Origin of the sequence: Bradyrhizobium sp. i1.15.2 (assembly GCF_040548425.1) — a bacterium.
GTDB lineage: Bacteria > Pseudomonadota > Alphaproteobacteria > Rhizobiales > Xanthobacteraceae > Bradyrhizobium > Bradyrhizobium canariense.
The window spans coordinates 748,683-806,353 of sequence record NZ_JBEPRQ010000001.1 but is presented as its reverse complement, the minus strand read 5'-3'; the positions used below and the strand labels follow the sequence as shown (position 1 = coordinate 806,353).

At 65.1% G+C, this 57,671-nt stretch carries 48 protein-coding genes (2 of these 48 cut by a window edge); 8 read left to right on the top strand and 40 right to left on the bottom strand.

All coding sequences use genetic code 11. The features are described from left to right. Positions 1-97, top strand: partial view of a catalase/peroxidase HPI gene (gene katG, locus ABIB80_RS03750; protein ID WP_007598348.1) — the final stretch only. The gene continues 2,072 nt to the left of window position 1, outside the view; the window shows 97 of its 2,169 coding nt (coding positions 2,073-2,169); the start codon falls outside the window, past its left edge; its stop codon occupies positions 95-97. A gap of 242 nt (positions 98-339) precedes the next feature. On the opposite strand, the gene pnp is transcribed toward katG, so the two are convergent. From pnp to rimP, 8 genes are all read right to left on the bottom strand, one after another. Then, positions 340-2,493: a polyribonucleotide nucleotidyltransferase gene (pnp, locus tag ABIB80_RS03745; RefSeq protein WP_007598347.1), complete on the bottom strand. Its 2,154-nt coding sequence runs from the start codon at positions 2,491-2,493 to the stop codon at positions 340-342. Positions 2,494-2,869: 376 nt separating this feature from the next. Continuing rightward, positions 2,870-3,139: a 30S ribosomal protein S15 gene (gene rpsO, locus ABIB80_RS03740; RefSeq protein ID WP_007598346.1), complete on the bottom strand. Its 270-nt coding sequence runs from the start codon at positions 3,137-3,139 to the stop codon at positions 2,870-2,872. A 3-nt stretch (positions 3,140-3,142) separates the two neighbouring features. Continuing rightward, positions 3,143-4,261, bottom strand: coding sequence for a tRNA pseudouridine(55) synthase TruB (gene truB / locus ABIB80_RS03735; RefSeq protein ID WP_007598345.1), 1,119 nt, complete (start codon positions 4,259-4,261; stop codon positions 3,143-3,145). Beyond that, complete coding sequence (gene rbfA / locus ABIB80_RS03730; RefSeq protein WP_007598344.1) at positions 4,258-4,689, bottom strand: 30S ribosome-binding factor RbfA; 432 nt, start codon at positions 4,687-4,689, stop codon at positions 4,258-4,260. Before rbfA ends, truB begins: the two co-directional genes overlap by 4 nt. A gap of 156 nt (positions 4,690-4,845) precedes the next feature. Continuing rightward, positions 4,846-7,551 carry a translation initiation factor IF-2 gene (infB, locus tag ABIB80_RS03725; protein ID WP_007598342.1) on the bottom strand — a complete coding sequence of 902 codons (2,706 nt, stop codon included), beginning with the start codon at positions 7,549-7,551 and terminating at the stop codon, positions 4,846-4,848. Between the two features lie 70 nt (positions 7,552-7,621). Next, entirely contained in the window at positions 7,622-8,305 is a 684-nt protein-coding gene (locus ABIB80_RS03720; protein WP_007598339.1) for an RNA-binding protein, read from the bottom strand. Positions 8,306-8,327: 22 nt separating this feature from the next. Continuing rightward, a complete protein-coding gene (gene nusA / locus ABIB80_RS03715) occupies positions 8,328-9,938 on the bottom strand; it encodes a transcription termination factor NusA (RefSeq protein WP_007598336.1) in 1,611 nt (536 codons plus the stop codon). A 2-nt stretch (positions 9,939-9,940) separates the two neighbouring features. Then, positions 9,941-10,720, bottom strand: a complete 780-nt coding sequence (rimP, locus tag ABIB80_RS03710) for a ribosome maturation factor RimP (RefSeq protein WP_035993842.1) — start codon at positions 10,718-10,720, stop codon at positions 9,941-9,943. A 363-nt stretch (positions 10,721-11,083) separates the two neighbouring features. On the opposite strand from rimP, the gene ABIB80_RS03705 reads away from it, so the two are divergent. After that, positions 11,084-12,166, top strand: coding sequence for a DUF2336 domain-containing protein (locus ABIB80_RS03705; RefSeq protein ID WP_007598332.1), 1,083 nt, complete (start codon positions 11,084-11,086; stop codon positions 12,164-12,166). On the opposite strand, the gene ABIB80_RS03700 is transcribed toward ABIB80_RS03705, so the two are convergent. The 16 genes from ABIB80_RS03700 to murJ all read right to left on the bottom strand — a co-directional run bounded on the left by ABIB80_RS03700 (position 12,163) and on the right by murJ (position 27,137). Further along, entirely contained in the window at positions 12,163-12,873 is a 711-nt protein-coding gene (locus ABIB80_RS03700; protein ID WP_007598330.1) for a tRNA (guanine(46)-N(7))-methyltransferase TrmB, read from the bottom strand. The two genes, ABIB80_RS03705 and ABIB80_RS03700, sit on opposite strands and share 4 nt — an antisense overlap. Further along, complete coding sequence (locus tag ABIB80_RS03695; protein WP_007598328.1) at positions 12,870-14,027, bottom strand: M20 family metallopeptidase; 1,158 nt, start codon at positions 14,025-14,027, stop codon at positions 12,870-12,872. Before ABIB80_RS03695 ends, ABIB80_RS03700 begins: the two co-directional genes overlap by 4 nt. A gap of 85 nt (positions 14,028-14,112) precedes the next feature. Continuing rightward, positions 14,113-14,526 carry a helix-turn-helix domain-containing protein gene (locus ABIB80_RS03690; RefSeq protein WP_007598327.1) on the bottom strand — a complete coding sequence of 138 codons (414 nt, stop codon included), beginning with the start codon at positions 14,524-14,526 and terminating at the stop codon, positions 14,113-14,115. Positions 14,527-14,736: 210 nt separating this feature from the next. After that, positions 14,737-16,350: an apolipoprotein N-acyltransferase gene (lnt, locus tag ABIB80_RS03685; RefSeq protein WP_007598326.1), complete on the bottom strand. Its 1,614-nt coding sequence runs from the start codon at positions 16,348-16,350 to the stop codon at positions 14,737-14,739. Further along, the gene (locus ABIB80_RS03680; RefSeq protein WP_007598324.1) at positions 16,347-17,465 is read right to left on the bottom strand and encodes a hemolysin family protein; all 1,119 of its coding nucleotides are present in this window, start codon (positions 17,463-17,465) and stop codon (positions 16,347-16,349) included. The genes lnt and ABIB80_RS03680 overlap by 4 nt, the downstream gene beginning before the upstream one ends. 1 nt (position 17,466) lies before the next feature. Further along, positions 17,467-17,976, bottom strand: coding sequence for an rRNA maturation RNase YbeY (gene ybeY, locus ABIB80_RS03675; protein WP_007598322.1), 510 nt, complete (start codon positions 17,974-17,976; stop codon positions 17,467-17,469). A 61-nt stretch (positions 17,977-18,037) separates the two neighbouring features. Continuing rightward, entirely contained in the window at positions 18,038-19,096 is a 1,059-nt protein-coding gene (locus ABIB80_RS03670) for a PhoH family protein (RefSeq protein ID WP_007598320.1), read from the bottom strand. Between the two features lie 4 nt (positions 19,097-19,100). Further along, the gene (miaB, locus tag ABIB80_RS03665) at positions 19,101-20,489 is read right to left on the bottom strand and encodes a tRNA (N6-isopentenyl adenosine(37)-C2)-methylthiotransferase MiaB (RefSeq protein ID WP_007598314.1); all 1,389 of its coding nucleotides are present in this window, start codon (positions 20,487-20,489) and stop codon (positions 19,101-19,103) included. Positions 20,490-20,679: 190 nt separating this feature from the next. Continuing rightward, positions 20,680-21,360, bottom strand: coding sequence for an HAD family hydrolase (locus ABIB80_RS03660; protein WP_007598313.1), 681 nt, complete (start codon positions 21,358-21,360; stop codon positions 20,680-20,682). Further along, complete coding sequence (locus ABIB80_RS03655; protein ID WP_007598312.1) at positions 21,361-21,816, bottom strand: Fur family transcriptional regulator; 456 nt, start codon at positions 21,814-21,816, stop codon at positions 21,361-21,363. Between the two features lie 38 nt (positions 21,817-21,854). Then, positions 21,855-22,340, bottom strand: coding sequence for a ribosomal protein S18-alanine N-acetyltransferase (rimI, locus tag ABIB80_RS03650; RefSeq protein ID WP_007598311.1), 486 nt, complete (start codon positions 22,338-22,340; stop codon positions 21,855-21,857). Next, positions 22,337-23,032 (bottom strand): tRNA (adenosine(37)-N6)-threonylcarbamoyltransferase complex dimerization subunit type 1 TsaB, encoded by a 696-nt coding sequence (tsaB, locus tag ABIB80_RS03645; RefSeq protein WP_007598310.1) that lies wholly within the window; start codon positions 23,030-23,032, stop codon positions 22,337-22,339. Before tsaB ends, rimI begins: the two co-directional genes overlap by 4 nt. A gap of 84 nt (positions 23,033-23,116) precedes the next feature. Beyond that, positions 23,117-23,686: a NifU family protein gene (locus ABIB80_RS03640; RefSeq protein ID WP_007598309.1), complete on the bottom strand. Its 570-nt coding sequence runs from the start codon at positions 23,684-23,686 to the stop codon at positions 23,117-23,119. A gap of 172 nt (positions 23,687-23,858) precedes the next feature. After that, on the bottom strand, positions 23,859-24,353 hold the full coding sequence (locus ABIB80_RS03635) for a universal stress protein (protein WP_007598307.1): 495 nt from the start codon (positions 24,351-24,353) through the stop codon (positions 23,859-23,861). Between the two features lie 107 nt (positions 24,354-24,460). Then, positions 24,461-25,513 carry a tryptophan--tRNA ligase gene (gene trpS, locus ABIB80_RS03630; protein ID WP_007598305.1) on the bottom strand — a complete coding sequence of 351 codons (1,053 nt, stop codon included), beginning with the start codon at positions 25,511-25,513 and terminating at the stop codon, positions 24,461-24,463. A gap of 67 nt (positions 25,514-25,580) precedes the next feature. Next, a complete protein-coding gene (murJ, locus tag ABIB80_RS03625; RefSeq protein ID WP_007598304.1) occupies positions 25,581-27,137 on the bottom strand; it encodes a murein biosynthesis integral membrane protein MurJ in 1,557 nt (518 codons plus the stop codon). A gap of 125 nt (positions 27,138-27,262) precedes the next feature. Here murJ and ABIB80_RS03620 point away from each other — a divergent pair, with 125 nt between their 5' ends. Continuing rightward, positions 27,263-28,264, top strand: a complete 1,002-nt coding sequence (locus ABIB80_RS03620) for an adenosine kinase (RefSeq protein WP_007598303.1) — start codon at positions 27,263-27,265, stop codon at positions 28,262-28,264. Between the two features lie 118 nt (positions 28,265-28,382). Here ABIB80_RS03620 and ABIB80_RS03615 read toward each other — a convergent pair whose 3' ends face one another. Both ABIB80_RS03615 and ABIB80_RS03610 read right to left on the bottom strand, forming a co-directional pair. Then, positions 28,383-30,077, bottom strand: coding sequence for an AMP-binding protein (locus tag ABIB80_RS03615; protein ID WP_007598302.1), 1,695 nt, complete (start codon positions 30,075-30,077; stop codon positions 28,383-28,385). A gap of 78 nt (positions 30,078-30,155) precedes the next feature. Continuing rightward, the gene (locus ABIB80_RS03610; protein WP_007598301.1) at positions 30,156-31,349 is read right to left on the bottom strand and encodes a serine hydrolase domain-containing protein; all 1,194 of its coding nucleotides are present in this window, start codon (positions 31,347-31,349) and stop codon (positions 30,156-30,158) included. A gap of 348 nt (positions 31,350-31,697) precedes the next feature. Here ABIB80_RS03610 and ABIB80_RS03605 point away from each other — a divergent pair, with 348 nt between their 5' ends. Both ABIB80_RS03605 and ABIB80_RS03600 read left to right on the top strand, forming a co-directional pair. After that, positions 31,698-32,018 carry a hypothetical protein gene (locus tag ABIB80_RS03605; protein WP_007598300.1) on the top strand — a complete coding sequence of 107 codons (321 nt, stop codon included), beginning with the start codon at positions 31,698-31,700 and terminating at the stop codon, positions 32,016-32,018. 124 nt (positions 32,019-32,142) lie between these two features. Then, the gene (locus tag ABIB80_RS03600) at positions 32,143-33,636 is read left to right on the top strand and encodes an NAD-dependent succinate-semialdehyde dehydrogenase (RefSeq protein ID WP_007598299.1); all 1,494 of its coding nucleotides are present in this window, start codon (positions 32,143-32,145) and stop codon (positions 33,634-33,636) included. A 211-nt stretch (positions 33,637-33,847) separates the two neighbouring features. Here ABIB80_RS03600 and ABIB80_RS03595 read toward each other — a convergent pair whose 3' ends face one another. From ABIB80_RS03595 to ABIB80_RS03585, 3 genes are all read right to left on the bottom strand, one after another. Beyond that, positions 33,848-36,064 carry an SLC26A/SulP transporter family protein gene (locus ABIB80_RS03595; protein ID WP_007598298.1) on the bottom strand — a complete coding sequence of 739 codons (2,217 nt, stop codon included), beginning with the start codon at positions 36,062-36,064 and terminating at the stop codon, positions 33,848-33,850. Between the two features lie 293 nt (positions 36,065-36,357). Next, positions 36,358-37,272, bottom strand: coding sequence for a phosphoribosylaminoimidazolesuccinocarboxamide synthase (locus ABIB80_RS03590; RefSeq protein ID WP_007598297.1), 915 nt, complete (start codon positions 37,270-37,272; stop codon positions 36,358-36,360). 77 nt (positions 37,273-37,349) lie between these two features. Beyond that, positions 37,350-38,267 (bottom strand): pirin family protein, encoded by a 918-nt coding sequence (locus ABIB80_RS03585; protein WP_007598296.1) that lies wholly within the window; start codon positions 38,265-38,267, stop codon positions 37,350-37,352. 272 nt (positions 38,268-38,539) lie between these two features. Here ABIB80_RS03585 and ABIB80_RS03580 point away from each other — a divergent pair, with 272 nt between their 5' ends. Next, entirely contained in the window at positions 38,540-39,601 is a 1,062-nt protein-coding gene (locus tag ABIB80_RS03580) for a helix-turn-helix domain-containing protein (protein WP_007598284.1), read from the top strand. Between the two features lie 145 nt (positions 39,602-39,746). After that, complete coding sequence (locus ABIB80_RS03575) at positions 39,747-41,171, top strand: serine hydrolase domain-containing protein (protein WP_007598283.1); 1,425 nt, start codon at positions 39,747-39,749, stop codon at positions 41,169-41,171. Positions 41,172-41,177: 6 nt separating this feature from the next. Here ABIB80_RS03575 and ABIB80_RS03570 read toward each other — a convergent pair whose 3' ends face one another. Beyond that, positions 41,178-42,545 (bottom strand): MmgE/PrpD family protein, encoded by a 1,368-nt coding sequence (locus tag ABIB80_RS03570; RefSeq protein ID WP_007598282.1) that lies wholly within the window; start codon positions 42,543-42,545, stop codon positions 41,178-41,180. Positions 42,546-42,668: 123 nt separating this feature from the next. On the opposite strand from ABIB80_RS03570, the gene ABIB80_RS03565 reads away from it, so the two are divergent. Next, complete coding sequence (locus ABIB80_RS03565; RefSeq protein WP_007598281.1) at positions 42,669-43,784, top strand: FUSC family protein; 1,116 nt, start codon at positions 42,669-42,671, stop codon at positions 43,782-43,784. Position 43,785: 1 nt separating this feature from the next. On the opposite strand, the gene ABIB80_RS03560 is transcribed toward ABIB80_RS03565, so the two are convergent. The 10 genes from ABIB80_RS03560 to dnaA form a co-directional block, all read right to left on the bottom strand. Further along, on the bottom strand, positions 43,786-44,436 hold the full coding sequence (locus ABIB80_RS03560; RefSeq protein ID WP_007598280.1) for a 2-hydroxychromene-2-carboxylate isomerase: 651 nt from the start codon (positions 44,434-44,436) through the stop codon (positions 43,786-43,788). Beyond that, entirely contained in the window at positions 44,433-44,921 is a 489-nt protein-coding gene (locus ABIB80_RS03555) for a DUF2867 domain-containing protein (protein WP_007598279.1), read from the bottom strand. Before ABIB80_RS03555 ends, ABIB80_RS03560 begins: the two co-directional genes overlap by 4 nt. Further along, complete coding sequence (locus ABIB80_RS03550) at positions 44,918-46,312, bottom strand: MATE family efflux transporter (RefSeq protein WP_007598278.1); 1,395 nt, start codon at positions 46,310-46,312, stop codon at positions 44,918-44,920. The genes ABIB80_RS03555 and ABIB80_RS03550 overlap by 4 nt, the downstream gene beginning before the upstream one ends. A gap of 214 nt (positions 46,313-46,526) precedes the next feature. After that, positions 46,527-47,822 carry a UDP-N-acetylglucosamine 1-carboxyvinyltransferase gene (gene murA / locus ABIB80_RS03545; RefSeq protein WP_007598277.1) on the bottom strand — a complete coding sequence of 432 codons (1,296 nt, stop codon included), beginning with the start codon at positions 47,820-47,822 and terminating at the stop codon, positions 46,527-46,529. A 312-nt stretch (positions 47,823-48,134) separates the two neighbouring features. After that, complete coding sequence (gene gyrB / locus ABIB80_RS03540; RefSeq protein ID WP_007598276.1) at positions 48,135-50,570, bottom strand: DNA topoisomerase (ATP-hydrolyzing) subunit B; 2,436 nt, start codon at positions 50,568-50,570, stop codon at positions 48,135-48,137. A 283-nt stretch (positions 50,571-50,853) separates the two neighbouring features. Further along, the gene (locus tag ABIB80_RS03535; protein WP_354127079.1) at positions 50,854-53,022 is read right to left on the bottom strand and encodes a hypothetical protein; all 2,169 of its coding nucleotides are present in this window, start codon (positions 53,020-53,022) and stop codon (positions 50,854-50,856) included. Positions 53,023-53,148: 126 nt separating this feature from the next. Further along, positions 53,149-53,886, bottom strand: coding sequence for a hypothetical protein (locus tag ABIB80_RS03530; RefSeq protein WP_007598273.1), 738 nt, complete (start codon positions 53,884-53,886; stop codon positions 53,149-53,151). Between the two features lie 123 nt (positions 53,887-54,009). Then, positions 54,010-55,146: a DNA replication/repair protein RecF gene (gene recF, locus ABIB80_RS03525; RefSeq protein WP_007598270.1), complete on the bottom strand. Its 1,137-nt coding sequence runs from the start codon at positions 55,144-55,146 to the stop codon at positions 54,010-54,012. A gap of 109 nt (positions 55,147-55,255) precedes the next feature. Beyond that, a complete protein-coding gene (gene dnaN / locus ABIB80_RS03520) occupies positions 55,256-56,374 on the bottom strand; it encodes a DNA polymerase III subunit beta (RefSeq protein ID WP_007598262.1) in 1,119 nt (372 codons plus the stop codon). A gap of 280 nt (positions 56,375-56,654) precedes the next feature. Next, positions 56,655-57,671 carry the 3' portion of a chromosomal replication initiator protein DnaA gene (gene dnaA, locus ABIB80_RS03515; protein WP_035995355.1) on the bottom strand. The gene runs 396 nt beyond the window's last position, so the window shows 1,017 of its 1,413 coding nt (coding positions 397-1,413); its start codon lies off the right edge, out of view; the stop codon is at positions 56,655-56,657.

Sequence of the window (57,671 nt, the reverse complement as noted above, 5' to 3'; positions counted from 1 at the left end):
CTATGCCACGTCGGATTCCAAGGAGCAGTTCGTCAAGGACTTCGCCAAGGCTTGGACCAAGGTGATGAACCTCGACCGCTACGACATCGCGGCTTGAGGTGTTTGACCTCTCCCGCTTGCGGGAGAGGTCGACGCGCTCCGGGCGATGCGAAGCATCGTCCCGCGCGGCGGGTGAGGGCTCTCTCCTCATTGGGAGTCTCTCTGCGGAAGCAACCCTCTCCCGGACCCTTTCCCGCAAGCGGGAGAGGGAGCGCAGATCGGCCGGAGCAGGCACAAACGAACACAAACAAAAAGGGCGGCCGCGAGGCCGCCCTTCGTGTGTCTGGCAGGTAGCGAGATTTACTCGCCGGCCGCTTCGCGCGCGGGCTGCTGGCTCTCGCCCTTGCCCTCGAGGTCTTCGCCGGTCTCCTGGTCGACCACCTTCATCGACAGGCGGGTCTTGCCGCGGTCGTCGAAGCCGAGCAGCTTGACCTTGACCTTGTCGCCTTCCTTGACGACGTCGGAGGTCTTCTGCACGCGCGCCGAGGCGAGCTGGCTGATGTGGACGAGACCGTCCTTGGAACCGAAGAAGTTCACGAAAGCGCCGAACTCCATCACCTTGACGACGGTGCCGTCATAGATCTGGCCGACTTCCGGATCGGAGGCGATCGACTTGATCCACTTGATCGCGGCCTTCATGGCCTCGCCGTCGTTGGAGGCGACCTTCACGGTGCCGTCGTCCTCGATGTTGACCTTGGCGCCGGTCTTCTCGACGATCTCGCGGATCACCTTGCCACCGGTGCCGATCACTTCGCGGATCTTGTCGGTGGCGATCTTGAAGGTCTCGATGCGCGGCGCGTATTCGCCGAGCTCGGCACGGGCGTTGGTCAGCGCCTTCGACATCTCGCCGAGGATGTAGATACGCCCATCCTTGGCCTGGCCGAGCGCGACCTTCATGATCTCTTCGGTGATGCCCTCGATCTTGATGTCCATCTGGAGCGAGGTGATGCCCTGCTCGGTACCGGCGACCTTGAAGTCCATGTCGCCGAGATGGTCCTCGTCACCGAGGATGTCCGAGAGAACCGCGAAGCGCTTGTCTTCGAGGATCAGCCCCATCGCGATGCCCGCGGTCGGCCGCTTCAACGGCACGCCGGCGTCCATCAGCGCGAGCGAGGCGCCGCAGACCGAAGCCATCGACGAGGAGCCGTTGGATTCGGTGATCTCCGATACCACGCGCGTGGTGTAGGGGAATTCGTGGTGCGGCGGCAGCACCGGGTGGATCGCGCGCCACGCGAGCTTGCCGTGGCCGATCTCGCGGCGCTTGGTGCCGCCGAGGCGGCCGGTCTCACCGACCGAGTAGGGAGGGAAGTTGTAGTGCAGCAGGAACGTCTCTTTGTACGTTCCCGACAGCGCGTCGATGTACTGCTCGTCCTCGCCGGTGCCGAGCGTGGTCACGACCAGCGCCTGGGTCTCGCCGCGGGTGAACAGGGCCGAGCCGTGGGCGCGGGGCAGCACGCCGACTTCGGCGACGATGTTGCGCACGGTCTTGGAATCGCGGCCGTCGATGCGCTTGCCGGTGTCGAGGATGTTCCAGCGAACGATCTTGGCTTCGAGCTCCTTGAACACGCCGCCGATGCGCAGCTTGTCGTATTTCGGCTCCTGGCCTTCCGGGAAGTAGTGCGCGATCACCTTTTCCTTGACCTTGCCGACCGCGGCGTAGCGATCCTGCTTGACCGGAATGGCGTAGGCGGCGCGCAGTTCCTGCTCGACCATGCCGAGCATTTCCTTTTCGAGCGCCGAATTGTCGATCGTGGTGACCTCGCGCGGCTCCTTCGCGGCCTTTTCGGCGAGCTCGATGATCGCGTTGATCACCGGCTGGAAGTGGCGGTGACCGAACATCACGGCGCCGAGCATGATCTCTTCGTTCAGCTCCTTGGCTTCCGATTCGACCATCAGCACGGCGTCTGCGGTGCCGGCGACGACGAGGTCGAGCTGGGTGTCGACCATCTCGTCGAGCGTCGGGTTGAGGATGAACTCGTCATTGGCGAAGCCGACGCGCGCGGCGCCGATCGGGCCCTTGAAGGGAGCGCCCGACAGGGTCAGCGCAGCCGACGAGGCCACCAGCGCGACGATATCGGGATCGTTCTCCATGTCGTGCGAGAGCACGGTGACGATCACCTGGGTCTCGTTGCGCCAGCCGTCGACGAACAGCGGACGGATCGGGCGGTCGATCAGGCGGGAGACCAGCGTTTCCTTCTCGGTCGGACGACCTTCGCGCTTGAAATAGCCGCCGGGAATGCGGCCGGCTGCGTAGGTCTTCTCCTGGTAGTCGACGGTCAGCGGCAGGAAGTCGACGCCTTCGCGCGGTGACTTCGCGGCAACGACGGTGGCGAGCACCACGGTCTCGCCGTAGGTCGCGACGACGGCGCCGTCGGCCTGGCGGGCGATCTTGCCGGTTTCGAGCTTGAGAGGGCGTCCACCCCAGTCGATCTCGACTGAATGCTTATTGAACATAGAGGTCTTCTTTCATGGGTTCTCGAAAGAAGGACGGGTCGAAAAACAAAAACCATGCGCAAGATTGCGGGACGTTGATCGAAGCGGGCGATCAGCGTCCTGCGATCCTGCCATGGTTTTTGGATTTCGGATGGCGTCCATCCCTTCGGGTCATACGGGCGCCTTGCCCGTTGTGCCCAGCCGCCGGATTGCTGCTGGACTGTCAGTCGGCACGAACGCGAACACCGAAGCGCGGTGTTCGCCCATCATGCCCGGATGCTCGCCGTCAACGGCTCGCATCCGACGCGCACGCAGCCTCGACGAAAAACCTTTAAACAAACGCTTTCGTTCGAAATCACGCGCGAAAACGCGCGCCGGTTGGCGCGCGCAAGAACTCTTAACGACGAATGTTGTGCTTCTCGAGCAGCGCCTTGTAACGCGCCTCGTCCTTCTTCTTCACATAGTCGAGGAGCGAGCGGCGGGTCGAGACCAGCTTCAAGAGGCCGCGACGCGAATGGTTATCCTTCACGTGGGTCTTGAAATGGTTGGTGAGGTTGGCGATGCGTTCCGACAGGATCGCGACCTGAACCTCTGGCGAGCCGGTATCGCCGGCCTTGTTGGCATTCGTCTTGATGACTTCCGCTTTGCGTTCTGCGGCAATCGACATCGGTCAATTTCTCTCGTTGCGATCGGCGCTGGCAGTCAGGCCGGTCAGGTTGAACACACGCTTGGGGATGATTTCGCCATTGCCGACTTCGGCAAGCGCGAGAAGCCGGCCTGCCACCGTGACATAGACTGTGCCGCTACAAGTGGGCGCATCCCGTCCGCGCAACAAAACGGCTTGGCCCCGATGGAGCCTTGCCGCATCAGCCCGAGTGACGGCCAGTGCCGGGATGTCGTCCAGCGCGGTCTCAACGGGCATAAGCGCGTCGGCGAGGCTACCCTCGCCGGACGCGGCTCTATCGCACAAAGCCTCCAACTGATCCAGCGGAATCATGTCGTTCTCGCCAAATGGGCCGACCAGGGTCCGCCGCAGCGCGCAGATATGGCCGTAAGTGCCGAGAATCCGGCCCATATCGCGGGCCAGCGCGCGGACATAGGTGCCCTTGCCGCACTCGGCCTCGAACACGGCCCGGTCACTATCCGGTTGATCTACAAGGCTTAAACGGTGAATCTCGACGGGGCGGGGGGCCAGTTCCACGATCTCGCCGTCGCGGGCGAGGTCGTAGGCGCGCTCGCCCTGGACCTTGATCGCGGAATAGCGCGGCGGGATCTGCTGGATCACCCCGGTGAAACGGGGCAGCAGGGCCTCGATGGCCTCCCGGGTCGGGCGCTGGTCCGAGGTTGCGGTCGCCCGGCCCTCGATGTCGTCGGTGTCGCGCTCCTCGCCCCAGCATACCGTGAAGCGGTAGCGCTTGCGGCCGTCCATGACGAAGGGGACGGTCTTGGTGGCCTCGCCGAGCGCGATCGGCAGGCCGCCGGAGGCGAGCGGATCGAGCGTGCCGGCATGGCCGGCGCGTTTAGCGTTGAACAGGCGCTTGAGCACAGCAACGGCCTGCGTCGAGGTCATGCCGATCGGCTTGTCGAGCACGACCCAGCCGTGGACGTCGCGGCGGTCGCGGCGCGGCTGGTTGCCCTTCTGCTTGTTGGCGCGCGGATCGTTGTTGACGCGGCGCGGCTCCTGGTGCGGCTGAGAATTGCCGCTCACATCCGCAAAATTATTTTTCTGCACGTCGAGCTGATCGGCCTCTTCGCCGCCGATCGTGCCGTGAGCCGGGTCCATCGTCATCGTTCTTCTTCCCGATCCGTATCCGGATCCTGTTCCAGGTCCTTCTGCACCGCGGGTGTTCGCAAAAGCTTCTCGATCCGTTCCGCTTCGTCGAATCGTTCGTCGACGCGGAAGCGAAGGTCAGGTGCAAATTTCAGGTTAACGCGCCGCGCGACCTCGCCGCGCAGGAATTTCTTGTTGCGCTCGAGCGCAGCGAGGACGACCTCGGTGTCGCGGCCACCGAGCGGCATCACGTAGACTGTCGCGAGCTTCAGGTCGGGCGACATCCGCACCTCCGGCACGGTGATGATGTGGCCTTCGAGGTCAGCATCATGCACGCTGCCTTGCGCCAGAATCTCGGCTATCGCATGGCGAACCTGCTCGCCGACCCGCAACTGACGTTGCGAGCCGCCGGACGCGGAACTCTTTTTCTGATGATGGCGGGGCATGGTCTGAAAATCACCTCGTCATGCCCGCTTTTGGGACACGGGCATTGTCATTTGTCTTGCTGAAACGAAGAGGGGTGGATGGCCGGAAAAAATCCGGCCATCGCACTCCCGCAATTCAGTTCAAAAAAGATCCAGGCGCTTCGGTAAGATTTGGACTTACAGGGAGCGCTGGATCGTCTCCACGCGGTAACACTCGATGACGTCACCGGCGCGCATATCGTGATAGTTCTCGAAGGCCATGCCGCATTCCTGACCGGACTGGACTTCCTTCACTTCGTCCTTGAAGCGCTTCAGCGTCGACAGCTTGCCCTCGTGCACGACGACGTTGTCGCGGATCAGACGCACGTTGGCGCCACGTTCCACGGTGCCATCGGTGACGCGGCAGCCGGCGACCTTGCCGACCTTGGAGATGTTGAAGATCTCCAGGATCGCGGCATTGCCGAGCATGGTTTCCCGCAGGGTCGGCGCGAGCAGGCCGCTCATGGCCTTCTTCACGTCGTCCACGAGGTCGTAGATGATGTTGTAGTAACGGATCTCGATGCCGTTGCGCTTGGCGGCCGCAGCGGCCTCCTTGTTCGCACGAACCGAGAAGCCGATGATCGCGGCGTTGAAGCCTTCCGCGAGCGTCACGTCCGATTCCGAGATGCCGCCGACACCGGCATGCAGGATACGCGCGGCGACTTCGTCGGTGCCGAGCTTCTCCAGCGAGCCGAGGATCGCTTCCAGCGAGCCCTGCACGTCGGCCTTGATGATCAGCGGGAATTCCTTGCGGCCCGCCGTCTTCAGCTGAGACATCATCTGCTCGAGCGAGCCGCGCATGCCGGAGATCGAGGCAGCCGCGTTCTCGCGCTTCTGGTGCGCGCGGTAGCTGGTGACCTGGCGGGCGCGGGCTTCGTTCTCGACCACGGCGAGACGATCGCCGGCTTCCGGCGGACCGTTGAAGCCGAGCACCTCGACCGGCACCGACGGACCTGCCTCCTGCACCGTCTCGCCCTGATCCGAGATCAGCGCGCGGACGCGGCCCATTTCAGCGCCGGCGACGATGATGTCACCGACACGGAGCGTGCCGCGCTGGACCAGAACGGTCGCGACCGGACCGCGGCCACGATCGAGCTTGGCTTCGATCACGGTGCCTTCGGCCGGACGATCCGAATTGGTCTTGAGGTCGAGGATGTCGGCCTGGAGCGCGATCATCTCGAGCAGCTTGTCGAGATTGGTCTTGTTCTTCGCCGACACTTCGACGTCGACGACTTCGCCGCCGAAGGATTCCACCTGCACCTCGTGCTGGAGCAGCTCGGTGCGCACGCGCTCGGGCTTGGCGTCGGGCTTGTCGATCTTGTTGATCGCAACAATGATCGGCACCCGCGCCGCCTTGGCGTGGTTGATGGCTTCGATCGTCTGCGGCATCACGCCGTCGTCGGCCGCAACCACCAGCACGACGATGTCGGTGACCTTGGCGCCGCGGGCGCGCATCGCGGTGAACGCGGCGTGGCCGGGCGTGTCGATGAAGGTGATCTTCTTGCCGCTTTCGGGCGACAGCACCTGATAGGCGCCGATATGCTGGGTGATGCCGCCGGCTTCGCCGGAGACGACATTGGCATGACGGAGCGCGTCGAGCAGCGAGGTCTTGCCGTGGTCGACGTGACCCATCACGGTCACCACCGGCGAGCGCGGCTCGGTGTCGGTGGAATCGTCGATGGCGTCGAACAGGCCTTCTTCAACGTCGGACGCGGCAACGCGCTTGACGGTGTGACCAAGCTCCTCGGCGATCAGTTGCGCAGTGTCGGCATCGATCACGTCGGTGATCTTGTGGATCGCGCCCTGCTTCATCAGCATGCGGATGATTTCCACCGCGCGCTCCGACATGCGGTTGGCGAGCTCCTGGATGGTGATCGCTTCCGGAATGACCACCTCGCGGATGAGCTTTTCTTTCGGCTCGTTCGCGGCATGGCCCTTCAGGCGCTGGGTGCGGCGGCGGAACGAGGCGATCGAGCGCTCGCGGACGTCGTCGGCATTGAAGGCGGTGACGACCGTCAGGCGGCCGCGCTCCTTCTGCGGGCCGGGCTTGTGGGTGGGCTTGGGAGCGACCACAGGCCGCGCAGCGCCGCCGGGGCCGCGACGGATCTGGCGCGGACCTTCGTCCTCGTCCGGTCCGGCTGCGACAGCGGGGGCGCGGCCCACCGGGCCTCCCGGCCGCTGCGTGGTCGTTCCGGGCCGCGCGGTCGTTGTTCCCGGGCGTGCCGTGGTGGTTGTACCGGGCCGCGCCATCGGCGCTCCTGGCCGCGCTGCAGGAGCGGCCGAGGTCGCCGTTGCAGGGCGGCCCGCGGATTGCGGTTGCTCGCCTTCGCCAAAACGCTTCTTGGCCTCGGTTTCGGCCTTCCGCTTGGCTTCCTCTTCGTGGCGGTGACGCTCCTCCTCGGCCTTGCGACGGGCCTCGGCAGCCTCGCGATCGGCACGCTCGGCGCTTTCGCGGACCGCGCGGCGCTGGGCCTCTTCCTCGGCATGGCGGCGCTCTTCGACTTCGCGCACCTTGGCATCGGCCAGCGCGCTGGCGCGGGCGGAACGTTCGTCCTCGGTCAGCGTACGCAGCACCACACCGGAGCCGGCGTTGCGCGGCGGCGCGGGGCGGGCCGGAGCAGGCTTGGGCGCGGCGGCGGCCGGCGCGGGCTTCGCCACCTCGGCCACCTGCGGCTCGGGGCTGCCGTCGACACGGCGCTTGCCACGCTTCTCGACCACGACCTGCTTGCTACGGCCATGACTGAAGCTCTGGCGCACGGTGCCCGTTTCGACGCGCGGCTTGAGCGATAGCGTCTTGCTCGGAACGCTCAGCTTCTTGTCGCCAGGGGTCTTGGTATCAACCATTAAGCAGTCCTAATCCTGATCTTGTTGTCTTGTGCGTTGCCGCACCGTGCTATCGGGTGGTCGTTGTCTCTCAGAAATCCTGGCCGGGCTTTTCGGCAGTCCTGTCAGCGTCCGCCATCCGGTATCGGACCAGCATCTGGCTACGTGACAGGAATGACTTGCTCGCCGGGCCCGCGAGCAGGGCAGCATGTATCACATTTGACCGGGTAAGTGCCAAATCCAATTCTGTCGATTTTAGTGCGGTGACGACGGGAATCGGCGGCTTGGCGCCGCGATTTCCCTCATTTTGACGCGCCAGCATGTCCAATTTGCGGATTCCGTCCGCGGCCCCGTCGCTGGCATGGATCAGGACCTCGACCGTACCTTCCCGAAGCGCGCTTTCGACCTTGCCGAAACCGGCGACGATCTGGCGCGCTTTGGCCGCAATCCCAAGGGCTTCGACCACGCTCCGGACCAGGAGCGCCTCGATCTCGGCGGGAAGCGTCTGAGGGATGCGCAGCTCGCGCTTGAAGGCTTTGGTAAAATGGTGACGCCGAACGGCTTCCGCAACCACCTCGCGCGAGGCGGTGACCCACATGCCGCGTCCGGGCAGCTTGCGCTTGAGATCGGGAACTATGTGCCCTTGGGGCGAGACGACGAAGCGGATCAGCTCGTCGATCGGCCGGACCTCGCGGCTGACCGCACACATCCGCATGGTCGCGGACCTTTCGGTCCGCGGTCCATGGTCGAGTTCGGGGTCAGTATCGGCGAGCATCCGGGTGACATCCTCCTTCGCCCTAAGCCGGCTGATCTTCGGTCGCCTCGGCCTCTTCAGCGGGCTTGGCGAGATCGGCCTCGGTGATCCAGCCGGCCTTGACGCGGGCCTGCATGATCATCGCTTCAGCATCGTCACGCGAGATATCGAGGCCATCGAGCGCGCCCGGATATTTGGTCTGTTCGCCGCCTTCCTTGCGCTCGGTCCAGCCGACCAGATCGTCCGTGGCGCAGCCGGCGAGATCGTCGACCGTCTTGATGTCGTTCTCGCCGAACTTCACCAGCATCTTCGAGGTGACGCCGGGCACGTCCTTGACGGCGTCCTCGACCCCGAGCTCCTTGCGCCTGGCCTCGAGCTCGGCTTCCAGCTGTTCGAGATATTCACGGGCGCGGTTCTGGAGCTCCTGCGCGGTCTCCTCGTCGAAACCTTCGATGCCGGCGAGTTCCTTGACGTCCACCATCGCGAGTTCCTCGACCGACGTGAAGCCTTCCGACGCCAGCAATTGGCCGACCACTTCGTCGACATTGAGAGATTCCATGAAGACGCGGGTGGAGTTCTCGAAATCGGCCTGGCGGCGCTCCGATTCCTCCTGCTCGGTCAGGATGTCGATGTCCCAGCCGGTGAGCTGCGAGGCCAGACGCACATTCTGGCCGCGGCGGCCGATCGCCAGCGAGAGCTGGTTGTTGGTGTCGGGCACGACGACCTCGATGCGCTCGCGGTCTTCGTCGATGACGACCTTGGAGACTTCGGCCGGCGCCAGCGCGTTGACCACGAAGGTCGCGATGTCGGGCGACCAGGGGATGATGTCGATCTTCTCGCCCTGCAATTCGTTCACCACCGCCTGCACGCGCGAACCGCGCATACCGACGCAGGCGCCGACCGGATCGACCGAGGAATCACGGGAAATCACGCCGATTTTCGCGCGCGAGCCTGGATCGCGGGCAACCGCCTTGATCTCGACGATGCCGTCATAGATCTCGGGCACTTCCTGCGCGAACAGTTTGGCCATGAACTGCGGATGGGTGCGGGAGAGGAAGATCTGCGGCCCGCGGGTCTCGCGGCGGACGTCGAAGATGTAGGCGCGGACGCGGTCGCCGTTGCGGAACACTTCGCGCGGCAGCATCTCGTCGCGGCGGATGATGGCCTCGCCGCGGCCGAGATCGACGATGACGCTGCCGTATTCGACGCGCTTGACGACGCCGTTGACGATGTCGCCGATGCGGTCCTTGAATTCCATATATTGCCGGTCGCGCTCGGCTTCGCGCACCTTTTGCACGATCACCTGCTTGGCGGACTGCGCGGCGATGCGGCCATATTCCAGCGGAGGCAGGGTGTCGGCGATGGTGTCGCCGACCTGGGCACCGGGATTGGCGCGCTGCGCATCCACCAGCGAGATTTGGTTGGAATGGTTTTCGACCGTCTCGACCACCAGCATGTGGCGCGACAGCCGGAGCTCGCCCTTCTTCGGGTCGATCTCGGCGTGAACGTCGGTCTCGCTGCCGTAACGGGCCCGCGCCGCCTTGGCGATGGCATCCTCCATCGCCGCGATGACGATGCCGCGGTCGATCGATTTCTCGCGCGCAACGGCGTCGGCGATCTGAAGCAATTCAAGTCGATTGGCGCTGACTGCCATGGCTAGTCTCCTTCGTCAGGATCGATCTCGCCCCGCCGCGCGCGTTCGGCGGCCAGGCGATGTTTCTTGGTATTGGTCGGAGCCGGCTTTTTCGTCGCGGCCGGCGCCGGCTTCTTGGTCGGTTTGGTGTTCTTGGTCGTTTTTTCGCTGATGCTGGCGTGCGGCGCCGCCGGCGGCTCGAGGCCGAGATTGCGGCGCATCTCGCGTGCCTGGGCCTTGCCGCGGCGCATGGATTCCGCAATCAGCTCGTCGGTCAGCACCAGCCGGGCCTCGGCGATGTCTTCCATCGTCAGGAGAACGTCGGCAGTCTCGCCCGCCTTGACGTCGTCGCGATGCAGATGCACGCGGTCGCCTTCGACGGGGCCGATCGTGCCGCGGAACCGCTTTCGGCCCTCATGGGCGACCGCCATCTCGACCTTCACCAGATGGCCGACATAACGCTCGAAATCGGAGCGGCGCACCAGCGGGCGGTCGATCCCCGGTGAGGAGATTTCCAGCCGATAGGCGCGATCGACGGGATCGGCGACGTCGAGCACGGGCGACAGCGCCCGCGAGATCGCCTCGCAATCCTCGATCTGCATGGAGCCGTCCGGCCGCTCGGCCATAACCTGCACGGTGCAGCCGGATTCCCCGGAAATGCGGATCCGCACCAAGCGGTAGCCCATGCCTTCGAGCACCGGTCCGGCGACCGCGGACACCCGTGCCGCCACGCCCGGCTCGACTACGAGCCTCGGCTCGGCCAGCAATTCGGCATCCGTGGAACCAGGGTTCGGTTCGGTCATGGCAGAGGTCAAGGCGCTCGATATGGTTAAGGCTTGGTTTAAGATCTCAAAGCTCGCTTCGGAACTCTCCCGACAGATCGCCGGGCCGCACATCTTTCACCAAGCCGCGTTCAGGTAATAAAAAAGAGCGGGTCCTTTCGGGCCCACTCTCACTACGCGGATCGTATGAGAAGATGAATTGGCGCTGATATAGCCCTTTCCGTCTTCCCGGACAAGGCCCATGCAGGGCAGGCTGGGCTTTTTGCGCCCTGCCTGCGGCCCCGCGCAACGCTTCCTTCACCTCCGAGGCCTAAATTCCCCGATTGTGGGGCGGCTTGGACCAAGGGCGCACCCGCGGCGTGCCCCGTACGAGTTTGCGTTTTCATGACCGTTGCCACGTCGCTCATTCCCGGACTGGACGATATCGTCAAACGCGGCGACCCGCGGCGTCGCGGCGAGATCGCGCACGCCATCTCCCAATTGTTCTTTCAGGACGCCGAGAACCTCCGTCCCGATGTCATCGATCTCTTCGACAATCTGCTGATCGATCTCGTCCCGCATGCCGAGCTTGCCTCGCGCGTCGATCTCGCCGAACGCTTCTCACGCCTGAGCAACGCGCCCCGGCATCTCGTGAGTCAGCTCGCGCGCGAAAACGAAATCGCGGTGGCGGGTCCCGTGCTGCGCCATTCCCCCGTGCTCGACGACGATGCTCTCGTCGAGATCGCGCGACTGAAGGGCCAGGGCCATCTGCTGGCGATGAGCGAGCGCCCCACGCTGTCGGCTGTCATCACCGACGTGCTGGTCGAGCGCGGCGATCGCGACGTGGTGCGCCGCGCCGCCGGCAATTCCGGCGCGGAGTTCTCGCCTGGCAGCTATTCCGAGTTGATCAAGCGTGCCGCGCAGGATGGCGTGCTGACCCTCAGGATCGGCCAGCGTAGCGATCTTTCGGGCGAGAACCTGAAACAGCTTCTTGACGGTACGCTCGACGTCATCCGCCGTCGCCTCTCGAGCGTGGTCAATCCCGTGCGCCAGGTCGAGATCAAGCGCGCCATGGCGGCCATCGAGGAAGCCACGCTGCCGCCGGGCCCGCGTCGCGATTTCTCGGGAGCGCAACGTACGATTCTGGCCTTGCATCGCGGGGGCCATCTTGGCGAGAGCGCGCTGTTTGGCTTCGCGAAGGCCCACAAATACGAGGAGGCGATCGCGTCGCTCTCGGCGATGTCCGGCGTCCGCCTCTCTGTCCTCGACCGCCTGATCACGGGTGACCGCTACGATCCAATTCTGGTTCTGGCACGTGTGCTGAATGTCAGCTGGCCGACGGTGCGGGAGCTGATCCTGATGTGGTACGGCCCGAATCGCACGCCAGCCGATGCCGACCTTGAGCAGGCGCGCGCGAACTTTACTCGGCTGATGCCGACGACCGCAGAGCGCGTCGTGAATTTCTGGCGCAACCGGCAGACGATCTAGACCCGCCTGAATCGCAGATACGCCGCCTTGCGGCCTTCGCGCGTGGCCTTTCGGCCGTAGCGCGTCATCGTGTATCCGTCCCACGGCAGGCGAAAATCATCGGCGCGCTCCGCGAGCCAGACAAAGTCCTGCGAACGCGACAGATGCGACAGCGTCCAGGCGCAATAATCGTCGATGTCGCAGACGAAACGAAATTCGCCGCCGGCTTTCAGCACGCGCGCCATCGCGGCGATGGTCCAGTCCTGCACGAAGCGCCGCTTCCAGTGCCGCCGTTTCGGCCAGGGATCGGGATGGATCAGGTCGATCCGCGACAGCGAAGCCTTCGGCAGCCAGGCCAGGAGCTCGGCGGCATCGCCTGCGAACAGGCGGATGTTGCCGATCTCGGCGGCCTCGATCTGCGCGAGGATCTTCGCCATGCCGTTGACGTAAGGCTCGCAGCCGATGAAGCCGGTTGTGGCGAAGTTTTGCGCTTCTGCCGCAAGATGCTCGCCGCCGCCGAAGCCGATCTCAAGCCGCAAATCGTCGACGGCGGGGCCGAAGAGCTCGCGGGCATCCGCCGGTGCTTCGCGGTCGATGGCGAGCGCAAGGCGCGGCAGCAGATGATCGATCAGCTCGGCTTGGTGCTGCCTGAGCTTGTGGCCCTTGCGGCGTCCGAAGAAGGCGCGCTCGCTGTCCTCGCGATCGGGATCTGATTTGCGCTCACTCATCGTAGCGTCTGGTACAGGCGATGGAGCAGCCGCGCGCGCGGTTCGAGCGACGAGACATAGAGCTGCTCGTAATGGGTGTGCGCGCCCTTGCCGTCGACGCCGAGCCCGTCGAGCGTCGCGGTGTGGGCGGCGGTGAAATTACCGTCCGAGCCGCCGCCGGTGTGAACGTCGAGCAGCTCGAAACCGATCTCCGTGGCAACGGTCTTTGCATGTTCGTACAGCGAGGCGCCTGCATTGCTCTTCTCGTAGGGCGGACGATTGAGCCCGCCCGTGACCTTGACGGTGACGCCATCCGTCTTCGATGTCAGGGCGAGGATCTTGCCGACGAATTCATCCGCGTCCTTGAAGCTCGGCACGCGCAGATCGATTTCGGCATGGGCTTCTTCCGGCGTCACGTTGGGCCGCGTGCCGCCGCGCACCACCCCGACATTGACGGTGACGCCGCGCGCCAGATCGTTCATCGCTTCCAGCGCCAGGATGACATTGGCGAGCTCGCGGATCGCGCTGCGGCCATCCTGGGGCCGCGTGCCGGCATGCGCGGGCACGCCCTTGATGAACACTTCGAATCGCCCGACGCCCTTGCGGCCGGTGACGATCTTGCCACCGTCGCGGGCCGGCTCCGTCACCAGCACGTATTTCGCCTTGCGCCCTTCGGTCTCGATGAGTGCGCGAGAGGTGGGGCTGCCGATCTCCTCGTCGGAGGTGAACAGATGGGTGATGCCGAGCGGCGGGCGATCGGCCGTGGCACAAAGCGCGCGAAAGGCGTGATGGGCGATGTAGGCGCCGCCCTTCATGTCGTAGATGCCGGGACCGAACGCGCTGTCGCCTTCGACCTTGAACGGCAGGCGCTCGATGAATCCCATGGGATGAACGGTATCGAGGTGGCTCAGCACCAGGATGCTGGGCCGGTCCTGGCCCCAGGTCGAGCGCGCCACGAGATGATCGCCGCAGCCGTCGACGCCGGCGATGCGCTCGAGCGTAACAGGGAGATCGCGGTATTGCTCCGCGACCATCGAGACCAGCTTGTTGACCTGTTCAGGTGCGTCCGTTGGCGTCTCGACCTCCACCCAGCGGCGGATGCCATCGAGAATAGTTTGGGAATCGAACCAATTGGAGCTGACCATGAGCGCATCTGTGCCTTTGAATCGCATCATCGAGGAGGACGCGCATCAAAGCGCGGCCGCAAATGACGACATAGGCCAGATTTGACGCAGTCTCAAATCGGATTGAGAGGGCGCGTCAGCGCTTGTCGGGGCCTTCGCGGGCAGCGATCTGCTCGACGAGATCGACGATCGAGCGGCGCATCTTCGAATCCGTGATTCGGGTGAACGCTTTGGTCAAAGCGAGTCCTTCGGAAGTTGCGAGGAAATCCGAGACGTAAGACGGCGATGCGCCTTCCGCGAAGCCGTCCGGCCCCGCCACGCCGCTCGGACCGCCCTCGAACAGGAAGGACACCGGCACCTGGAGAATTTCGGCAATTTGCTGGATGCGGCTCGCGCCGACCCGGTTTGTGCCCTTCTCGTATTTCTGCACTTGTTGGAAAGTCAGGCCCAAAGCTTCACCGAGCTTTTCCTGGCTCATGCCCAACATGATGCGGCGCATCCGCACGCGACTGCCGACATATTTGTCAACAGGGTTGGGCGCTTTCGACATTTCCTCAGCCCTCCAAACATCACCTTCGGCGCAATCAGGAATGCCTCAGGTGTAAGCAACGTCAAAATCAGACCCTGTTATTGGAAAACATTGCGGAGAAATTTAGCAATGCCCACTGTCTTTTGCAGCCGGTGCAGAATGAGGAGGCCGCGTGCAGTCTGTCAACCGTGGGACTACGGTTGTCAAAAGTTATCGGCCGCGGCTGCGTGATCAGGGGCGCCGCTTGGCAACACGTCGGCGGACCGCCAGAAACACGGCGAGCGCGACGAGCATGGCCGCGGGGACATCGCCCACGCGCGCATAGATGGTCGGCGGGATCGCGGCGGGCAGATTTGCATCCAGAACGCCTTCGATCCCGAGACCGAGGCTGGCGACGATGCGTCCCACCGGATCGATCACTGCGGAAACGCCGGTATTGGCGGAGCGAACCAGCGGCAATCCGAGCTCGATCGCGCGCATCCGCGCCTGTTCGAGGTGTTGGTAGGGGCCGGTCGAGATTCCGAACCAGCCGTCATTGGTGAGGTTCACGATCCAGCCCGGACGCTCATTGCGTCCAGCCACCTCGCCGGGAAAGATTGCTTCGTAGCAGATCAGCGGCAGCGCGGAGGGCGCGCCGGGGACCGCCAGCGCATGCCGCACGGTGCCGGGAATGAAGCCGCCGCGCACACGCGTGAGTTGCTCGAAACCGAGCTTCTCCATCAGACCCTGGTAGGGAAGAAACTCGCCGAACGGCACCAAATGCAGCTTGTCGTACATAGAGAGCACGCTGCCGTCGTGATCGATCACATAGATCGAATTATAGGCGCGGGTGATCGGCGTGCCCCGCGGCAGGTCGGGCGCGCGGACCGAGCCCGTGATCAGCACCGTGCCCTTGGGCAGAAGCTCCGCGATTTGCGCCATCGCATCGGCTTCGCGAGTGAGGAAGAACGGAAAGGCGGATTCCGGCCAGATCAGGATGGTGGCATCACGCACGCCGGTCGATCGCGGTCCGGAGGCGCGGTCCGACAAGGCCAGATATTTCTTCATCACCTCCGCCTTGGCGGCGTAGTTGAATTTCGCGTCCTGCTGGAGATCCGGCTGCATCAGGCGCAACTTGGTGCCGGCGACCATCGTGGTCGGATGCAGCGACAGGCGGATCGCGCCGAAGATACCCATGACAAGCAGGAGCGCCAGGGCCGCGGCCGGTGCGCGCCACGCCAGGCGGCGATCGGGCGTGCGGTCGATCAGCGCCGCGGGGCTCGCGAAGATCGCAACCGTCAGGAACGTCATGCCCCACAGGCCGATCAGCGACGCCGTTTGTGCCAGCGGCAGCGGCTCGGACAGCGCATAGCCGAACGCGTTCCAGGGAAAGCCGGTCAGCGCATGACCGCGCAGCCATTCGGTGATGGTGAGGCTTGCCGCGAGCGCAAGCACGCGCGTCGCGTTCTTGGTCCAGAGCAGGCGGGCGAGCGCAAAGCCCATTGCTGTGAAGATGGACAGATAGGCCGGCAGGCCCAGCACGGCGAACGGCGTCAGCCAGGCGAAGACATCAGCGTCGACGAAGAAGGCGTAGCCGATCCAGTAGAGGCCGGGCACGAAATAGCCGAGTCCGAACCAGTAGCCGGTCAGCGCTGCGGCGGGGACGCCGCGATATCGTCCCGCGCCGGCGCCGTCGATCAGCCAGACCAGCACCGGAAAGGTGATGAAAAGCACCGGGAAGGCGTTGAACGGTGCCAGCGCCAGCACCGAGAGCGCGCCGGCAGCCATCGCGACGAGCGCGCGCTTCCATCCCCAGGTCAGGATGATGGCAAGCGCGATCTGGCGAAATCGCTGGAAAGGGCTCACTGCGGACCGGTCCCGTCGCTTGGCGGCGGGGTGGGGGTGTCGCTGGCCGCCGGCTGGCTGCCATCCGGCGCGGCCTCGCGGCGCCGGCTCTCGCGCTGGGTGCGCGGTGCGGGACGCTCCTTCCGCGTCGAGATCCGCAGTCGCTTGACCCGGCGCGGATCGGCATCGAGCACCTCGATCTCGTAATGGCCGGGGCCCGAGATCACCTCGCCGCGCACCGGCAGGCGCCCGACGAAACTGACGAGATAGCCGCCCAGCGTCTCCACTTCCTCGCCGGCCTCGCCGGTGACGAAATCTTCGCCGATCACGGTGCGGACGTCGTCGAGGCTGGCGCGGGCATCCGCGATGAAGGCGTTGTCGGGCAGCCGCACGATCGAGGGCGGCTCGTCGCTGTCATGCTCGTCGTCGATCTCGCCGACGATCTGCTCGACGATGTCCTCGAGTGAGACCAGCCCGTCGCTGCCGCCATATTCGTCGACCACCAGCGCCAGATGGATGCGAGTGGCCTGCATCTGCGCGAGCAGGTCGATCGCCCGCATCGACGGCGGCACGTAGAGCAGCTTGCGGATGATGCGCGCTTCCTCGAGCGGCAGCGCGAGATCGACCGTACGCAGATCGAGCCCGGCCGGCAGCGGTTTCTTGCGCTTGGTTTTCGTGACCCCCGACACGCGCGCACGCGCGGTCATGAAGGCAAGCAGATCGCGGATATGGACGATGCCGACGGGATCGTCGAGCGTCTCGTTGTAGACCACAAGGCGCGAATGGCCGGCGCTCTCGAAGCGGTCCATCAACTCGCCGAGCGGGATGTCGCGCTTCACCGCGATGATGTCGGCGCGATGCACCATGACATCGGCGATGCGACGCTCGTGCAGGCCGAGGATGTTGCGCAGCATGGTGCGCTCGACCGTCGAGAAGCCGGTGTCGTCGGGCGTCGTGGCGTCGAGCACGACCTGGAGGTCGTCGCGTACCGAACCCGCCTTCCAGCCGAACAGGCTGCGAATGGCACGCAGCAGCCAGCCTTCCGCGGTCGGGCGCATCACCTCGCCTGAGGTCACCACGACCGGTAAATTGGCCGTGTTGCGCGGATTGTCGTGAATCGGGTCCGAATCCGGCATCTCAATGCGTCCCTGGGCGGTCGGCATAGGGATCGGGAATGCCGAGATGAGCCAGGATCTCTCGTTCGAGCGCTTCCATTTCCTCGGCGTCGTCTTCGTTTTCGTGGTCGTAGCCGACCAGATGCAGGAAACCGTGCACGGCGAGATGGCTCAAATGATGATCGAACGGCTTTTGTTCCTCGTCCGCCTCACGCCGCATGGTCTCGTAGGCGATCGCGATGTCGCCGAGCATGCGCGGCGCATCGCCCGGTTTCCATTCGCCTTCCGGCTGCAGCGCGGGAAACGACAGCACGTTGGTCGGCTTGTCGATGCCGCGCCAGTTGCTGTTCAGCGTGCGGATGCCGGCATCATCGGTCAGCATCACCGCCACTTCCGCCTCCGCAACGTCTTCGTCGACATTCTCGGCGGCGGCCGCCACGGCGCGCTGGATCACGGCTTCGGATTCGGGCTCCCGCTGCCAGCAATCGGCGACGACGAGGACCTCGGTGATGGGAAGATTGGGGTGTGACATTGTCCTTGTTCCGAACGAAGGGGCGCCGTGTCCGCGCCCATATGGTCCGGTTGCTGCCTCGTCAGGATTTACCGGCGGCCGGCCGCTGCGGCGCCCCTTCGTAGGCGGAGACGATCCGCGCCACGAGCTCGTGGCGGATCACGTCTTCGGCCTTGAAATGAACTTGCGCAATGCCTTCGACGCCGCTCAGCAGGCGCGTCGCTTCGGCGAGGCCCGAGGTCTGGCCGTTCGGCAAGTCGATCTGCGAGGGATCGCCTGTCACGATCATGCGGCTATTCTCGCCGAGGCGGGTCAAAAACATCTTCATCTGCATCGACGTGGTGTTCTGCGCCTCGTCCAGGATGATGGCCGCGTTGGTCAGCGTGCGGCCGCGCATGAAGGCGAGCGGCGCGATCTCGATCTCGCCGGTCTGCAGCGCGCGCTCGACGATGCGCGCGTCCATCAGGTCATAGAGCGCGTCGTAGATCGGGCGAAGATAAGGATCGACCTTCTCGCGGAGATCGCCGGGCAAAAAGCCGAGCCGCTCGCCGGCTTCCACCGCCGGGCGGGACAGGATGATCTTGTCGACTTCCTTGCGCTCGAACAGTTGCGCGGCATGCGCGACCGCGAGCCAGGTCTTGCCGGTGCCGGCGGGGCCGATGCCGAACACCAGCTCGTGGCGCTTCAGCGCGCGGATGTAGGAATCCTGCGCCGCCGTGCGCGCGCGCACCGGGCGCTTGCGCAAATTGATGCTGTCGAAGGTGGATTTGGCTGACTTGGCGTCGAACTCGAACAGCGAGCCCTGCGCGATCACGGCACGGATCGCGCCCTCGACCTCGCCCTGGTCGAGGTCCTGTCCCTTCATGGCCTGGGCGTAGAGCGTCTCCAGCACGCGGCGCGCGGCATCGCAGCCGTCACGCGAGCCGCCGATGGTGATGTGATTGCCCTTGGAATCGACGACGACACCGAGCCGCCGTTCGATCTGTGCCAGATGCTGGCCGTAAGGGCCGACCAACGCGGATGCGGCGCGGTTGTCGTCGAAGTCGATGACGACCTGGGTCTCGGGCGGAACCTGCATGTCGCGGTCAAATTTGCGGCTGGGAGCGATGGAAGAAGACGAATCCGATGCGCTTTTGGGCAAGGGTTCAGGCTCCAGTGGCGATGGGCGATAAAGCGGGCTCGTGCGCCATGGCGAGCTCACCGAGGAAGCTGTAGCGTTCGAGGCTGTCGATCCGGACCGGCAGGATTTGTCCGATGATGTCGGGCGAGGCCATCACATGGGCGGGCTGGAGGAATGCGGTGCGGCCGACGATCTGGCCATCCTTGCGGGCCGGACGCTCGAACAGGACATCGACCGTTGAGCCAATCGCAGCCTTGTTGAAGGCCGATTGCTGGCTGTCGATCAGTTCCTGGAGCCGCTCCAATCGCTGGTCCATCTCGGAGGGGGACACCGTCTCCTGCATGTCCGCGGCCGGCGTTCCCGGCCGGGCGGAGTATTTGAACGAATACGCAGCAGCGTAGCCGATTTGCGTGACAAGCGCGAGGGTCGCGAGAAAATCTTGCTCGCTCTCGCCCGGGAAGCCGACGATGAAATCTGATGAGAAAGCAATGTCTTGGCGTGCGGACCGGAAACGGTCGATGACATCAAGATAATCATCGGCGGTATGTTTCCGGTTCATGGCGGCCAAAATCCGGTCCGAGCCCGACTGCACCGGCAGGTGCACGAACGGCATCAAGGCATCGAGATCGCGATGGGCTGCAATCAGACTGTCATCTACATCGCGGGGATGGCTGGTTGAATAGCGTAGCCGCGCGACGCCCGGAAGCGCCGCGAGGTGCTCCAGCAGCCTGCCGAGCGGCCAGCTTTTTCCGTCCGGCCCCTCGCCATGATAGGCGTTGACGTTCTGCCCGATCAGCGTGAGCTCGCGCACGCCGTTCTCAGTGAGCCGCTTTACGTCATCGACGATCTTTGCCACCGGCCGCGAGACTTCCGAGCCACGCGTGTAAGGCACGACGCAGAAGGTGCAGAACTTGTCGCAGCCTTCCTGCACCGTGACGAAAGCGGAAATGCCGCGGGCGCGGATCGCGCCGGGCTTGGGCTGCGCGAGGAAGCCGAACTTGTCCTCCGCAGGGAATTCGGTCTCGATGGCGCGGCCTTCATTGCCGGCGCGCTTCAGCAGCTGCGGCAAATGATGATAGCTCTGCGGTCCCACCACGACGTCGACCGCGGGCGCACGGCGCACGATCTCCTCGCCTTCGGCCTGTGCCACGCAGCCCGCGACCGCTATCTGCATGGTGCGCCCATCGCGCGCGGCGGCGTCCTTGGCGACGCGCAGGCGGCCGAGCTCCGAATAGACCTTTTCCGAGGCCTTCTCGCGGATATGGCAGGTATTGAGGATGACGAGGTCGGCGTCGTCAGCGCTGGCCGTCTCCACGAATCCTTCCGGGGCCAGCGTGTCCACCATGCGCTGGGCATCGTAGACGTTCATCTGGCAGCCATATGATTTGATGTGCAGCTTGCGCGGCGGCGTCATGGAACCCGGAAATGAGGTGGGAGGACCGCCCTCAGATATAGGCTGGGGCTGCGGAAATCCAGCGATTGGGGTCTTTTTGGTCGCATTCCGGGGCGCGGCGCAGTCGCGAACCCGGAATCCAGAGGTTTTGGCACGAGATTCCGAGTTCGATGCTGGCGCATCGCCCCGGAATGACGCCGAGAGGAGGGATTCAGCCCGCCAGAGTGTCCGCAGCGACCCGCCGGACCAGCTCCGGCAATTGCCGCATATCGTCGAACGTCAATCCGGCCCCCGCGCTCCGTAGTCTTTCGGCGTGGCCTGGCGGGCAATGGCTGCCACCGTGAAAGCCCAGCACGGTCATCCCGGCGGCATGCGCGCCGGTCACCCCGGGGACGCTGTCCTCGATCACGAGGCACCGCTCCGGCGCGACTTTCATCTGCGCGGCGGCGAACAGAAAAAGATCGGGCGCGGGCTTGCCGCGCGCGACCTGGCTCGCGGAAAAGATGTTCGGAGCGAGCAGATCGTAGAGACCGGCGCAGGTCAGGCCGTGGTGGATCTTCTCCGGCGTGCCGCTCGACGCAACGCATTTGGGCAGATCGATTGCACCAATCGCTGCCGCCACATGGGTGATCGGCTGCAAATCGCTGGCATAGAATTGCAGCGTCGCCGCATTCACCTGGCTCTCGAGATCGTCGGGAAGATTGCGGCCGATCTCCTGTTCGACCATTCGCCGCGCATCTTTCTCGGATACGCCGAGGAAGCGGACCAGCACCTGCTCCGATGTGATCGGATAGCCGTGCCGGGACAGCACATCCGCATGCGCGCGACAGGAGATCACCTCGCTGTCCACGAGCACGCCGTCGCAATCGAAGATGACGAGATCGATCGCCACTTAACTTGTGGGTTTGTCGTCGTCGAGCGGGACGCAATAGAGTTCGAGCCGATGATCGACCAGCTTGTAACCGAGCTTGCGGGCGATCTCCGCCTGGAGCTTCTCGATCTCCTCGGAGGTGAACTCGATCACCTTGCCGTCGCGCAGGTTGATGAGGTGGTCATGATGGCTGTCGCGCATCTGCTCGTAGCGCGCGCGGCCTTCGCGGAAATCATGGCGCTCGATGATGCCTGCATCCTCGAACAGCTTGACGGTCCGATACACGGTCGAGATCGAGATCTTGTCGTCGACTGCGACACAGCGGCGGTACAGTTCCTCGACGTCGGGATGATCGACCGCCTCCGCGAGCACGCGGGCGATGACACGGCGCTGCTCGGTCATGCGCATGCCGGTGGCGGCACAGCGCGCCTCGATGCCGGACGCCTTGGAAGCGGGGGAAGGTTTAAGACCAGTCATGTAATGTCCGCCTGACGGGGCGCTTTCTGCCATCAATGTTACGACAAGTCACGTCGCATCAGAAGTGCGTTCAATTGTTCCCCGTTCGGCTGCTTATAGTAGCGTTCGCGGCGTCCGACCACCATGAATCCGGTTCGGTCGTAGAGCCGCCGCGCCGGCTGGTTGTTTTCTTCGACTTCGAGAAATATTGTACGGACGCCGCGTCCTGCCAGGTGGCCGAGATGGGTCATCAGCAGTGTGCGAGAGAGGCCGCGGCCGCGATGGGCCTGGTCGACCGCGATCGAGAGGATCTCCGCTTCGTCCGCGCCGATCCGCGACACCGCGAAGCCCACGGTGTTGCGGCCGAGGCGCAACCGGTGCACCAGCGTGTTGCGCTCGCTGAGCATGCTCTCGAACTCGCCTTCGCCCCAACCGCGCGCGAAGGAGGCGCCGTGGAGCTGCGCGAGCCGTGCAACGTCGCGCGCGACAGCCGGCTCGACGACGGGCGTCCCGCCGCGCCACCATTCCGAGAACCATTTCATCATGAGCTTGCGGCTTGTGCTGCAAGCGGCAGTTGTGCGGGCGGCTTTGCGTCGGGCGCCCGCAGATAGAACGGCCGCGCCGGATTTGTTGCGGGATCGGCCGCGGCGCCAAGCCATGCCACCCAGCCGATGTCGGGCGCGGGCTGCGCGTCCACCGCGACCGGCTGCGGCATATCTTTCGGCCAGCGCTCGGCGAGGATGTTTGCGGCATTGCCGACCAGATGCGGTGCGCCGAATTGCGACGCCGCGATCGCTTCGTCGATGGGAGCGACGCCCGGCCGCACCAGCTGACTGCCGTCACCGGCCACGATCTGGAAATAGACGTGGTCGTGCCGCGCGTCGATCGCCGAGATCACCGGCGCCGCTCCGCTCTGGCCGACGACGGCGGCGGCATAGGCCGACAAGGTGGTCAGGCCGACGGCGGGCCGCTTCGCAGCGAGCGCAAGGCCGCGGGCCGCCGAAATGCCGACGCGCAGGCCGGTGAAACTTCCGGGGCCCATGGTGACCGCGATGCGGTCGAGCGCGGTGAAGGCGAGATTGGCTGACTGCATCACGCGCGCGATCATCGGCATCAGCGCTTCGGCGTGGCCGCGCTTCATCAGAAGCTGCTCCTGTGCGAGGAGCTGGCCGGAATCGGTGTCGAGAACGGCAACCGCGCACGCTTCCAGCGCGGTATCGATGGCGAGGATCAGCATGGAACGATCGTAGCACCATCTGTCATGGGATGCTCGCCATCATGGCCGGGCTTGTCCCGGCCATCCACGCCTTTGCGGACCAGCCTACATCGGTCGGACTTCGACCACGTCGGGGACGAAGTGCTTGAGCAGGTTCTGGATGCCGTGCTGGAGCGTCGCGGTCGATGACGGGCAGCCGGCGCAGGAGCCCTTCATGTTGAGATAGACAATACCGTCCTTGAAGCCGCGGAAAGTGATGTCGCCGCCGTCATTGGCGACCGCCGGCCGCACGCGGGTCTCGATCAGATCCTTGATCATGTCGACTGTCTCGGCATCGGCCTCGTCGAAGAATTCGTCCTCGTCGTCGAGATCGGAATCGCTCGCGGCGGCACCGTCGGCGAGCAGCGGCGCGCCGGACATATAGTGCTCCATGATGGCGCCGAGGATCGCGGGCTTGAGCTGTTGCCATTCACCGTTCGCCTTGGTCACGGTGATGAAGTCCGATCCGTAGAACACTCCGGTCACACCGGGGACCTCGAACAGCTTTTCGGCGAGCGGCGAGCGTGCGGCCGATTCGCGGTTGTCAAATTCCATCGGTCCGCCGTCGACCACGACGCGGCCGGGAATGAACTTCAGCGTGGCGGGATTGGGAGTGGCTTCGGTTTGAATGAACATGGTTTTCTCCAGACGTCGCCGGTTCAAGGCCGGCGCGTGCTCTATCCACTAGCAGATGGCGACGGCGAACGCACGGTCAAGGGGTAAGCTGGCCGTTCACCTGTTATATCAGCGGGTTAGGGTGCCCGCTTCTCCCTCCGCAGACCAACGAGGCGAGGTGAAGAGCAACAGCCTAAGACAGCGAATCCACGCTCTGGTCGCTCAGCGCGCCGGAAATGACCGTCACCGGCACCGGGAACGTGCCGAGCGCGTGCGCGAGCAGCGAGACCAATGGCCCCGGGCCCTCCGCGCCCGGGTTCGCGGCGAGCACCAGCATGGCGATGTCGGGATCCTCGTCGATCACCGCCAGCAGCTGTTCCATGGCGGCGCCTTCCCGGATCACCCGTTCCGGGGTGATCGCGGCGATGCCGTTGGCGCGGCCGGCGGCACGGTCGAGCGCGGCTTCCGCCGCCTCCTGCGCTTCGGCGCGCATGATGTCGGCGACCCCCAGCCATTCCTGGCTCTGCTGTTCGGGCTCGATGATGCGGAGCATCACCACACCGCCGCCGGCGCGGATCGCCCAGCGGCTGGCGTAATAGACCGCACGGTCCCACTCGGCAGTGTCGTCGACGATGACGAGGCATTTGGGCTTGTGACCCGGCTCGAAACAAAGTCGCTTGCTGGTCATGCATGTCCCGGAATGTGCACGGCTGACATGCTGCCACACTCCGTCGTGCTTGGGGAGAGCGGAAGCGGCCGGCGCCGTGACGTCGGCCGCGTTTTCGCGAACGCGCTTTAGCGCCGGCGGATGAAGCCGACGATGTCCTTCGAGAGCTTCATGGTCTCGTCGGCGATCGCGCGCGCCCGGTCGGCGCCGTCGTTCAGGATCGCGTCGATATGGCCGGGGTCGGCGACGAGGCGCTTCATCTCGCCGGCGATCGGCGCGAGCTTGGTGACGCACAAATCCACCAGCGCATTCTTGAAGCTGGAGAACTGGCCGCCGCCGAAATCCCTGAGCACGTCAGCCTTGGAGCGGCCGGAAAGCGCGGCGAAGATGCCGACGAGATTGTCGGCCTCGGGACGCGCTTCCAGACCCTTCTCCTCGGTCGGCAACGGCTCCGGGTCGGTCTTGGCCTTGCGCACCTTCTGCGCGATGGTGTCGGCATCGTCGGTCAAATTGATGCGCGAATTGTCCGACGCGTCCGACTTCGACATCTTCTTGGTGCCGTCGCGCAAGCTCATCACGCGCGTCGCCGGGCCCGTGATCAAGGGCTCCGGCAGCGGGAAGAACAGGCCGTCATTGGCGCCCTGGCTGCGGATCGACTCGGCGAAGTCGTTGTTGAACTTCTGCGCGATGTCGCGCGAGAGTTCGAGATGCTGCTTCTGGTCCTCGCCGACCGGAACGTGGGTGGCGCGGTAAAGCAGGATGTCGGCGGCCATCAACACCGGATAGTCGAACAGCCCGACGGACGCGTTCTCGCGGTCTTTGCCGGCCTTCTCCTTGAACTGGGTCATGCGGCCCAGCCAGCCCATGCGCGCGACGCAGTTGAAGATCCAGGCGAGTTCGGCGTGGCCCGAGACCTGGCTCTGGTTGAACACGATGTGCTTGCTCGGATCGATGCCGCTGGCGATGAACGCCGCGGTCACCTCGCGGGTGTTGCGTGCGAGTTCGACCGGTCCACCCCAGACGTCCACGCCCTGCGTGATCGCGTGCATATCGACGACGCAATAGATGCAGTTGTGGGTTTCCTGCATCTTCACGAAGTTGACGATCGCGCCGAGATAATTGCCGAGGTGCAGATTGCCCGTCGGCTGGACGCCCGAAAAAACCCGTTCAACGAATGCCATGGCAGCTTTCCTGCAAGATACGGGGCGTCGTTTCCAACAGCGGCGCTGCCCCGTCAAGGGTATTTCGCTAAACTCGGGCGCCGGGATCGGGCTGGGCGGGGCGCTTCAAGGCACCGGCCGCCTCGCGCCAGGACGCGACGCGGAGGATTTGCAGGAGCAAGCCATAGACGACGATTCCGGCGGCGATCTGTGATCCCAGCGCAATGAAGCGGATGAGCCCATGGGCCTCCGAAGGCAAGAGGCCCGCCGTCAGCCACAGCAGGCCGCCCATGACGAGCGCGGCGAGCACGATCCGCGGCAGCCGGTTGCGGGCGGCGGCATCGACCGAGAAGCCGAATTCACTGTTGCCTTTCCGGAGCAGCGAGATCGCACTGCTCCAGGCGCCGGCGGCAATGCTGGCAGCGATCCCGCTCGCGCCGAAGAAATGACCGAGCAGGACCGCGAGCGCGACCGCGACCACGAACCCTTTGGCAGTCGCAAGCAGCGGCGTCATCGTGTCGCCGCGGGCAAAATAGGCTGGCGAGAGCGCCTTGATCAGCACATGCGCCGGCAGTCCCAGCGCCAGCCACATCAGGGCGCACGCCGTGGCCGCACTGTCCTCCGCGCCAAAGGCGCCATGCTCGAACAGCAGCCGCACGATCGGCTCCGCCAGCACGATCAGGCCGAGCGTCGCCGGCAATGCCAGCCCGGTCGCGAGTTCCAGCGCGCGCGATTCGGCATGCGCAACCGCGTCACGGTCACCGCTCCTCACCGCGTGCGTCAGCTCCGGCACCAGCACCGTACCCATGGCGACGCCGACAATGCCAAGCGGCAGCTCGATCAGGCGGTTGGCGAAATAGAGCCAGGAGACCGCGGCGGGCGTGGCGGAGGCGATGATCGCACCGGCCACCATCAGCCATTGCGGGCCGGAGCTCGCGATCATGCCCGGGATCGCCTTGGCGAAGAAGCCGCGCATGTCCTTGTCGAAGCTCACGCGCAGCGGGTTCGCCAGACGCGCACTTCGCTGCGACAGCAGCATCAGGAGCTGCAGCAGGCCGGCGATGCCGACGGTGGCCGCCAGCATCCACGCGGCGAAGGTTGCATCGGCGTGCCCCAGCAGGAGTGCTGCGATCGCGGCGATCAGCGCGATGTTGAACAGCAGCGGTGAGAACGCGGTGAGTGCAAAGCGTCCCTGCGCGTTGAGCAGGCCCATCAGTACCGTGACGGGTCCCGCGAAGGCGAGATAGGGCAGCATCAGCCGCGCATTCTGGACGGCGAGATCGAGCGATGCGCTGCCGACGAAGCCCGGCGCGATGATCATGATGATCAGCGGCATCAGAAGTGCAATTACGACCGAGATTGCGATCAGGCCCGCGCTCACCGTGCCGAGCACGCGTCCCGCGAACGCCGCCGCAGCCGCCTCGCCTTCGCTGTCACGAACGCGCAGCCAGGCCGGGATCAACGCCGCATTCAAGGCCCCCTCGCTGAGCAGGCGCCGCACCACATTGACGAGCTGAAATGCCGCCAGAAACGCGTCCGCCACGGCGCCGGTGCCGAGCAGCGCCGCGATCAGGGAATCGCGTGCAAAGCCCAGCAGCCGTGAAGCCAGTGTCCCCGTCGAGACGGTCAGGAAGGAGCGGATCATCGGAACTGCATAATACCGTTGCTTGCCCGCGGAGGGCCGGCCGTGATAGGCCGCGAGCCAGATTTCAGACCGACAGGAAGCGGATTTCCGCGGGTATCGCAATCCGCCAAACAGGATCAAGGTGAATGGCTGACGTGAAATATGACGTTCTCGGCATCGGCAACGCGCTGTTCGACGTGCTGGTCAAGACCGACGAAGCCTTTCTGGGCAAGCACGGCATGACCAAGGGCAGCATGTCCCTGATCGACGAGGCGCGGGCCGCCGCCATCTACAAGGACATGGGTCCGGCGACGGAAGTTTCCGGCGGTTCGGCTGCCAACACCATCGTCGGCATCGGCAGCCTCGGGGCGCGCGCCGCCTATGTCGGCAAGGTCAAGGACGACCAGATCGGGAAGCTCTACGTCCACGACATCCGCGCGGCCGGCGTCGCCTTCAACACGCCCGCGGCGAAGGACGGCCCTGCGACCGGCTGCTCCTACATCCTGGTGACCGATGACGGCGAGCGCACCATGAACACCTATCTCGGCGCCGCGCAGGATTTGTCGCCCGCCGACATCGACCCGGCCGAGATCGCCGCGGCCGGCATCGTCTACCTCGAGGGCTATCTCTGGGACCCCAAGAACGCCAAGGACGCCTTCGTCAAGGCGGCCAAGATCGCCCATGATGCCAGGCGCAAGGTGGCGCTGACATTATCGGATTCCTTCTGCGTCGATCGTTATCGCGACGAATTCCTGGGGCTGATGCGCAACGGCACCGTCGATATCGTGTTCGCCAACGAGTCCGAGCTGCATTCGCTCTACCAGACCTCGGACTTCGACACGGCGCTCAAGCAATTGCGCAACGACGTCAATCTCGGCGTGGTCACCCGCAGCGAAAAGGGCTGCATGGTGGTTTCGGCTGAAGACGCCGTCGCAGCGCCGGCGTCTCCGATCGCGAAACTCGTGGACACCACCGGCGCCGGCGACCTCTTCGCTGCCGGCTTCCTGTTCGGTCTGGCGCGCAACCTGCCCTACAAGCAGTGCGGCGAGCTCGGCGCGCTCGCGGCCGCCGAAGTGATTCAGCACATCGGCGCGCGTCCGCAGGTGTCGCTGAAGGAGCTGGCTGAGCAGCGCGGGTTGACGGTTTAAGGTGGACTCTCTCTCACCCGTCATTGCGAGGAGCGCAGCGACGAAGCAATCCAGACTGCCTCTGCGGAAAGATTCTGGATTGCTTCGCTGCGCTCGCAATGACGATTGAGTTGGCAACCTACGCAGTCTTCGCGGCCTTCAGTCCAAGCCGTTGCTCCACCTCGTCGCGCATCAGGAATTTCTGGATCTTTCCGGTCACGGTCATCGGAAACTCGTCGACGAATTCCACGTATCGCGGAATCTTGTTGTGGGCGATCTGGCCGTCGCAGAAGGCGCGCACCTCTTCCATCGTCAGCGTCTCGCCGGACCTGACCCGGATCCAGGCGCAGAGCTCCTCGCCATAGCGGGTATCCGCAACGCCGAAGATCTGCACGTCCTGAATCTTGGGGTGCCGATAGAGAAATTCCTCGATCTCGCGTGGATAGAGGTTCTCGCCGCCGCGGATCACCATGTCCTTGATGCGGCCGACGATGTTGCAATAACCCTGGTCGTCGATGATGGCGATGTCGCCGGTATGCATCCAGCCATTGGCGTCGAGCACATCCGCGGTCTTCTCCGGCTCCTCCCAATAGCCCAGCATCACGCTGTAGCCACGGGTGCAGAGCTCGCCCCGTTCGCCGCGCTTGACGATCTTGCCGTCGAGATCGACGACCTTGACCTCGACATGCGGATGGATTCGCCCGACCGTCGAGACGCGGCGATCGAGCGGATCGTCGACGGCGCTCTGGAAGCTGACCGGGCTCGTCTCGGTCATGCCATAGGCGATCGTGACCTCGCCCATGTTCATCTCGCTATTGACGCGCTTCATCACCTCGATCGGGCAGGGTGCACCGGCCATGATGCCGGTGCGCAACGATGTCAGATTGAAGTTCGAGAATTCGCTGTGGTCGAGTTCGGCGATGAACATCGTCGGCACACCGTACAGCGCGGTGCATTTTTCCTGCTCGATCGTCCGCAGCGTCGCGAGCGGATCAAACCCCTCGCCGGGATAGACCATGGTCGCGCCGAGCGTGACGGAGGCGAGATTGCCCATCACCATGCCGAAGCAATGATAGAGCGGCACCGGAATGCAGATGCGGTCCGCTTCGGTCAGGCGCATGGCGCGGCCGACGAAATAGCCGTTGTTGAGAATGTTGTGATGGGTCAGCGTCACGCCCTTGGGCGATCCCGTCGTTCCACTGGTGAACTGGACGTTGACGGCATCGTCGAATTGCAGGGAGGCACCGAGCGCGGCGAGCTGCTCACGGTGCGGGGGTCCGGCCATGCCGGCGACCTCGTCGAACGGAATCGTGCCCGGACAGGCGGGGCCGCCGATCTGGATCACGATGCGCAAGTCCGGCAGCCGCGCGGCGCGCAATTGCCCGGGCTTGGCGGTCGCAAGCTCCGGCAACAGCGTGTTGAGCATGTCCATGTAGTTGCTGGTCTTGAACGCCGTCGCGGTGACGATGGCGCTGCATCCGACCTTTTGAAGCGCGAATTCCAGCTCGCTCAGCCGGTAGGCCGGATTGATCGTCACCAGGATAAGGCCGGCCTTGGCGGCGGCGAATTGTGTCAGCGTCCATTCCGGCCGGTTCAGCGACCAGATGCCGATCCGTTCGCCGCGTTCGAGACCGAGCGCGACAAAGCCGGCGGCGAGCGCGTCGACCCGCTCGGCAAACTCCCTCCATGTCCACCTCACGCCGTGGCTGGGCGAGACCAGCGCCTCGCGATCGCCCCAGCGCCGCGCGGCCTGATCGAGGCTGCGCCCGATGGTGTCGCCGAGCAGCGGCGTGTCGGAGATGCCGCAAACGTAACTGTCGGCTTTGTCTGCCAAGATCATGTCCTCCAGTCAGGTGCGTGACGGCCGGGACAACAAGCCCGGCCGTGACGCGTCGTGAGAGTCAGGCGCGCCTTACGCCGCCTTCTGCCCGCTGCCGGCATCGAGCCCGGCATAGACACCGCGCTCGAAGCCGGCAAAAGCCTCGAGACACTTTGCGTCGGCGAATGGCAGCAACTGCATCAGGATCACGCCGGTGACGTCGCGCGCCGGGTCGATCCAGTAGTAGGTGTTGGCGAGGCCCGCCCAGGCGAGGCTGCCCGCGCTGCGCCCCTCGGCGGTCTTGGCGGTGTTGATCATGAAGCTGAGGCCCCACTTCTTCACCTGCTCCGGATAGAGATCGACGTCATTGGTGTACATCGGCGCCGCCGTGGTCATCTTGCCCATGGCGAGATCGCCGATGTGGTTCTGCCCCATCGTCGCGATGGTCTCGGCCTTCAGCACCTGATTGCCGTTGCCGCGGCCCTTGTTGAGGATCATCTGGGTAAACCTGATATAATCGGCCGCGGTCGAATAAAGGCCGCCGCCACCCATATGGAATTCCGGCTCCTGTTCGAGCTCGAACGGGATCGCGGCGAGCTGGCCATCCTCGCCACGCGCATGCATGCCGACCAGGCGCTTGCGCATGTCGGCGGTGATCTTGAAAGCGGTATCGCTCATGCCGAGCGGTGCGAACAGATTGTCGCGCAGATAGGCATCGAGGCGCTTGCCGCTGACGGCTTCCACCGCCTTGCCGACGAAATCGATATTGGTGCCGTATTCCCAGCGCGTGCCGGGGTCGGTCATAATAGGCGTCTTCAATGCCGCGTTCTGGCAGGTGGTGATGGCGGGGATGCCGTTCTTGTCCAGATAGACCGCGAGATCGCCGTTCCACATGTTGTAGCAGAAGCCTGCCGTGTGGGTCATGAGCTGGCGCAGCGTGATCGGCCCCTTGGCTGGCCGCAGCTTGGCCTCGCCCTTGGCGTCAAAGCCTTCGAGCACCTGCGGCTTGGCGAGATCAGGCAACACCTCGCCGATCGGCGCATCCAGCGACAGCTTGCCCTGTTCGACGAGCTGCATCGCGCCCGCTGATGTCACCGCCTTCGTCATCGATGCGATCCAGAACACGCTGTCGGCGGTCATCGCATCCGGCTTGGACAGGTCGCGTTTGCCGAACGCGCCCTGATACAGCACGTCGGTACCGCTGGCAGCAATGGCGACGACGCCGGGAATCTCTCCGGCTTCGCTCTTCTGGCGCAGAATCTGATCGATCTCAGCTTTGCCTTGCATACGCGTTTCCTCCGGTTTGATTATTGTTGGAAGCGATCGATTGTCCTCCCGCGTCCGCCGCCCGGCAAGCACATCCGCGTACCTGCCGCGGTCGCGATGTCGTGACTTGACGGTCCGTCACCCACGCAGGACGACAATAGGCCGAACCGCAACACGCAGTCACAATCTTCGGTGGATGTCCGCAACCAGCCGTGCCCTTGGATGGGCCTGGGCGAAATGTTTCGAAAGTTTTCGAGCACTTGAAACATTTTGTGAGTTGTGGCGTTCAGCACCGGGCCCAATCGCGGGCAAACGTTAAGACTTGATGCAAATTTGGCGGCCGCCCACCGGCCGCCAGGGGGACCTCAGATGATTTCGACCTGGAGCGAATGGAAGCGCTATCCCCGTGCCGGACGGGGCGAAAACCTGGAAGCGCCGATCGCGCCTGGGATCTATGAGGTCCGCATCGCCGGCACCGGTGCGCTCTATTCGTTCGGCGCGGTCGACAATCTGGCGCAGGCGCTTGCGCTGCTGCCGGTCGGCTCGAAGTCCTGGTTCGGCCGCCGCAACGCGTCCGACGTCCCCGATCTCGAATACCGGACCTGCGCGACCTCCTCCAAGGCCGACGCCAAGGCGGCCGCCGAGCGCATGATCGGGCGGCGCGAGACCTATCTGAGCGGCGCGGCGTAAGGACGCGCCGCTCCTAGCCTGGCTCCCAGCAGATGTGCGTTGCGGGACGGTGCATTGCGCGCCGCTTCTCCCTATATTCCGGCCGAACCGGAACAGCCCGCAAAAGCCCCGCAGGAGCAACGCCATGACCCCGTCCGCCGCCGCACGTGCCCAGCACGCCACGTCCAATTTGCGCGACCGGTTGAAGGACCCGTCGCTGCTGAAGGAGGCCTGCTACATCGACGGCGCCTGGGTCGGCTCGCCGGTCTTCGCGGTCAACAATCCCGCCACCGGCGTCGAGCTTGCAAAGGTTCCGCAGCTCTCCGCGGATGATGCCACCAGGGCCGTCGAAGCAGCCGAACGCGCCTTCCCGGGCTGGGCCAAGCACACCGCCAAGCAGCGCTCCAATATCTTGCGCAAATGGTTCGAGCTGATCATCGCCAATCGCGAGGACCTCGCGCTGATCCTCACCTCTGAGCAGGGCAAGCCGCTCAGTGAAGCGCTCGGCGAGGTCGACATCGGCGGCGCCTATGTCGAATTTTTCGCCGAGGAAGCCCGCCGCGTCTATGGCGAGACCATTCCGACGCAGCGGCCGGATGCGCGCTTGCTCGCGATCAAGCAGCCGATCGGCGTCTGCGGCGCGATCACGCCGTGGAATTTCCCGAACTCGATGATCACACGAAAGGTTTCGCCGGCGCTTGCGGCCGGCTGCACCGTGGTGCTCAAGCCCGCCAATGAAACGCCGCTGTCGGCGCTGGCGCTTGCCGCGCTCGCGGAGAAAGCCGGCGTGCCCAAGGGGGTGTTCAACATCATCACCGGCGATGCCGCGCCGATCGGCAAGGTGCTGTGCGAGCATCCGGCCGTGCGTTTCGTCGGCTTCACCGGCTCGACTGCGGTCGGCAAGATTCTCTACCGGCAGGCCTCCGTCGGCGTGAAGCGGCTCGGCCTCGAGCTCGGCGGCAACGCGCCGTTCATCGTGTTCGACGACGCCGATATCGATGCGGCGGTCGAAGGCGCCATCGTCTCGAAATACCGTAACATGGGCCAGACCTGCGTCTGCGCCAACCGCATCTACGCCCAGGACAAGATCTACGACGAGTTCGTGCAGAAGCTGTCGAAGAAGGTCGCGGCGATGAAGATCGGCGACGGTACGGAAACCGGCGTCACGCAAGGCCCGCTGATCAATTTGAAAGCGGTCGACAAGGTCGAGCGCCACATTGCGGACGCCGTGAAGCGCGGCGCCAAGGTCGTCACCGGCGGCAAGCGCAGCGAGCTCGGACGCTCGTTCTTCGAGCCGACGGTGCTCTCCGACGTCAAGCCGGACTCGCTGGTGGCGCAAGAGGAAACCTTCGGCCCGCTCGCGCCGGTGATCCGCTTCAAGGACGAGGCCGACGTGATCGCGATGTGCAACGCCTCGCCGTTCGGGCTCGCCTCCTACTTCTACTCCCGCGATCTCGGCCGCGTCTGGCGCGTCGCCGAAGCGCTGGAGTCGGGCATGGTCGGCGTCAACACCGGCCTGATCACGACCGAAGTCGCGCCCTTCGGCGGCGTCAAGGAAAGCGGCCTCGGCCGCGAAGGCTCGCATCACGGCATGGAAGAATATGTCGAGATCAAATACGTGATGATGGCGGGGGTGTAGGGCTCGCCATCATTCGCGGATGTGATGAACGCAATGCCCCCTCCAGGGTCGTCCTGGCGAAAGCCAGGACCCAATACCCCGGCGAGGCGTTTGGCGGAGATTGGTGGTCCGGTACTTCCACCGCCTGCGATAGATAGATTCCGCGGTATGGGTCCTGGCTTTCGCCAGGACGACATCCAATGTGTGGTGCGCTAGTTGCGCTACGGCCTCGCTACCGCCGCAACACCGCGATCGTGCGGTTCGCGAATGTCAGCCGCTCCGCCATGACCGACACGAAATAGGTCAGCAGCTTGTGGCTGAGTGCGGGATCCTCGACCTTGATCGCGTCGAACTGGTGCGTATTCAGCACGTAGAGCACGCTGTCGACTTCGGCCTGGATGGTGGCGCTGCGCGGTGTCTGTGACACCAGCCCCATCTCGCCGATCGTGGTGTAACGGCCGAGGCTGCGCACGCGCGTGGTGCGGTCGTCGTCGGCAGGAATCATGATACCGACGCGGCCGTCGAGGATGAAATGCATGGAATCGGCGGGATCGCCGGCTTGCACGATGACCTCGCCGGCTTCGACCTCGATGCGCTGGCAGCGGCGGATCAGTTCGTCGGCGCCATCCTCGCTGCCAAGCATTCGCGTGAACCAGTCGCGCAGGCTGGCTTCTTCCTGCGCCAGCTCCTGATGCTGCGAGATGAGCTCGTTCTCGCACCATTCCAGCGCGCGATCGAGCTCGGGGATGATGGTGACGCCCTCGCCGACGAAGTCGCTGGAGCGCAGCACCTTCTCGGCCGTGGCCGACAGATGCACCAGGATCAGCTCGACGCCGAGTTCGCCGGCGCTGCGCTTGATCTGGGCGAAGCTATAGGCAGCCGATGAATCGACGCCGGTGACGAGCTTGAAGTCAAACAGCAGATAGCGGCATTCGGGCCGCTCCTGCAGCAGCCGCTTGACGTGCTGGTAGAGCCGGTTGGCGGAGCCGAAGAACAGATAGCTCTGGAGATTGAGTCCCTGGATCTTGCCGCCATGGGCCAGCAGCACGTCCTGATCGTCGCGCGAGCGGTCGAGCGAGGAGCGGTACTCCGAGCCGTCGAAACTGTACTTGATCGACTCCACCCGTGCGGCGCTGAACGCAAACGTCGCGCAGCCGATGATGACGCCGATCAGGATGCCCGGCACAAAACCCCAGGCGACGATGATCGCGATGATGGTGATCAGCGACAGATATTCCAGCTTCGACAGCCGCTTGCGCGACTCGACGATCCATTTGTGCAGCTGGTCGGCGCCGAGATAGAGCAACAGGCCGCCGAGCACGAATTTGGGGATGAAGCCAAGCAGCTCGGGTGCGACGGCGAGCACCAGCAGCGACAGCGCTGCGGCCGTGAGGCCGGACAGGCGCCCGCGGCCGCCGCTGGAGAAATTGAGCATCGAGCGGCTGGTCGAGCTGCAGCCGGGGTAGCCGCCCAGCACGCCGGTCAGGATATTGGCGGCGCCGGTGACGTTCAGCTCAGATTCCAGATTGGCTTCGCGATGCGTGGCCACCTCGATGCCGGTGGTGTTGAACAGCGTGCTCGATGCCGTGACGAAGATGACGGCGACGACATTGCCAAGCAGGTCCGGGATGGCAAACCAGGGATATCGGGCGAGATCGTCGCTGTGCCAGGGCAGCATGAAGACCGCTTGCGGCGGGGACTGAAAGGTCCAGCCCAACGTGCGCGCGTCGTCGAAGGAAACGCCGGTGATCCAGAATGCCAGATGCGCGGTGAGCACGCCGCCGACCAGGATGATCGGCAGTCCGAACGGGCTGCGCGAGCGGTGCCAGGTGAAATACAGCACCAGCGCCATCGCGCAGGCGGCACCCAGCTCCAGCAGGATGGTACGGTTGGCGAAGTGCGACAGTGTCGCGAATTGCAGGGGATGGTCGGTGATCACCCGGACCGCACCCATGACGATGAGAAGTCCGGTTGCGCCGAGGAAGCCGCCGACCACCGGATAAGGCACGTAGCGGATGGCGCGGCCAAGCCGGGTCAGGCCCAGTCCACACAGCACCAATCCTGTCAGCATCGTCGACAGGCCGAGCGTGATCAGGACCGGTGACAGCAACGGCGCTGGCAGGTTCGCCGTCTCGATGCGTTCGACCACGGAGGCCGCCAGGATACCCGTCACCGCCGCGGTCGAGCTGTCGGGGGCTGCAATCGCGAAGGGCAGGGAGCTGCCGAGCGCGACGACGGCCGCAAGCACCGCAGAGCTGACGAAGGTTGCCGTGATGCCGTAGGACAGATAGGGCGACAACGGCCCCGCGAAGATCAGCAGCGAGTAGGACAGTCCGAATGTGACGGTCAGGACGCTGGCGGCGCTCCCGCCCAATATATCATTCAGCGCGCGCTTGAGAGCCGGATTAAGCCCGGTCGACGGAGTGAAGCCAATCGCTGGATCTGTCACGCCGTGACACTCGCTCGTGAATATTCCCCTCCGAGAGGTAGACGACTGCGAGCCCAGCGCAACAGGATTCTTGCAAGCCGGATGGAAGAAACCGAAGCGCCCGCCATTCGTCGTCGTCCTGGCGAAAGCCAGGACCCATTACCCCGGGGAGCAGTTTGGCGAAGTCTGTGCATTCGGGATTTGCACCGAACGCACGCGAGAGACCTCGCGGTATGGGTCCTGGCTTTCGCCAGGACGACGCCGGGGAGGCATCGAGCCGGCGGGCAATGACGGAGCGGGACGAAACAGCCGAGCTAAATCTTCAGCTCACTCCCCGTCACCCGGCGGTATGCTTCCAGATATCGCTTGCTGGTCGCGTCCACCACGCTTGCGGGCAAAGGCGGCGGCGGGGCGTCGCCATTCCAGCGGCCGGCGCGGCGTTCGACGTCGAGATAGTCGCGCAGCGGCTGCTTGTCGAAGCTCGCCTGCGGCTGGCCGGGCTTGTAGGCGTCGACGGCCCAGAATCGCGAGGAGTCCGGCGTCATGACTTCGTCGATCAGGATGATGCGGCCGTCCTTGTCGCGGCCGAATTCGAACTTGGTGTCGGCGATGATGATGCCCTGCTCGCGGGCGAGCTCCTCGCCGAGCGTGTAGATCGCGCGCGTCATGCTCTCGAGCGTGTAGGCCGTCTCGTCGCCGACGACCTCGCGCATCTTCGCGATGGTGATGTTCTCGTCATGGCCGGTCTCGGCCTTGGTCGCCGGGCTGAAGATCGAAGGCTCCAGCTTCTCGCTTTCGACAAGGCCTGCTTTCAGCTTCTCGCCGGCCAGCGTCCCGCTTGCCGCATATTCCTTCCAGGCCGAGCCCGAGAGATAACCGCGGATCACGCATTCGATCGGAAATACCGTAGTGCGGCGGCACAGCATGGCGCGGCCGAGAATTTCGGCGCGATGCGGCTTCAAGGCCGGCACAGCGGCGATGATCTCGTCGGTGTCGGCGCTGATCATGTGATGCGGCACCACGCCTTCGAGCTCGCCAAACCAGAAGGCGCTGATTTGCGTCAGCACCGCGCCCTTCATCGGAATGGTCTCGCCCATCACGACGTCGAAGGCGCTGATGCGGTCGGTGGTGACGAGCAGCAGGCGGTCGTCGTCGACGGCGTAGATATCGCGCACCTTGCCGCGCCCGATCTTAGGCAGGGGCAGGTCGCTGGAGAGCATGGCGGTCATCGGCAGAACTTTCGGAGCAAGGCCTTGCGACAGGACATCCGGCCGCGCCTGATCGCGCGACCGGAAACCGGGATAGCCTATTCCGGCAGCGGAATGAACTCATGTTCCTGCGGAACTGCGGCGAAGCGGCCGGTTTTCCAGTCCTGCTTGGCCTGCTCGATCCGCTCCTTGCTGGAGGAGACGAAATTCCACCAGATGTGGCGCGGGCCCTCCAGGGCGTCGCCGCCCAGAAACATCATCCGCGTGGCCTTGAGCGCCCTCACCGTGATGCGGTCGCCCGGACGGAAGATTAGCAGTCGCGGCCCCTCGTAGCGCTCGTTCGCGATCTCGACCTCGCCATCGACGACGTAGATGGCGCGCTCCTCGTGATCGGGATCGAGCGGCACGATCGCGCCCGCGACCGCCGTGACCTCGGTATAGAACCAGGGCGACACCATCGAAACAGGCGAGGTGACGCCGAAGGCCGAGCCCGCGATCACCTTCGCGGTGAAGTCGCGCTCGGAGACCATCGGCAGGTCACCCGCGCCGTAGTGCTGGAACGACGGTGCGATCTCTTCCGATCCGGCCGGCAGCGCGATCCAGCTTTGCAGGCCCAGCATCTTCTGCCCCGAGGCGCGCTGCACATCCGGCGTGCGCTCGGAATGCGCGATGCCGCGGCCGGCTGTCATCAAATTCATCGCGCCGGGCTGGATCTCCTGGATGTTGCCCTCGCTGTCGCGATGCATGATCGCGCCGTCGAACAGATAGGTGACGGTAGCAAGCCCGATATGCGGGTGCGGCCGTACGTCCATGCCCTTGCCGGAGACGAATTGCACCGGCCCGAAATGATCGAAGAAGATGAAGGGTCCGACCATCTGCCGCTTGCCGTGCGGCAGCGCGCGCCGCACCGCGAAGCCGTCGCCGAGATCGCGCGTGCGCGGCACGATGACGAGATCGAGCGCATCGCAGGACATGGGATCGCCGAGCACGGGATCGTTCGAGGGTTGCCAGCTCATGGTAGGGCTCCTTTTGGCTTTTTCGAGCTAAATCGTAGCAGGATTTCGTGCGGCCGTCGCGGCTAAGCCTGGGCCACACACTCCGCCGTCATCGCCCGCGAAAGCGGGCGATCCAGTACGCCGCGGCCTATCGGTTCGATCACTGCCGTCTCGGCGTACTGGATCGTCCGGTCAAGCCGGACGATGACAGCTGTGGTGCGGATGGTGCTTGAAAACATACGCCTGACGAAGGATGTTTGGCTGATGTCAACCGCGACCCATCGCATCACCCGATGACCCTTGCCGCAACCGAGCTCGCCTTTCGCGCCGCCGCCGTGGCGCTGCTGCTGGTGCTGGCAGCGTCATTGCTCTCGGATTTCCGCAATGTGCTGGCAGCCCGGCTCGGTGCGGCCTTTGCGCTCGGCTCGGCCGCGCATGCTGTGAGCTATTCCGTCGGAACTTCATCGCTGGTCCCGGCATGGCATGCGCCGCTGATCGCGGTGTCGACCGGCAATATCGTGGTGTTCTGGCTGTTCACGCGCGCATTGTTCGACGATGAGTTTCGCCTGCGCCGGTGGCACGGATTGACCTGGGGGTTGGTGACAGCGTTCAGCTTCGTCAGTTGTCTCTGGATCGCACCCGGCGGGCATGTCCGGTTCGCCGTCACCGCGGTGAACCTGATTGTGCTCGGCTTCATTGCGCTCGCGATCATGCAGACGATCGGCTCATGGTCGGCCGATCTGGTCGAGCGCCGCCGCCGTGTTCGCATCTTCATCGTCTGTGCTGCCGCGCTCTATGGCGGATTGAACGCGCTGCTCCAGATCCTTGTCGCCGGCAGCGAGGTCGGCGATGTCGCCAACACCGTCAACGCCGGCGTGCTCGCCGGCATCGTTGTGGCCATCGTCTATGCGATGATGCGGGTCGACGGCGCCGACCTGTTTCCGGCCGCCGCGGAGGCTGCGCCGGCGATCGCGGCGAGCCAGCCTGTGGGCGAGGACGCCGCCGACCAAAAGCTGATCGACGCCCTGATGCGGCTGATGGCGCACGAGCGGATCTATCGCCAGGAGAACATCAGCATCGGCGTGCTCGCGGGCCGGCTGAAAATTCCCGAATACCGGCTCCGTCGGCTGATCAACCAGGGGCTCGGCTACCGAAATTTCAATGTGTTCCTGAACAACCACCGGATCGAGGAGGCCAAGGCCGCGCTGGCCGATCCCGCTCAGGCCGAGGTCCCCGTCATCACCATCGCGATGGACTCTGGCTTCCAGTCGCTCGGCCCTTTCAACCGCGCCTTCAAGGCCGTGACCGGCGTGACGCCGACGGAATACCGGCGGCTCAAGGTGAATGCTGTCTAGGCCTTAGTGCACTGAAATATCTAGAGTATCTCAGAATCGGCGAGCGTCTCGCGGTTTCCAGCTACGCCGTTTTCCAAATTCGGCGAGCGGGCATCGCGTGAATGCCGCTTCGTCTCCGGCACACGCCTCAAGCCGGAGCAAGCCCGTGACCCGCCGCAAGATTGTCCTTCTCACCGCCACCATCGTCTTTGCCGGCCTCGCGCTCGGCGCGGTTCGCGCCCATGACGTGCCCAAGGTCGCCACCGGCTTCATCGCCGACGTGCTCTGTTCCGAGACGTTTGTCTCGGGCCTCGATGTCAGGCGTAATTTGACGGAGACCATTGATGCGATGCCGGGCGCCGGTTTGCTCACCTGGGCGATGGACTATCAGGTCGATCGCGCGCGCAAGGACGTTACGGTGACGCTGTTCGGCATTGGCCGCAGCCATGCCGTGTATCGCGAGGGCCTCGGCTGCACGCTTGAGCACGGTGCGGAGATTGCCGACGTCCGGCTGCCGCCTGATGACAGGCAGCCGGCGTTGTTGCCCGAGATCGCCGGCCCCGCAATCGTGTCGCCGCAAAGCCCGGAGCTGTCAGCCGCGCTCGATCGCGCCTTCGCTGAGCCGACATCGCCGCCATTCCGCCGCACCCGCGCAATCGTCGTCATGAAATCGGGTCGCGTCATCGCCGAGCGCTATGCGGACGGCATCGGACCGGAGACGCCGCTGCTCGGCTTCTCCATGACCAAGTCCGTGATCTCGGCTCTCACCGGGATTCTCGTGCGCCAGGGCAGACTGAAGCTGGACGGGCCCGCACCGGTCGCCGCCTGGACAAATCCGGACGATCCGCGTCACGCCATCACCCTCGATCAATTGCTGCGCCACACCGCCGGCCTGGCGCTCGGCAGCTCGCTGCAGGCCTCGCTCGGCTCGGCGTTCGAGCCGGTCAATCGCATGAAATTCGTGGAGGCCGACATGGCCGCCTATGCCGCGAGCATGCCGCTTGCGACCGCGCCGGGCACCGTGTGGAATTATCACGATGGCAACACCATCATGCTCGCGCATCTGATCCGCAAGGCCGCCGGCGGCAATTCCGAAGGAGCGCTTGCCTTCGCGCACCACGAATTGTTCGTGCCGCTCGGCATGCGCCACGTCACGCTCCAGCTCGACGGCGCCGGCACGATCAAGGGGTCGAGCGAGATGCTCGCATCCGCGCGCGACTGGGCGCGGTTCGGCCAGCTCTATCTCAACGACGGCGTCGCCGGCGGCAAGCGCATCCTGCCCGAGGGCTGGGTGAATTATTCGGTGTCGGCGACGCCCAATGCCTGGGTCGGTATCGGCGCCGGCTTCTGGACCAACCAGGGCGACAGCTTTGGCGCGACCTTCCGCGTCGAGCACGGCTGGCCGCGTGATGCCTTCTTCGCCAAGGGCACCATCGGTCAGTACACGATCGTGATTCCGTCGGAACGACTCGTGATCGTGCGGTTAGGCCGTTCGCCGAACGCGCCGCCGGAAGCCGACGGTGTGTTCGATCTGGTGCGCGACGTGGTTGCGGTTACGCGCGAGAAGGGAAAGCTGGCGGGGGTGAATTGAGGTGCTTCACCTCCCCAGCTCCGTCGCCTTCGCCACGCGATCGAACCGCTCCAGCGTCATGATCGCGTCCGCGAATTTCTCCGCGCGCGCGTTCAGCACCGGGCGGGCCAGCGTCAAAAACTTCTGCTGCATCGCCCGCGCATCGGGGAAGGAGGTCGGCTCTCCCGAGGGATCGGCATAGAGCCGCTCGTGCACGCCGTCGTCCGTCGTGATACTCACGCGCGCGCCAAAGGGGTGAGTGCGGCCGACTTCGAGACGATCGTCCTGTACCACGTCGAACTTGTCGGCGAGCGCGTCGATGGCTGCGTCCCCAAGGCGGGTGTAGTCGTCCCAGCCAAATGACCCCTGATCGAGCGCGAGCGCGCCGGTGAAGAACATCGAGAACTGGCCGCCGACGATCGAGGTCGGGTGCCGCTTGGTCGCGGCGTCGCCGGTGAGCGTGATGCCGTTGCGATGCAGGCCGATCTCCACCCGCTTGACCTGATCGGGTGTCAGATTGTGCTCGCGCCGCATCGCGATCAGCGCGTCGATCGCGGCGTGGGTATAGCGGCAGCTCGGATACGGTTTGACGCCGATCTTCATGGTCTCGTAGGTCTTGCCGAGCTCGGCGACCGCCTTGTCGGGATGCGCATCGTCGGTGTAGCCGGCGAGCAGGCCATGCTTGCCCTCGACGGATTCCGTCGCGCCGACGAAATCGTTGCGCGCCAGCGTCGCGGCGATCACGCCATTCATCGCGGCGGCGCCGACCTGGTAGCGTTTGTTCCAGGCGCCATTGACCAGGAATTGCAGCGAGCCCGCGGCTTGGCTGCCGGCGACTCCGAAGGCGGCGATGAGCTGTTGCTCGGAGAGGCCGAACAGTTTGCCGGCGGCCGCGGCTGCGCCATAGGTGCCGGCGGTGGCGGTCGGATGGAAGCCGCGGGCATAATGCGAGGTCGGGTCGAGCGCGTTGCCGAGCCGGCAGCAGACCTCATAGCCCGCCACGATCGCGGTCAGCACGTCGCGGCCCGACGCGCCGACCATCTCGCCGACGGCGAAGGCGGCCGGAACGACCGGCGCGCTCGGATGCAGCGAGGAATCCGCATGCGTGTCGTCGAAGTCGAGCGAATGGCCGAGGGCGCCGTTGAGCAGCGCCGCGACCGCCGGCGTCCAGGTCTTGGTGTCGCCGAACACGGTGGATTCGCCCTTGGTATCGAGCGCAAGCGCCTCCAGCATCTTCAGGATCGAGGGGGTGGATTCCGCTTCGCTGCGGGCGCGGATGGCGCTGCCGAGGAAGTCCAGCGTCAGGACTTTTGTCCGATCCAGCACTTCCGTCGGAATATCCTGGAATTTCAGGTTGGCGACATAGGCGGCGAGCGTTGCGGTTTCGTGAGCCATCGTGTTTCCTCGTTTTGGCGCGCAAGTTAGGCGGGCTGATTTGGCCTTTCAAGCGGCCTCGGGGCTGCGGGCATCAGCTATGCTTTTGGCTGGCTTACGAGGGTTGGACGGGGATACGCGACCATGGCATTCGCAGGAGAGCTGTTCGACCGGGTCTGGTCGCGAAAGACCCAATTGGGGCTGGCGGTCCGGGTCACGGTGGCGGCCACCGGCGCCTACGCGCTCGCCACCGCGCTGCATCTCTTGTTGCCGCTCTGGGCCGTCCTCACGTCCATCATCGTGACCCAGATGAGCGTCGGGCGCTCGCTGAAGGCGACACGCGACTACATGCTCGGCACCATCGGCGGCGCGATCTATGGCGGCGCCATCGCAATCCTGATCCCCTATTCCGGCGAACTGGGCCTGCTGGGTCTGCTGGTGCTGGCCGTGGCGCCGCTTGCCTTTGTCGCATCGATCTATCCGAATCTGAGCTCTGCAACGGTGACGGCCGTGATCGTGCTCGTGCTTCCCTCGATGCATCATGCCGATCCCATGGCCTCTGCGATCGATCGCGTCAGCGAAGTCGCGGTCGGCGCGGTGACGGGGCTGCTCGTCTCCTTCCTGGTGCTGCCCTCGCGCGCGGTGCGGCAAATCCGCGCCAGCGCGGCAAAACTGCTCGAATTGATCGCGGAGGCCTTCACCGAATTGCTCGCGGGCCTGACGCGCGGCCGCGACAATGACGCGCTGCATCGGATTCAGGACGGTATCGGCACCGCAATGGTGGGCATGAATACCATTGGCGCCGAAGCCGAGCGCGAGCGCTCGGCGCGATTGTCGAGCGGGCCGGACACCGGCCCGTTGTTGCGCACGATCTTGCGGCTGCGCCATGACGTCGTGATGATCGGCCGCTCGACCGTGGTGCCGTTGCCGGCCGAGGTGCAGACACGGCTTGCCGCACCGCTGACGGAAGTCTCGACCGTGATCGCGCGCTTCCTGCGTTCGGCGGCCGCAGCCTTGCGCGAGGGCGCCGGCGCGCCGCCGATCCACCCCGTGCATGTCGCGCTTCAGCACTATGCCGAGGCAGTCGCCGCCGTGCGTCAGGATGGCCTGATCCGCGGCCAGCCCAGCGACACCGCGGAGCGCTTCTTCGCGCTCGGCTTTTCGCTGGAGCAGATGCACCAGAATCTCTGCGATCTCGATCGCGTCGTCGGCGAATGGTCGGAGGCCGCGACCGACAAGCCCGCGCGCGTGGCGGAGTGAGCTAGCGCCGCGTCAGGCCCTTGTCCTGCATGCGCCAGACCAGCAAATCGATGCGGTCCTGGCCGAAGAACGGCTCGTTCTCGAACACGAAGGTCGGCACGCCCCAATGGCCGGAGGCGGCGTGGTCCTTCTCGTTCTCCGTGATCACCTGCTCGTAGCGATCCGGGTCGGCGGTGATCGCGGCATCCATCGCGGCGAGATCGAAGCCGGCCTTGTCGGCGGCGCGCGCAAGATGATCGCCTTCGTTCCAGCCCGCCACCGAGCCGTCCCACAGCACGCGGGCGATCGCGTCGGTGAATGCGAGCGAGCGTCCCTCGAGCTGCGCCATGGCACCAAGCCGGGTCAGGCGGTGGATGTAGGGTTGCTCGGCCGCGACGTCGAATGTTGTCTTGTCCTGGACGATCGGATCCGGCCTCGGAAAGCGGAACGGAATGCCCTCGTGCTGCGCCACGCGCCTGCTGTCGAGCACCACATAGCGAATGAAGTTCGGGCTGGCCTTCTTGAAAAACCCGGGCACTCGGACTGCGAGCGGATAGACCGGCCGCAAATTCACCGCCAGATCGTAGTCTTCGACGAGCTTCAGCGTCTTGGGCAGCGCCAGATAGCTGAACGGGCTGCGAAAGGAGTAGAAGAGGTCGACGGAGAGCGTCACCGGGCCGGCTCCGCAATCCGCCCCATCATGCTGCGGGCCACAAGCTTGTGGAAGGGCGTGATGAGCGCGAGGTAGGCGCGGCCCAGCCGATTGTTAGTCCGCACCAGCGTGGTCAAGGTGACGTGGCGCGGCACCGCTTCGCCGGCCACATCGACCACGATGCGGAAGTCGAGATGATAATCATCGAACCCGGCGACCAGCTGCTCCGGCGTTTCGCTCAGCACCGGAAACAAGCCGATCAAACCGCCCGGCGCTGGCGTGCCCTCGCCCGATGTCTTCAATCCAAAGGGCGTCACCAGAATGTTGCGCAGGCGTGTCAGTGCACCGATCCAGCGCGGTCCCTGCAACACCATCCTGGTGCAGGCCTCGCGGGCATTCACCGGTGCTGTGCCGATCTCTACGCGAAAGGCGTCGATGAACTGCGCACCGGCCAGCAGCGTGCCGGCGTCAACATCGGGGGTAACTTCGCGGACAGTCCCGTTCATCCCGCCAGTCTGCGCGTCAGCATCCGGAAGCGCAAGATCAGAAGTCCGGCATAGACGAACGATCCGATCGACAGTCCGATCCAGACACCGACCGCGCCGAGATCGGCGTGAAAGGCAAGCCACCAGGCGATGGGAAAGCCCACGCACCAATAGCCGATCGCGGCGAATACCAACGTCATCCTGGTGTCATTGATGCCGCGCAGCGCGCCGCCCATGATGGTCTGGATGGCATCGGCAATGAAGAAGGTCGCGCCGACCAGCAGCAGCGTTGCGGTCAGCTCCACGGTCGCCATGCTGGCTTCGCTGCTGCCGAAGAACAGCCGTCCCAGCTGATAGCGGCCGAGAATGATCGCAACGGTCAGCGCCGAGACGAACGCGATCCCGATCACGGCGGCGACGAGACCTGCGCGCTTCACTGCGGCCGGGTCGCCGCGGCCGAAGGCGTGGCCGACCCGCACGGTGGCCGCCATGCCGATACCGAGTGGGACCATGAACAGCACGGCGGTGACCTGGAGCGCGATCTGATGCGCCGCGAGCGCAGTGATCGAGATCAACCCCATCAGCAGCGCCGCCGAAGAGAACAGGCCATATTCCAGCAGCAGCGAGAACGAGATCGGGGCGCCGATCGCGATGAGTTTGCGCATCAGGGGCCAGTCGATTCGCCAGAGATGGGCAAGCGGACGATAGTCCGCGAACGGCTTGCGCAGCCCCGCAATGGCGAGCGTGGCGACGAACGTGCCGAGATTGACGATGGTGGTCGCAAGCCCCGCGCCGAACAGGCCGAGCTCCGGCAGGCCGAACAGGCCGTGGATCAGGGCGTAGACCAATGCGGCATTGACGGGGATCGCCGCGAGCGTGATCCACAGCGGGGCCTGCGGCCGGTTCACCGCGCTCATCATGCTGCGCAGCGCGATGAAGCCGAGCGCCGGCGCGATGCCCCAGGCGAGGCCATTCAGATAACGCTGGGCGAGCGCGGCCGAGTGCGGCGCCTGACCGAGTGCGACCAGGATGTGCTCGCCATAGAGCGGCGAGGCCATCATCGGCAGCGAGATCAGCAACGCGACCCACAAGCCGACGCGCAAGGAGCGGCGGATGCGTCTGATATCGCCGGCGCCAAAGGCCTGCGCGACCAGCGGCGACACCGCCGCCATCAATCCGAGCCCGAAGGTGAAGCTGACGAAATAGACCGTATGCGCCAGCGCTGCTGCTGCGACCGCGCTCTCGCCGAGCCGCCCGATCAGCGCGAGATCGGTCGTGATCATCGCGATCTGCCCGAGCTGCGTCAGCATCATCGGTACGGCCAGCCGCAGCGTCTCGACGAATTCGTCGGCGAGAGGATTTGGCGGCACGCCGGCTTGCGGCTGCGAACGAGGCTGGATGGTGTCGAGCATGGCCGGGTCAATAGCACAGCCGGGCGACGAAAACATGGCCTCGCGCGTGTCCCGGACGCGCTGCAGCGCGAAGCGATGCTGCGCAGAGCCGGGACCCAGAAAATCGCGAGCGCAGTTCTCAGCCGCATGGGCCCCGGCTCAGCAGCGCATCACTGGCGTGCTGCGCTGCGTCCGGGGCACGAGACCATTCTTCGATCTCGAGCCGGAAAGCGCCTCACCCCTTCCGCTCGGGCACGCGCCTGATCTTCGCGCCGAGCGCATTCAGCCGTTCGTCGATGCGCTCGTAGCCGCGCTCGATCTGGTCGGCGTTGTTGATGGTCGAGGTGCCCTCGGCACAGACGGCCGCGAGCAGCATGGCCATGCCGGCGCGAATGTCGGGTGAGGTCATCGTCGCGCCGTGCAGCCGGCTTGGACCGGCAATGATGGCGCGATGCGGATCGCACAGCACGATGCGCGCGCCCATCGCGATCAGCTTGTCGACGAAGAACATCCGCGATTCGAACATCTTCTCGAACATCAGGATCACGCCCTCGCATTGCGTGGCGGTGACGATCGCGATCGACATCAGATCGGCGGGGAAGGCCGGCCAGGGCTGGTCCTCCAGCTTCGGCACGTGGCCGCCAAAATCGTCCTGGATCTTCAGCGTTTGGTTCGAGGGCACGATGAGATCGTCGCCCTCGATGCGGCAGACGATGCCGAGCCGCTCGAATCCCATGCGGATCGAGCGCAGATGCTCGACGCCCGCGCGCACGATGCGAAGCGGCGAACGCGTCACGGCTGCGAGCCCGATCAGCGAGCCGACCTCGATATGGTCGGGCTGGATCCGGTAGGTCGCGCCGCCCAGCGTCGCCGGACCGTGCACAATCATGGTGTTGGTGCCGATGCCCTCGATCTCAGCGCCGAGCGCAACGAGGAAGTTGGCGAGGTCCTGCACATGCGGCTCGGACGCGGCGTTGCGCAAATAGGTGGTGCCTTCGGCGGCGACGGCTGCGACCAGCGCGTTCTCGGTCGCGGTCACGCTGGGCTCGTCCAGGAACACGTCGGCGCCGGTCAGCTTCGAAGCGCGGAATTCGAGCCGGTCGGTCGCGGTGACCTTGGCTCCCAATTGCTCGAGCGCGAGCACATGCGTGTCGAGCCTTCGGCGGCCGATGACGTCGCCGCCGGGCGGCGGCAGCATCACTTCGCCGCAGCGGGCGAGCAGGGGGCCCGCGAGCAGGATCGAGGCACGGATGCGGACGCACAAGTCCGGATCGAGATCGGCCGCGCGGATGCTCTTGGCGTGAATATGAAGCGTGTTGCGGGCGGTCCATTCCGCGGCAGCGCCGACTGAGCGGATCAGCTCGACCAGCGTCTCGGTGTCGCGGATCCGCGGCACGTTTTCCAGCGTCACCGGATGCTCGGTGAGCAGGGCTGCCGCGATGATCGGCAGCGCGGAATTCTTGTTGCCGGACGGCTCGATCGAGCCCGAGAGCCGGTGACCGCCCTCGACGATGTACTGGATGGGCGCCACGTGGTCTCTCGCTGTGTTTTTGGGTGGGGCGGCTGGTTTGGAGGCGGAAACTACCGAGAATTGAGCGCGGGAGCAATTCTGCACTTGTCGCGGCTCGATCGCTTCGCAGCCCCGACACAGGTGCGCTCCCTCTCCCGCTTGCGGGGGAGGGCTGGGGAGGGGGTGCTTCAGCGATGGGATTGTCGAAGTTTACGGAGCGTATCCCGGCGAGGAGAAAGCCCCCACCCGGCGCTTCGCGCCGACCTCCCCCGCAAGCGGGAGAGGTTGCAGCGAGCGCTTGGCCAGCAGTTCGAAATCCAAAAGCCAGCGGCCTCAGATATCGATCGTCGCGCTCAGCGAATGTTCCTGGATGAAGTCGCGGCGCGGCTCGACCACGTCGCCCATCAGCTTGGTGAAGATGTCGTCGGCCTCATCGACCTCCTTGACCTTCACCTGGAGCAGTGATCGCGCATTGACGTCCAGCGTCGTCTGCCAGAGCTGCTCCGGATTCATCTCGCCCAGCCCTTTGTAACGCTGCAGCGAGACGCCCTTGCGGCCGGCGTCGGTGACCGCTTCGAACAGATCGACCGGGCCGTAGACCATGTGCTCGGTGTCCTTGCGCCGCAGCTTGCCGGGGCGGGCATAAACGTCCTGGAGCTTGACCGTGTACTCGTCGAGCTTGCGGGCTTCGACCGAGCCCAGGAACGCGTCATCGATGAGGGCGACGTCCTTGACGCCGCGCACCGTGCGCTCGAACTGGAAGCCATGGCCTTCGACGTATTGACCGATCCAGCCGCGCTCGACCTCGTCGGCGAGCGTGTCGAGGCGGGCGGCGATGTATTGCGCGGCCGCGGCGGCCTTCTCCGGATTGCCGTAGATCGCCTTGTTGAGCACGCCGGTGATGGCGGCCTGCTCGATCACCTTGCGATTGTAGCGGGTGTGCAGGCTGCGCAGGACGCCACGGACGGCGCGGGCGTCGTCGACCAGCGAGCGCAGGTCGCGGCCGGTGCGATCGCCGCCGGTGCCGGGAATATAGACGCAGTCGTCGAGCCCGGTATCGATCAGATAATCTTCCAGCGCCCGCTCGTCCTTCAGATATTGCTCGGACTTGCCGCGGTTGACCTTATAGAGCGGCGGCTGGGCGATATAGAGATAGCCGCCGTCGATGATCTCGCGCATCTGCCGGTAGAAGAAAGTGAGCAGCAGCGTGCGGATGTGGGCGCCGTCGACGTCGGCGTCGGTCATCACGATGATCTTGTGATAGCGCAGCTTCTCGATCGAGAATTCGTCGCTGATGCCGGTGCCGAGCGCGGTGATCAGCGTGCCGATCTGCTCGCTGTGCAGCATTTTGTCGGGACGCACACGTTCGACATTGAGGATCTTGCCGCGCAGCGGCAGCACGGCCTGGAATTCGCGGTTGCGGCCCTGCTTGGCACTGCCGCCTGCCGAGTCACCCTCGACGATGAAGAGCTCGGATTTCGCCGGGTCCTTCTCCTGGCAGTCGGCGAGCTTGCCGGGCAGCGAGGAGACCGACAGCGGGCTCTTGCGCGTCAGCTCGCGCGCTTTTCGCGCGGCTTCGCGGGCGGCCGCCGCCTGGATCACCTTGCCGACGATCATCTTGGCTTCGGAGGGGTGCTCCTCGAACCAGGCCTGCAGCGCCTCGTTGAGCACGTTCTCGACCACGGGACGCACTTCCGAGGACACCAGCTTGTCCTTGGTCTGCGACGAAAACTTTGGATCCGGCACCTTCACCGACAACACGGCGGTGAGGCCTTCGCGGCAATCGTCGCCGGTGAGCGCGATCTTTTCCTTTTTCGCGTTGGCCTCGGCATAGCCGTTGACCTGGCGCGTCAGCGCGCCGCGGAAACCGGCGAGATGGGTGCCGCCGTCGCGCTGCGGGATGTTGTTGGTGAAGCACAGCACGTTCTCATGGTAGCTGTCGTTCCACCACAATGCGGCCTCGACGCCGATGCCGTTGGATTCCGCGCGTACCATGATCGGCGCCGGCACGATTGCCTTCTTGTTGCGGTCGAGATATTTGACGAATTCCTCGACGCCGCCGGAATAGTGCATCTCCTCGCGCTTCTCGACCGCGTGACGCATGTCGGAGAGGGCGATGTTAACGCCGGAATTGAGGAAGGCGAGCTCGCGCAGCCGGTGCTCCAGCGTGGCGAAATCATACTCGATGTTCTTGAAGGTTTCCGTCGAGGCCTGGAACGTCACCTCGGTGCCGCGCCTGCCGGGCGCGTCGCCGACCACCTTGAGCGGCGCGACCGCATCGCCATGGGCGAATTCGATGTAGTGTTCCTTGTTGTCGCGCCAGATGCGCAAGCCGAGCTTGCTCGACAGCGCGTTGACGACGGAGACGCCGACGCCGTGCAGGCCGCCGGAAACCTTGTAGGAATTTTGGTCGAATTTACCGCCGGCATGGAGTTGGGTCATGATGACCTCGGCCGCCGAGATGCCTTCGCCCTTGTGGATGTCGACGGGAATGCCGCGGCCGTCGTCGCGCACGGTGACAGAATTGTCGGCGTTGAGGATCACGTCCACGCGCGTGGCGTGGCCCGCGAGCGCCTCGTCGATCGCATTGTCCACGACTTCGTAGACCATATGATGCAGGCCCGAGCCGTCATCGGTGTCGCCGATATACATGCCCGGGCGCTTGCGGACGGCGTCGAGACCCTTGAGCACGCGGATCGATTCCGCCCCGTAATCGCTCGGATTTGAGGGTTCGTTTTCGGCAGGCGTCTGCCGAGCAGGTTCTGTCATGAGAGGCCTTCGAGATGTCGCCCGAATCAGCCGCGCAAAAGGCGCTGATATGCGGGCTATTTGTGCCACGAAAGACGGATTGCGCCTAGCGCAAAGTATCTCCCGGCAAGTCTTTGATTAGATGGGATTTTTTGGCCGGTTTTCAAGGCTTTCGAAGGCCAATTCGAGGCGCTGAAAAAAGCGCGATTCGAGAGGCCGTTCGGGGTCGCTGAAAGGCGCGGATATTGCGGGGAACGAAGGGTGTTCCGAGGCGCTTGGAACGCCCCGGAACGGCCTTGCAGGCTCAATACATCTGCAGCGGCAGCACGTCTCCGTTTGGCCCCACCAGGAGGCCCCAGGCATCGCCGGCGGCCACGGTGAGGGTTTCGGTGCGGGCAGGGCGCCCCGGCAGACGCAGCGCGTACTGGTACTTGCCGGGCGGCAGATCGAGCATCGGGCCTTTCGGCGATTGCGGTCCGCCGGCACCAGCCGCGATCTTCACCGTTTGATTGTTGATCGTCAGCGATGCTTCCTTCGGCCCCATATTGCCGAGCATCAGCCTGGCCTGTCCCGCCTTCGGCATGATGTCGGCCTTTGCCGCGGCCTGCGGATTCCGCTGCACCAGACTGACCGTCGTCTCGTCCCTGGCGCGGCCGAGCTTCAGCACGGCCGGTCCCTCCGGCGAGGTGAACGCGAGTTCCGCCCGCTCGGCCGTTACGATTGCGCCGTCGGCCTTCTCCTGCCAGCCGCGGTTGGTCAGCTCCGTGCGATAGAAGGCGAGGACCTCGCCAAGCTCGGCGGGGATGCTGGCTTCGAGCTCGGTCCGGAACGACTGCTCGCTGCCGGGGAATTTCGTGGAGCTGATGCCGGTCGAGCTGTGCTGCGTCGGCACCGGCAGGGCCGAATCGGGATCGGGCGTGAGCGGCTCCTTCGATTTGGTCTGGACCACCTTGGCTTGCCTCGATTTGGCCTCGACGGGCTTCGCCGCGGCGATAACAAGACCGGAGCCGTTGGCGCTAACGTTTACCTTCGGCCCCATCTGCATCACGGTCATCGAGATCGACTTCCCGCTCTTGGAGAATTCCATCATCGCCATGTTGGGCTGGTTGATGACGGAGGGCTGCTCCTTCCAGCCCGCAGGCTTGAGCGATGCGCGATAGAACGCCGTGAGCGCCTTCACGCTCGATGACGAGGAGAATTCGAGCCTGCCCTCGCCGCCTTCGAAGTTCACGCCTTCGGCGTTTTCAGGCAGCGGCAGCGGGGTCTTGCTGTCGGCGAGCGCGTTGAGCGGCGCGTCCGACAATGCGGCCGCCTGCACCTTGCGTCTGGCTTCGTCGGCGGTGATGAGCTGCTTGGCCGCGCCTAGCGCATCCCCAAGGAACTTGTCGTCGGCCTCTTTCTTCGCCTTGGCGCGGGCGGCAAGCGCGGAGTCCTTCAACTGCGCCGTCAGGCTGACCATGGTGAAATCGTATTTGCGGCCAAGCCGCAGCAGGCCGGTTTCCTCCGCGGAAGAGATCTTGATCGCGACCTCGTCGCCGGGCGCGAGCGGTGCGCTGCCGTCCTCATGCCAGCCGCGCGCGGCGAGCTCGCGGTGATAGAAGGCGAGTACCGCGGGCAGCTCGGCCATCGCGGCGGCCGACATCTCGCGCTTGTTGTCGCTCGCGCTGCCGAGGCCCATGGCCGTCTTGGTCGGGCTCGGCCGCGGCAGGCCGGCCAGATCGCTATCGGCTTTGAGCTCGCCGGGCAGCGCGAAGGGCGCGACCCGGATATCGACATGGGTGCGGCCATCGTCGCGGCGCGTCAGCGTCAGCATCACGGGCTTCTGCTGGTAGAAGCCGGTCTCCTTGCTATCGGCATGCGCGTAGAACGCGCGCAGGCCGTTGGGAACGGTTTCATCCAGGCCCCTCGTCCAGCGCGCGGCGGTTTCCGGCGTGAGCTTCTGCCAGCCGATGGCAGCCATCTGGCTGCTGTAGAAATCCGACGTTGCATCGAGCGGCGTCGGCGCGATGCAGCCGAGATAGGGCCGGGTCCCGTCGAACACGATGTCGCTTGCGCCCTCCGGAAACGGCACGTTCCCGTAGATCCGGTCGGTCGTGTAGTAGACCACGGACTGGTCGGGCCGGCCCGGGGCCTGCGTGAAATGAACGGAAAGGCCCTGTCGTCCCTTCCTGAACTTCAGCAGGCTGCTTTTCTCCTCCAGCGGCATCACATAGGGCACCCAGCCGTTGTCGCTCAGGAGCTTTTGGACCGCGGGCAGCGTCACGGCCTGCCGCGTCGGTACGCGATATTCGACGCTATAGGGATCGGGGCGCGAGATGTCTTCCACCGCACCTTCGATCTGGGGCAGCGCGTGGACGTCGACGATTCCCTCGTCGGCGCCGGCCGCGATCGAGCAGCTCGCCATCAGGAAGAGACCGCATGCAAGCAGCCGCCATCGTGCCGGGACTTGCATCCCGCGCGGGATCATCGCCATCGTTACGTCTCCAGGATGCCGCGCGGCGCTTGGGCGCGCGCGATTGCAACGGCTGCAACACCGTCGGCGGGGCCTCAGACCAGAAGTCGCGGCAGGAACCGGGCAGGTTCAAAGCTCCCGGACTAGTCAATACAGTTGGAGTGGCGACCATGCCTCGCCGTCGCGCCCGACGGTGAGCTCCCAGGCGTCGCCGGCCGCGACGGTGAGGATGTTGCTGTGGGCCGGACGGCCGGGGACGTTCAGTTCGTAGGAATATTTGCCGGGCGCCAGATCCAGCGATACGGCGTTAGCGCCGGCGGCGCGCTTGATGATCCGCGCGTCGATCCCGAGCACGGCTTCCGTCTCGCCGATGTTGCTGAACACCAGCTTCGCCTGGCCCGGTTCGGGCATGACGTTCGCCCGGATTGCTGTATCCGAGTTCTTCTGCATGAGATGGACCGAGGTGTTGCTGTCCTTGCGGCCGAGCTCCAGCATGGCCGGTCCGAGCGGAGAGACGAACGCGAGCTGGACGTGATCGGCGGAGACGACGGCGCCATCGTGCTGCTCCTGCCAGCCGAGCTTTCCGAGCTCCCTGCGGTAGAAAGCGAGGACGTCGCCGAGCTCGGCGGGCACGGTGGCTTCGAGCTTGACGCGAAGCGGCGCTTCGACGCCCCGCATCAGGGTGGTGTGGATTCCTCTAAAGCTGTAGCGGGTCGGTGCGGGCAGCGTGACATCGGGATCCGGCGTGAGATCGGCTGAAAACAGCGGCTTCGGCATCCAGGCGCCGGCGCTTGCAGCGAGCATGCACGTCGCGAGCAAGACGAGGCCGCACGCAAACGCCCGCCATCGTGCCGGAGCTTGCGCCCCGGACCTCGCCGTCCGCATCTCACTCTCCCGGGTATCGCGCGTGATGTTTCATTGCGCGATTGTAAAAACCGGCTGCGTCACCGTCGGCGCCGCCTCCGGCAACTAGTCGCGGCGGAAATGGGGCTGGTTCAATGGCGGCGACTACCGCCGGGCCGATACCTGTCCGCTTTCGACGTCAAAGATCTCGCCCCCGGCGCCGATCTCGGCGAAGGCAGCGGGATCTGCGCCGGTCAGCCACACCTGCGCGCCGAGCTTGCGCAACTCGTCGAACAGCGCAGCGCGCCTGCCGGGATCGAGATGCGCGACGACCTCGTCGAGCAGCAGCAGCGGCACGATGCCGGTCATCTCGGCGACCAGACTCGCATGCGCCAGCACCAGCCCGATCAGCAACGCCTTCTGCTCGCCGGTCGAGGCATCGCGCGCCGGCATGCTTTTCGGCGCGTAGATCACCTGGAGATCGGTGAGATGCGGACCATCCGTGGTGCGGCCGGCGATGGCGTCACGCGGACGATTGTCGCGCAGGATCTGGCGGTAGCGGTCCTCGACCGACGTCGCGGTCTCCGTCAGCAGCGCGTTCTCCATCCAGCCGTCGAGCGCGATCTGTGCCGAGGGGAAGGCGGAGGCCTGCGCGCGTGCATTCAGCATGCCGGTCAGCCGCGCCGCGGTCTGGCCGCGGGTTGCGGCGACGGCGACCGCAAGCTCCGCGGTCTCGCGCTCGATCGCGTCACACCAATGGTCGTCGTAATTGCGCGTCTCGAGCAGGCGGTTGCGCGAGCGCAGGGAACGTTCGAGCGCGGAGATGCGGCTGGAATGGTCACTGTCGATGGCAAGCACCAGGCGGTCGAAGAAGCGCCGCCGCTCGGACGCCGCGCCCATGAACAGCCCGTCCATCGCCGGCGTCAGCCACACCATGCGGATGTGGTCGCCGAACGACGCCGCCGAATTGACCGGTTCGCGGTCGATGCGGCAGCGCCGGCTGACCGGGCTATCTGCGCGCGGCGGATCGATGCCGGTGCCGAGCGTGGCAAGGCCCAGCGCGCCCTCGACCTGTGCCGACACCGCCCAGGAGCCGTCGCCCTGGTTGTCGGCGACGTCGTCCAGCGTCGCGCGCCGCAGGCCGCGTCCCGGCGACAGGAACGAGATCGCCTCGATGCAATTGGTCTTGCCTGCTCCGTTCGGCCCGACCAGCGCCACCATGTCAGCCTTAGCCTCGAGCCCCGCCGCCCGGTAATTACGAAAATGCGTCAGCGTCAGGCGATGAATGCGGGAGGGGGTCATTGTCTTTGTCGTTGCCGGGCATCCACGTTTGGGTCCTCCAAAGACGTGGATGGCCGGGACAAGCCCGGCCATGACGGATGTAGTCGATGCGAAGGGGAGCCGGTAGCCCTCACACCCGCATCGGCATCAGCACGTAGAGCGCGCTCTTGTCGTCGCGGTCTTGCACCAGGGTCGGTGAGCCCGGGTCGGCGAGCCGGAGCGTTGCGACGTCGCCTTCGATCTGGGCGGCGATGTCGAGCAGATAGCGGGAGTTGAAGCCGATATCGAGGGCGTCGGAAGCGTATTCGACTTCGAGCTCTTCGGTCGCACTGCCGGAATCCGGATTGGTCACTGACAGCACCAGCTTGCCCGGCGACAGCGAGAGTTTCACGGCGCGCCCGCGCTCGCTGGAAATCGTCGAGACGCGGTCGACCGCGTTCTCGAAATCCTTCTTGTCGACGACGAGCTCCTTATCGTTGCCCTGCGGGATGACGCGGCCGTAATCGGGGAAGGTGCCGTCGATCAGCTTCGAGGTCAGCACCACATTGCCGATGGTGAAGCGGATCTTGGCCTGCGACAGCTCGATCGTGACCTCGGCCTCGTTGTCCTCGATCAGGCGCTGCACCTCGCCCACCGTCTTGCGCGGCACGATCACGCCGGGCATGCCCTCGGCGCCCTTGGGCTGGACCAGGTCGAGCTGGGCGAGGCGGTGGCCGTCGGTGGCGACGCCGCGCAGGGTGGCGGCTTTGGCGGAGCCCGCGGCATGCAGATAGATGCCGTTGAGATAGTAGCGGGTCTCCTCCGTGGAGATCGCGAACTGGGTGCGGTCGATCAGCCGCTTGACGTCCTTGGCGGCGAGGCTGAACGAATGCGACATGTCGCCGGCGGCGAGATCCGGAAAATCATTCTCCGGCAGGGTCTGCAGGGTGAAGCGGGAGCGGCCGGCGCGGATCGCCAGCACGGCGCGGTCGCCGTCGGCTTCGAGCACAATCTGCGAACCGTCCGGTAGCTTGCGCACGATGTCGTAGAACATGTGCGCCGGCACGGTGGTGGAGCCCGCGGTCGCGGTTTCCGCCGCGAGCGTTTCGGTGACCTCGAGGTCGAGGTCGGTCGCCTTCAGCGACAATTTCGCATTCTCGGCCCTAACAAGCACGTTGCCGAGGATCGGAATCGTATTGCGGCGCTCGACCACGCGGTGGACGTGGCCCAGCGACTTCAGGAGTTGCGCGCGTTCGACCGTAACCTTCATTGCACTACTCGCCCGATCCCCAAGGAAACACAAATCTGGAAAAGCCGGGCGGCGGGACGCGCGCCACGGCACCGAAGACCCCGGAAAGCCGGATCATCCAGCCGATATGACCAAAGCCGTCAGGGTCGCGCAAGGTGGCGCGTAAAGTCATCCGTTTCAAGGGATTGCGCGATGGTTCCCCACGATTTACCCGCAAAGACGGGGCCCGCCGCCCAGGCAGAGGAAGGCCGCCGCCCAGGCAGGGCCGGGGCGGCGGGAAGGAAGGAGAAGGCCTAGGCGTTTATTCCTGAAGCTGGCGCTTGAGCGATTCGACCTCGTCCGACAGCGCCGTGTCCTTGGAAACCAGGGCCTCGATCTTGCGCACCGCGTGCAGCACCGTGGTGTGGTCGCGCCCGCCGAAGCGGCGGCCGATTTCCGGCAGCGATCGCAGGGTCAGCGTCTTGGCGAGATACATCGCCACCTGACGCGGACGAACCACGTTGGCGGTCCGGCGCGAGGACAAGAGGTCGGAGCGGCTGACATTATACTGCCGTGCCACCACGCGCTGGATGTCCTCGATCTTGATCCGCTTCGGCTCCTGCGGCCGGATCAGGTCGCGCACCTCGTGCTCCGCCATCTCCAGCGTCACCGGCCGGTTGTTGAGCTTCGAGTGTGCGAGCAGGCGGTTGATCGCGCCTTCGAGATCCCGGCCGTTATGGGTGATGGCGCGGGCCAGATAGGTCAGCACCTCCTCCGGCACCTCGAAGGTCGCATGATGGGCGCGGGCCGCGGCGACGCGCGACTTGAGAATACCGTGCCGCAGCTCCTCGCCAAGCGAGGCCATCTCGACCACGAGGCCGCCGGCCAGCCGCGAGCGCACGCGGTCGTCGAGGCTTTCGAGATCGGACGGCGGACGGTCGGCCGCGATCACGACCTGGCGGCCGGCATCGATCAACGCATTCAGCGTGTGGCAGAACTCGGCCTGAGTCGATTTGCCCTGCAGGAACTGGAGATCGTCGATCACGAGCACGTCGATGCCGCGCAGCGCTTCCTTGAAGGCGAGCGCCGTCTGCGTCTTCAGCGCGGCGACGAAGCCGTACATGAATTTCTCTGCAGTGAGATAAAGCACTTTGCGCTCGTTGCCGGAATTGCCGGCCCAGGTCACCGCCTGCAGGAGATGCGTCTTGCCGAGGCCGACGCCTGCATGAATGTAGAGCGGATTGAACATGACGGGATCGCCGCGACGACCCTCGGCGACCTGACGCGCAGCCGCATGCGCCAGCGTGTTGGAGCGGCCGACGACGAAGCTTGCAAACGT

Bases quoted from the DNA above. Each gene is read 5' to 3' on its own strand.
- ABIB80_RS03695 (WP_007598328.1), bottom strand. From the start codon at position 14,027: ATGATGCGATTCAAAGGCACAGATGCGCTCATGGTCAGCTCCAATTGG.
- ABIB80_RS03565 (WP_007598281.1), top strand. From the start codon at position 42,669: ATGGCATTCGCAGGAGAGCTGTTCGACCGGGTCTGGTCGCGAAAGACC.
- ABIB80_RS03690 (WP_007598327.1), bottom strand. From the start codon at position 14,526: ATGTCGAAAGCGCCCAACCCTGTTGACAAATATGTCGGCAGTCGCGTG.
- ABIB80_RS03580 (WP_007598284.1), top strand. From the start codon at position 38,540: ATGACCCTTGCCGCAACCGAGCTCGCCTTTCGCGCCGCCGCCGTGGCG.
- recF (WP_007598270.1), bottom strand. From the start codon at position 55,146: ATGACCCCCTCCCGCATTCATCGCCTGACGCTGACGCATTTTCGTAAT.
- ABIB80_RS03680 (WP_007598324.1), bottom strand. From the start codon at position 17,465: ATGCCGGATTCGGACCCGATTCACGACAATCCGCGCAACACGGCCAAT.
- ABIB80_RS03550 (WP_007598278.1), bottom strand. From the start codon at position 46,312: ATGCTCGACACCATCCAGCCTCGTTCGCAGCCGCAAGCCGGCGTGCCG.
- gyrB (WP_007598276.1), bottom strand. From the start codon at position 50,570: ATGACAGAACCTGCTCGGCAGACGCCTGCCGAAAACGAACCCTCAAAT.
- ABIB80_RS03720 (WP_007598339.1), bottom strand. From the start codon at position 8,305: ATGCTCGCCGATACTGACCCCGAACTCGACCATGGACCGCGGACCGAA.
- ABIB80_RS03705 (WP_007598332.1), top strand. From the start codon at position 11,084: ATGACCGTTGCCACGTCGCTCATTCCCGGACTGGACGATATCGTCAAA.
- ABIB80_RS03590 (WP_007598297.1), bottom strand. From the start codon at position 37,272: ATGACCGCCATGCTCTCCAGCGACCTGCCCCTGCCTAAGATCGGGCGC.
- ABIB80_RS03620 (WP_007598303.1), top strand. From the start codon at position 27,263: ATGGCTGACGTGAAATATGACGTTCTCGGCATCGGCAACGCGCTGTTC.
- ABIB80_RS03570 (WP_007598282.1), bottom strand. From the start codon at position 42,545: ATGGCTCACGAAACCGCAACGCTCGCCGCCTATGTCGCCAACCTGAAA.
- rbfA (WP_007598344.1), bottom strand. From the start codon at position 4,689: ATGCCCCGCCATCATCAGAAAAAGAGTTCCGCGTCCGGCGGCTCGCAA.
- trpS (WP_007598305.1), bottom strand. From the start codon at position 25,513: ATGGCATTCGTTGAACGGGTTTTTTCGGGCGTCCAGCCGACGGGCAAT.
- ybeY (WP_007598322.1), bottom strand. From the start codon at position 17,976: ATGTCACACCCCAATCTTCCCATCACCGAGGTCCTCGTCGTCGCCGAT.
- dnaN (WP_007598262.1), bottom strand. From the start codon at position 56,374: ATGAAGGTTACGGTCGAACGCGCGCAACTCCTGAAGTCGCTGGGCCAC.
- ABIB80_RS03605 (WP_007598300.1), top strand. From the start codon at position 31,698: ATGATTTCGACCTGGAGCGAATGGAAGCGCTATCCCCGTGCCGGACGG.
- nusA (WP_007598336.1), bottom strand. From the start codon at position 9,938: ATGGCAGTCAGCGCCAATCGACTTGAATTGCTTCAGATCGCCGACGCC.
- ABIB80_RS03700 (WP_007598330.1), bottom strand. From the start codon at position 12,873: ATGAGTGAGCGCAAATCAGATCCCGATCGCGAGGACAGCGAGCGCGCC.
- infB (WP_007598342.1), bottom strand. From the start codon at position 7,551: ATGGTTGATACCAAGACCCCTGGCGACAAGAAGCTGAGCGTTCCGAGC.
- ABIB80_RS03530 (WP_007598273.1), bottom strand. From the start codon at position 53,886: ATGCGGACGGCGAGGTCCGGGGCGCAAGCTCCGGCACGATGGCGGGCG.
- ABIB80_RS03640 (WP_007598309.1), bottom strand. From the start codon at position 23,686: ATGTTCATTCAAACCGAAGCCACTCCCAATCCCGCCACGCTGAAGTTC.
- ABIB80_RS03555 (WP_007598279.1), bottom strand. From the start codon at position 44,921: ATGAACGGGACTGTCCGCGAAGTTACCCCCGATGTTGACGCCGGCACG.
- ABIB80_RS03585 (WP_007598296.1), bottom strand. From the start codon at position 38,267: ATGAGCTGGCAACCCTCGAACGATCCCGTGCTCGGCGATCCCATGTCC.
- murJ (WP_007598304.1), bottom strand. From the start codon at position 27,137: ATGATCCGCTCCTTCCTGACCGTCTCGACGGGGACACTGGCTTCACGG.
- rimP (WP_035993842.1), bottom strand. From the start codon at position 10,720: ATGACCGAACCGAACCCTGGTTCCACGGATGCCGAATTGCTGGCCGAG.
- ABIB80_RS03535 (WP_354127079.1), bottom strand. From the start codon at position 53,022: ATGGCGATGATCCCGCGCGGGATGCAAGTCCCGGCACGATGGCGGCTG.
- ABIB80_RS03655 (WP_007598312.1), bottom strand. From the start codon at position 21,816: ATGACTGGTCTTAAACCTTCCCCCGCTTCCAAGGCGTCCGGCATCGAG.
- rimI (WP_007598311.1), bottom strand. From the start codon at position 22,340: ATGATGAAATGGTTCTCGGAATGGTGGCGCGGCGGGACGCCCGTCGTC.
- pnp (WP_007598347.1), bottom strand. From the start codon at position 2,493: ATGTTCAATAAGCATTCAGTCGAGATCGACTGGGGTGGACGCCCTCTC.
- miaB (WP_007598314.1), bottom strand. From the start codon at position 20,489: ATGACGCCGCCGCGCAAGCTGCACATCAAATCATATGGCTGCCAGATG.
- ABIB80_RS03635 (WP_007598307.1), bottom strand. From the start codon at position 24,353: ATGACCAGCAAGCGACTTTGTTTCGAGCCGGGTCACAAGCCCAAATGC.
- truB (WP_007598345.1), bottom strand. From the start codon at position 4,261: ATGACGATGGACCCGGCTCACGGCACGATCGGCGGCGAAGAGGCCGAT.
- ABIB80_RS03610 (WP_007598301.1), bottom strand. From the start codon at position 31,349: ATGCAAGGCAAAGCTGAGATCGATCAGATTCTGCGCCAGAAGAGCGAA.
- rpsO (WP_007598346.1), bottom strand. From the start codon at position 3,139: ATGTCGATTGCCGCAGAACGCAAAGCGGAAGTCATCAAGACGAATGCC.
- ABIB80_RS03600 (WP_007598299.1), top strand. From the start codon at position 32,143: ATGACCCCGTCCGCCGCCGCACGTGCCCAGCACGCCACGTCCAATTTG.
- tsaB (WP_007598310.1), bottom strand. From the start codon at position 23,032: ATGCTGATCCTCGCCATCGATACCGCGCTGGAAGCGTGCGCGGTTGCC.